At 73.6% G+C, this 54818-nt stretch carries 54 protein-coding genes, 1 tRNA gene and 1 pseudogene (1 of these 56 running past the window's edge); 34 read left to right on the top strand and 22 right to left on the bottom strand.

What is annotated here, in order from left to right; genetic code table 11:
* Positions 1-414 carry the 5' portion of a YbhB/YbcL family Raf kinase inhibitor-like protein gene (locus Q3W71_RS17850; protein ID WP_302920489.1) on the bottom strand. It extends 120 nt beyond the left edge of the window, so only the first 414 of its 534 coding nucleotides appear in the window; the start codon lies at positions 412-414; the stop codon falls past the left edge of the window.
* A gap of 147 nt (positions 415-561) precedes the next feature.
* Between Q3W71_RS17850 and Q3W71_RS17845 the strand changes: the two genes are divergently transcribed.
* Positions 562-744, top strand: a complete 183-nt coding sequence (locus Q3W71_RS17845; protein ID WP_302920488.1) for a hypothetical protein — start codon at positions 562-564, stop codon at positions 742-744.
* A 48-nt stretch (positions 745-792) separates the two neighbouring features.
* Positions 793-1134, top strand: coding sequence for a VOC family protein (locus Q3W71_RS17840; protein WP_302920487.1), 342 nt, complete (start codon positions 793-795; stop codon positions 1132-1134).
* 61 nt (positions 1135-1195) lie between these two features.
* On the opposite strand, the gene Q3W71_RS17835 is transcribed toward Q3W71_RS17840, so the two are convergent.
* A tRNA-Ser gene (locus Q3W71_RS17835) sits at positions 1196-1287 on the bottom strand.
* A gap of 86 nt (positions 1288-1373) precedes the next feature.
* Here Q3W71_RS17835 and Q3W71_RS17830 point away from each other — a divergent pair.
* Both Q3W71_RS17830 and Q3W71_RS17825 read left to right on the top strand, forming a co-directional pair.
* Entirely contained in the window at positions 1374-1925 is a 552-nt protein-coding gene (locus Q3W71_RS17830; protein WP_302920486.1) for an AAA family ATPase, read from the top strand.
* 9 nt (positions 1926-1934) lie between these two features.
* Positions 1935-2912 (top strand): NAD(P)H-quinone oxidoreductase, encoded by a 978-nt coding sequence (locus Q3W71_RS17825; RefSeq protein ID WP_302920485.1) that lies wholly within the window; start codon positions 1935-1937, stop codon positions 2910-2912.
* 87 nt (positions 2913-2999) lie between these two features.
* Here the strand turns inward: Q3W71_RS17825 and soxR are convergent, their stop codons facing one another.
* Complete coding sequence (soxR, locus tag Q3W71_RS17820; protein ID WP_302920484.1) at positions 3000-3461, bottom strand: redox-sensitive transcriptional activator SoxR; 462 nt, start codon at positions 3459-3461, stop codon at positions 3000-3002.
* A gap of 56 nt (positions 3462-3517) precedes the next feature.
* On the opposite strand from soxR, the gene Q3W71_RS17815 reads away from it, so the two are divergent.
* Both Q3W71_RS17815 and Q3W71_RS17810 read left to right on the top strand, forming a co-directional pair.
* Positions 3518-4237: a transketolase gene (locus Q3W71_RS17815; protein ID WP_302920997.1), complete on the top strand. Its 720-nt coding sequence runs from the start codon at positions 3518-3520 to the stop codon at positions 4235-4237.
* Between the two features lie 2 nt (positions 4238-4239).
* On the top strand, positions 4240-5142 hold the full coding sequence (locus Q3W71_RS17810; RefSeq protein WP_302920483.1) for a transketolase family protein: 903 nt from the start codon (positions 4240-4242) through the stop codon (positions 5140-5142).
* 75 nt (positions 5143-5217) lie between these two features.
* Here the strand turns inward: Q3W71_RS17810 and Q3W71_RS17805 are convergent, their stop codons facing one another.
* A complete protein-coding gene (locus Q3W71_RS17805; RefSeq protein ID WP_302920996.1) occupies positions 5218-5925 on the bottom strand; it encodes a glycosyltransferase family 2 protein in 708 nt (235 codons plus the stop codon).
* Positions 5926-6048: 123 nt separating this feature from the next.
* Here Q3W71_RS17805 and Q3W71_RS17800 point away from each other — a divergent pair, with 123 nt between their 5' ends.
* Both Q3W71_RS17800 and Q3W71_RS17795 read left to right on the top strand, forming a co-directional pair.
* Positions 6049-8244, top strand: coding sequence for a hypothetical protein (locus Q3W71_RS17800; RefSeq protein WP_302920482.1), 2196 nt, complete (start codon positions 6049-6051; stop codon positions 8242-8244).
* Positions 8245-8490: 246 nt separating this feature from the next.
* The gene (locus Q3W71_RS17795) at positions 8491-10089 is read left to right on the top strand and encodes a ricin-type beta-trefoil lectin domain protein (protein WP_302920481.1); all 1599 of its coding nucleotides are present in this window, start codon (positions 8491-8493) and stop codon (positions 10087-10089) included.
* Between the two features lie 97 nt (positions 10090-10186).
* Here the strand turns inward: Q3W71_RS17795 and Q3W71_RS17790 are convergent, their stop codons facing one another.
* The 6 genes from Q3W71_RS17790 to Q3W71_RS17765 form a co-directional block, all read right to left on the bottom strand.
* Complete coding sequence (locus tag Q3W71_RS17790; protein WP_302920480.1) at positions 10187-10777, bottom strand: hypothetical protein; 591 nt, start codon at positions 10775-10777, stop codon at positions 10187-10189.
* Positions 10778-10833: 56 nt separating this feature from the next.
* Complete coding sequence (locus Q3W71_RS17785; RefSeq protein WP_302920479.1) at positions 10834-12270, bottom strand: sensor histidine kinase KdpD; 1437 nt, start codon at positions 12268-12270, stop codon at positions 10834-10836.
* Positions 12263-12952: a response regulator transcription factor gene (locus tag Q3W71_RS17780; protein ID WP_302920478.1), complete on the bottom strand. Its 690-nt coding sequence runs from the start codon at positions 12950-12952 to the stop codon at positions 12263-12265. The genes Q3W71_RS17785 and Q3W71_RS17780 overlap by 8 nt, the downstream gene beginning before the upstream one ends.
* A 94-nt stretch (positions 12953-13046) precedes the next feature.
* Entirely contained in the window at positions 13047-13559 is a 513-nt protein-coding gene (locus Q3W71_RS17775; protein ID WP_302920995.1) for a hypothetical protein, read from the bottom strand.
* A 107-nt stretch (positions 13560-13666) separates the two neighbouring features.
* Positions 13667-14587: a DUF1906 domain-containing protein gene (locus tag Q3W71_RS17770; protein ID WP_302920477.1), complete on the bottom strand. Its 921-nt coding sequence runs from the start codon at positions 14585-14587 to the stop codon at positions 13667-13669.
* A 212-nt stretch (positions 14588-14799) separates the two neighbouring features.
* Positions 14800-15972: an acetyl-CoA C-acyltransferase gene (locus tag Q3W71_RS17765; protein WP_088996573.1), complete on the bottom strand. Its 1173-nt coding sequence runs from the start codon at positions 15970-15972 to the stop codon at positions 14800-14802.
* 89 nt (positions 15973-16061) lie between these two features.
* Between Q3W71_RS17765 and Q3W71_RS17760 the strand changes: the two genes are divergently transcribed.
* Positions 16062-16487, top strand: a complete 426-nt coding sequence (locus Q3W71_RS17760; RefSeq protein ID WP_302920476.1) for a PH domain-containing protein — start codon at positions 16062-16064, stop codon at positions 16485-16487.
* A gap of 80 nt (positions 16488-16567) precedes the next feature.
* Here Q3W71_RS17760 and Q3W71_RS17755 read toward each other — a convergent pair whose 3' ends face one another.
* On the bottom strand, positions 16568-17479 hold the full coding sequence (locus tag Q3W71_RS17755) for a rhomboid family intramembrane serine protease (RefSeq protein WP_302920475.1): 912 nt from the start codon (positions 17477-17479) through the stop codon (positions 16568-16570).
* 81 nt (positions 17480-17560) lie between these two features.
* Positions 17561-18091, bottom strand: coding sequence for a peptidylprolyl isomerase (locus Q3W71_RS17750; protein WP_109898719.1), 531 nt, complete (start codon positions 18089-18091; stop codon positions 17561-17563).
* Positions 18092-18175: 84 nt separating this feature from the next.
* On the opposite strand from Q3W71_RS17750, the gene Q3W71_RS17745 reads away from it, so the two are divergent.
* A complete protein-coding gene (locus tag Q3W71_RS17745; RefSeq protein ID WP_302920474.1) occupies positions 18176-18970 on the top strand; it encodes a hypothetical protein in 795 nt (264 codons plus the stop codon).
* Positions 18971-19119: 149 nt separating this feature from the next.
* Here the strand turns inward: Q3W71_RS17745 and corA are convergent, their stop codons facing one another.
* From corA to Q3W71_RS17730, 3 genes are all read right to left on the bottom strand, one after another.
* Entirely contained in the window at positions 19120-20262 is a 1143-nt protein-coding gene (corA, locus tag Q3W71_RS17740) for a magnesium/cobalt transporter CorA (protein WP_302920473.1), read from the bottom strand.
* Positions 20263-20615: 353 nt separating this feature from the next.
* Positions 20616-21710: a PLP-dependent aminotransferase family protein gene (locus tag Q3W71_RS17735; RefSeq protein WP_302920472.1), complete on the bottom strand. Its 1095-nt coding sequence runs from the start codon at positions 21708-21710 to the stop codon at positions 20616-20618.
* A 195-nt stretch (positions 21711-21905) separates the two neighbouring features.
* On the bottom strand, positions 21906-22298 hold the full coding sequence (locus tag Q3W71_RS17730) for a cyclic nucleotide-binding/CBS domain-containing protein (RefSeq protein ID WP_302920471.1): 393 nt from the start codon (positions 22296-22298) through the stop codon (positions 21906-21908).
* Between the two features lie 114 nt (positions 22299-22412).
* Here Q3W71_RS17730 and Q3W71_RS17725 point away from each other — a divergent pair, with 114 nt between their 5' ends.
* The 5 genes from Q3W71_RS17725 (at position 22413) to Q3W71_RS17705 (ending at position 26228) form a co-directional block, all read left to right on the top strand.
* Complete coding sequence (locus Q3W71_RS17725) at positions 22413-22862, top strand: NUDIX domain-containing protein (RefSeq protein ID WP_302920470.1); 450 nt, start codon at positions 22413-22415, stop codon at positions 22860-22862.
* The gene (locus tag Q3W71_RS17720; protein ID WP_302920469.1) at positions 22859-23629 is read left to right on the top strand and encodes a hypothetical protein; all 771 of its coding nucleotides are present in this window, start codon (positions 22859-22861) and stop codon (positions 23627-23629) included. Before Q3W71_RS17725 ends, Q3W71_RS17720 begins: the two co-directional genes overlap by 4 nt.
* Before the next feature lie 115 nt (positions 23630-23744).
* Entirely contained in the window at positions 23745-24476 is a 732-nt protein-coding gene (locus Q3W71_RS17715; RefSeq protein ID WP_302920994.1) for a phosphocholine cytidylyltransferase family protein, read from the top strand.
* Positions 24464-25531: an iron-containing alcohol dehydrogenase family protein gene (locus Q3W71_RS17710; RefSeq protein ID WP_302920468.1), complete on the top strand. Its 1068-nt coding sequence runs from the start codon at positions 24464-24466 to the stop codon at positions 25529-25531. The genes Q3W71_RS17715 and Q3W71_RS17710 overlap by 13 nt, the downstream gene beginning before the upstream one ends.
* Entirely contained in the window at positions 25506-26228 is a 723-nt protein-coding gene (locus Q3W71_RS17705) for a CDP-alcohol phosphatidyltransferase family protein (protein ID WP_302920467.1), read from the top strand. Before Q3W71_RS17710 ends, Q3W71_RS17705 begins: the two co-directional genes overlap by 26 nt.
* 282 nt (positions 26229-26510) lie before the next feature.
* Here the strand turns inward: Q3W71_RS17705 and Q3W71_RS17700 are convergent, their stop codons facing one another.
* Positions 26511-27785 (bottom strand): glycosyltransferase family 4 protein, encoded by a 1275-nt coding sequence (locus Q3W71_RS17700; RefSeq protein WP_302920466.1) that lies wholly within the window; start codon positions 27783-27785, stop codon positions 26511-26513.
* 24 nt (positions 27786-27809) lie between these two features.
* Between Q3W71_RS17700 and Q3W71_RS17695 the strand changes: the two genes are divergently transcribed.
* The 4 genes from Q3W71_RS17695 (at position 27810) to Q3W71_RS17680 (ending at position 32523) form a co-directional block, all read left to right on the top strand.
* Positions 27810-28670 carry an Fpg/Nei family DNA glycosylase gene (locus Q3W71_RS17695; RefSeq protein WP_302920465.1) on the top strand — a complete coding sequence of 287 codons (861 nt, stop codon included), beginning with the start codon at positions 27810-27812 and terminating at the stop codon, positions 28668-28670.
* A 263-nt stretch (positions 28671-28933) separates the two neighbouring features.
* Complete coding sequence (locus Q3W71_RS17690; RefSeq protein WP_302920992.1) at positions 28934-30505, top strand: sugar transferase; 1572 nt, start codon at positions 28934-28936, stop codon at positions 30503-30505.
* A 39-nt stretch (positions 30506-30544) separates the two neighbouring features.
* On the top strand, positions 30545-31765 hold the full coding sequence (locus tag Q3W71_RS17685; RefSeq protein ID WP_302920464.1) for a sensor histidine kinase: 1221 nt from the start codon (positions 30545-30547) through the stop codon (positions 31763-31765).
* Positions 31762-32523, top strand: a complete 762-nt coding sequence (locus tag Q3W71_RS17680) for a LytTR family DNA-binding domain-containing protein (RefSeq protein WP_302920463.1) — start codon at positions 31762-31764, stop codon at positions 32521-32523. The genes Q3W71_RS17685 and Q3W71_RS17680 overlap by 4 nt, the downstream gene beginning before the upstream one ends.
* A gap of 267 nt (positions 32524-32790) precedes the next feature.
* Here Q3W71_RS17680 and Q3W71_RS17675 read toward each other — a convergent pair whose 3' ends face one another.
* Entirely contained in the window at positions 32791-33477 is a 687-nt protein-coding gene (locus Q3W71_RS17675; protein ID WP_302920462.1) for a hypothetical protein, read from the bottom strand.
* A 111-nt stretch (positions 33478-33588) separates the two neighbouring features.
* Between Q3W71_RS17675 and Q3W71_RS17670 the strand changes: the two genes are divergently transcribed.
* Positions 33589-34239 (top strand): DUF5701 family protein, encoded by a 651-nt coding sequence (locus Q3W71_RS17670; protein WP_302920461.1) that lies wholly within the window; start codon positions 33589-33591, stop codon positions 34237-34239.
* 80 nt (positions 34240-34319) lie between these two features.
* On the opposite strand, the gene Q3W71_RS17665 is transcribed toward Q3W71_RS17670, so the two are convergent.
* The 3 genes from Q3W71_RS17665 to Q3W71_RS17655 form a co-directional block, all read right to left on the bottom strand.
* Positions 34320-35609: a hypothetical protein gene (locus tag Q3W71_RS17665; protein ID WP_302920460.1), complete on the bottom strand. Its 1290-nt coding sequence runs from the start codon at positions 35607-35609 to the stop codon at positions 34320-34322.
* Positions 35610-35738: 129 nt separating this feature from the next.
* Positions 35739-37085 (bottom strand): hypothetical protein, encoded by a 1347-nt coding sequence (locus Q3W71_RS17660; protein ID WP_302920458.1) that lies wholly within the window; start codon positions 37083-37085, stop codon positions 35739-35741.
* 210 nt (positions 37086-37295) lie between these two features.
* Positions 37296-38633, bottom strand: a complete 1338-nt coding sequence (locus Q3W71_RS17655) for a hypothetical protein (RefSeq protein WP_302920457.1) — start codon at positions 38631-38633, stop codon at positions 37296-37298.
* A gap of 303 nt (positions 38634-38936) precedes the next feature.
* Between Q3W71_RS17655 and Q3W71_RS17650 the strand changes: the two genes are divergently transcribed.
* Positions 38937-39350, top strand: a complete 414-nt coding sequence (locus Q3W71_RS17650; protein WP_302920456.1) for a hypothetical protein — start codon at positions 38937-38939, stop codon at positions 39348-39350.
* A gap of 1 nt (position 39351) precedes the next feature.
* Positions 39352-41010 carry a cation acetate symporter gene (locus tag Q3W71_RS17645; protein WP_302920455.1) on the top strand — a complete coding sequence of 553 codons (1659 nt, stop codon included), beginning with the start codon at positions 39352-39354 and terminating at the stop codon, positions 41008-41010.
* On the opposite strand, the gene Q3W71_RS17640 is transcribed toward Q3W71_RS17645, so the two are convergent.
* Positions 41001-41798 carry a hypothetical protein gene (locus tag Q3W71_RS17640; RefSeq protein WP_302920454.1) on the bottom strand — a complete coding sequence of 266 codons (798 nt, stop codon included), beginning with the start codon at positions 41796-41798 and terminating at the stop codon, positions 41001-41003. The genes Q3W71_RS17645 and Q3W71_RS17640 overlap by 10 nt on opposite strands.
* Positions 41791-42291 carry a SigE family RNA polymerase sigma factor gene (locus tag Q3W71_RS17635; RefSeq protein WP_302920453.1) on the bottom strand — a complete coding sequence of 167 codons (501 nt, stop codon included), beginning with the start codon at positions 42289-42291 and terminating at the stop codon, positions 41791-41793. The genes Q3W71_RS17640 and Q3W71_RS17635 overlap by 8 nt, the downstream gene beginning before the upstream one ends.
* Before the next feature lie 141 nt (positions 42292-42432).
* Here Q3W71_RS17635 and Q3W71_RS17630 point away from each other — a divergent pair, with 141 nt between their 5' ends.
* The 12 genes and pseudogenes from Q3W71_RS17630 to Q3W71_RS17575 all read left to right on the top strand — a co-directional run bounded on the left by Q3W71_RS17630 (position 42433) and on the right by Q3W71_RS17575 (position 54635).
* Positions 42433-43197, top strand: a complete 765-nt coding sequence (locus Q3W71_RS17630; RefSeq protein WP_302920452.1) for an ABC transporter ATP-binding protein — start codon at positions 42433-42435, stop codon at positions 43195-43197.
* Complete coding sequence (locus tag Q3W71_RS17625; RefSeq protein ID WP_302920991.1) at positions 43194-44891, top strand: ABC transporter permease; 1698 nt, start codon at positions 43194-43196, stop codon at positions 44889-44891. Before Q3W71_RS17630 ends, Q3W71_RS17625 begins: the two co-directional genes overlap by 4 nt.
* A 35-nt stretch (positions 44892-44926) precedes the next feature.
* Entirely contained in the window at positions 44927-45418 is a 492-nt protein-coding gene (locus Q3W71_RS17620; RefSeq protein ID WP_302920451.1) for an SRPBCC family protein, read from the top strand.
* A 186-nt stretch (positions 45419-45604) separates the two neighbouring features.
* Positions 45605-46141, top strand: a pseudogene (locus Q3W71_RS17615) (flavin reductase family protein); the annotation flags it as partial.
* A 222-nt stretch (positions 46142-46363) separates the two neighbouring features.
* Entirely contained in the window at positions 46364-46729 is a 366-nt protein-coding gene (locus Q3W71_RS17610) for a DUF485 domain-containing protein (protein ID WP_088996602.1), read from the top strand.
* Positions 46707-48380, top strand: coding sequence for a cation acetate symporter (locus Q3W71_RS17605; protein ID WP_302920450.1), 1674 nt, complete (start codon positions 46707-46709; stop codon positions 48378-48380). Before Q3W71_RS17610 ends, Q3W71_RS17605 begins: the two co-directional genes overlap by 23 nt.
* A 102-nt stretch (positions 48381-48482) precedes the next feature.
* Complete coding sequence (locus Q3W71_RS17600; RefSeq protein WP_302920449.1) at positions 48483-49460, top strand: NAD-dependent epimerase/dehydratase family protein; 978 nt, start codon at positions 48483-48485, stop codon at positions 49458-49460.
* Positions 49461-49527: 67 nt separating this feature from the next.
* Positions 49528-50772 carry an LCP family protein gene (locus Q3W71_RS17595; protein ID WP_302920448.1) on the top strand — a complete coding sequence of 415 codons (1245 nt, stop codon included), beginning with the start codon at positions 49528-49530 and terminating at the stop codon, positions 50770-50772.
* A gap of 248 nt (positions 50773-51020) precedes the next feature.
* Entirely contained in the window at positions 51021-52229 is a 1209-nt protein-coding gene (locus Q3W71_RS17590; protein WP_302920447.1) for an LCP family protein, read from the top strand.
* A 236-nt stretch (positions 52230-52465) separates the two neighbouring features.
* A complete protein-coding gene (locus Q3W71_RS17585) occupies positions 52466-53407 on the top strand; it encodes an LCP family protein (protein WP_302920446.1) in 942 nt (313 codons plus the stop codon).
* A 58-nt stretch (positions 53408-53465) separates the two neighbouring features.
* Complete coding sequence (locus tag Q3W71_RS17580; protein WP_302920445.1) at positions 53466-53801, top strand: rhodanese-like domain-containing protein; 336 nt, start codon at positions 53466-53468, stop codon at positions 53799-53801.
* A 9-nt stretch (positions 53802-53810) separates the two neighbouring features.
* The gene (locus tag Q3W71_RS17575; RefSeq protein WP_302920444.1) at positions 53811-54635 is read left to right on the top strand and encodes a glycerophosphodiester phosphodiesterase family protein; all 825 of its coding nucleotides are present in this window, start codon (positions 53811-53813) and stop codon (positions 54633-54635) included.
* Positions 54636-54818: the final 183 nt, after the last annotated feature.

Here is a 54818-nt window from a genome sequence, read left to right as displayed (position 1 = left end):
CGCGTGCACCGCGAAGACGTAGCGGTGCGGCCGGTCGCCGGCCGGCGGCGCGGCCCCGCCGTAGCCCCGCTCGCCGTAGTCGTTGCGCACGGTGAACGCGCCGCCGAGGTCCGCCTCGGCCACCCCGCGCGGCAGCGACGTCACGTCGGCCGGCAGGTTGACCAGCACCCAGTGCCAGAATCCGCTGCCGGTCGGCGCGTCCGGGTCGAAGCAGGTCACCACGAAGCCCCGGGTCTCCGCCGGGAAGCCGGACCAGGCGAGCTGCGGCGAGAGGTTGTCGCCCCCGACGCTGCCGTGCGCGAAGGTGGCGTCCATCGGCTCGCCGTTCTGCACGTCGTCACTGGTGAGGTTGAACGACGAGACGGTCGGTAGCAGCTCGTACGGGTCCGGGGCGATCGGTCGTTCCAGGGTCATCGAACGGGTCCTTCCGGTGAACGGTTTCCTGCCCCTTCTTACCTCGCCGTCGCCCGACTATCGACCGGAAGCTCCCGTTGTCCGGCCGATCCGCCGGTCCGGGCCGGACCGTTGCCACGGAACAATCCTCCTCGGGAGGACCACCCCTTGACTTCCATCTGGCGTGACTTCTGCAAGGCCCTCGTCGCCGCGGTCCGCCGCCCCGACGAGGCGGCGCTGCGCGCCGAGCGCGGGCGGGCGGTGCGGCGGCTCGCCGAGGAGAAGATCCGCGAGCAGGAACGGCGATCCGCCGGACCGGACCGCCGGGCGGAACCGGCGGACGAGGGCTGACGGCCCGCCAGGCATCTGCCGTGGTCCATGAGCCGTTACCCTCGGGCTATGGCCCTCGACCTGTTCGCCGGGATTCCGGTCAGCGACTACGCCGCCGCGTTGGCCTGGTACGAGCGGCTGTTCGGTTCCCCGCCCGCCTTCGTCCCGAACGACCACGAGGCGGTGTGGGGGCTCGCCGAACACCGGTGGGTGTACATCGAGCGGCATCCCGACCGGGCCGGCCACGCCATGCACACCGTCTTCGTCGACGACCTCGACGCCCTGCTGGCCGAGACGGCCGGGCGGGGACTCGAACCGGCGAGGCGGGAGACGTACGAGAACGGGGTCCGGAAGGCCATCTACGTCGATCCCGACGGGAACGAGATCGGCTTCGGCGGCCCGCCGCTCTGACCCCGTGGGGTGCCGTCGTGCGACCGATGATCGTCGCCGCGCTCGGTACGGCCCTGTTCGGTGGCGGAGGGTGTGGGATTCGAACCCACGAAGGACATCGCTGCCCTTACCGGTTTTCAAGACCAGCGCCATCGGCCACTAGGCGAACCCTCCCGGGCCACGGACCCGACGGGGTACGCGTCCGTGCCTAGTCTGCCACGGCTGGCGTCCGGGCGAGCGGGCACGCCACCCCGGCTGGGATGATCGACGCCATGTGGGAGACCCCGGCCATCGTGCTGATCACCGGGATCATGGCCGCCGGCAAGTCCACAGTGGCCGAGGCGCTGGCCCGCCGGTTGCCCCGCGCGGTGCACCTGCGCGGCGACGTGTTCCGGAAGATGGTGGTCAGCGGCCGGGCCGAGATGACCGCCGAGCCGTCCGAGGAGGCGTACCAACAGTTGCGGCTGCGCTACGACCTGGCGGCCGCGGCGGCGGACCGCTACGCCGCCGCCGGCTTCACGGTGGTGCTCCAGGACATCGTCATCGGCGCCGACCTGCCGGCCATGGTCGGCCGGATCCGGCACCGGCCGCTCGCCGTCGTGGTGCTCGCGCCCCGGCCGGAGGTGGTCGCCGCCCGCGAGCGGGACCGCCCCAAGAAGGGGTACGGGGACTGGCCGGTAGCCGACCTCGACGCCGACCTGCGCTCGGGGACGCCCCGGATCGGGCTCTGGCTGGACACCTCGGCGCAGACCCCGGAGCGGACGGTGGACGAGATCCTGGCCCGGGCGTGGACCGACGGCCAGGTGGGGTAGACACGACACATGCGTGCGATCACGATCTCCGAACCCGGCGGGCCCGAGGCACTGGTCTGGAGCGAGGTCCCCGACCCCGAACCCGGGCCGGGCGAGGTGGTGGTGGACGTCCGCGCCAGCGCTGTCAACCGGGCGGACCTGCTGCAACGGCAGGGGCACTACCCGCCGCCGCCGGGCGCGTCGGCGTATCCCGGGCTGGAGTGCGCCGGGGTGATCGGCGCGCTCGGTCCGGACGTGACCGGGTGGCGGGTTGGCCAGGAGGTCTGCGCGCTGCTGGCCGGCGGCGGCTACGCGGAGCGGGTCGCCGTGCCGGCCGGCCAGCTGCTGCCGGTGCCGGCCGGGGTCGACCCGGTCGACGCCGCCGCGCTGCCCGAGGTGGCCTGCACCGTCTGGTCGAACGTGGTGCGGCTGGCCGGGCTCGGCGCGGGCGAGACGCTGCTGGTGCACGGCGGCGGCAGCGGGATCGGCACCTTCGCCATCCAGCTCGGGGCGGCGCTGGGCGCGACCGTGGTGGTGACCGCCCGGTCGGCCAAGCACCCGGTGCTGCGCGAGCTGGGCGCCGCGCACACCGTCGACTACCGGGAGCAGGACTTCGTCGAGGAGGTCCGGCGGGTCACCGGCGGCCGGGGCGCGGACGTGATCCTCGACATCATGGGCGCCTCCTACCTGGGCCGGAACGTGGCGGCGCTGGCCACCGGCGGCCGGCTGGTGGTGATCGGCATGCAGGGCGGGCGCAAGGGCGAGCTGGACCTCGGCGCGCTGCTGGCCAAGCGGGGCACGATCGCCGCGACGGCGCTGCGGTCCCGGCCGGTCGCGGAGAAGGCGGAGATCGTCCGGGGCGTACGCGAGCAGGTCTGGCCGCTGATCGAGGCGGGCCGGATCCGCCCGATCGTGGACCGCCGGCTGCCGATGAGCCGGGCCGCCGAGGCGCACCAACTGTGCGAGACGAACGAGCACGTGGGCAAGGTCCTGCTCACCACGGGGTGACCGGGCACGGCCTGTCCGGCGCGGGCCGGACCGGCGGCCGGGCGGGGCAGCATCAGGCGCGGGCCGGACCAGCCGGGCGGGGCAGGATCAGGCGCGGGCCGCGTCGGCGGCCGGGCGGCGCAGCATCAGGCGCGGGCCGGGGCCCTCACCGGCCAGCGCGTCGCTGGGGTTGCTGAGCGTGCAGCGCTGCAACGACAGGCAGCCGCAGCCGATGCAGCTGTCGAGGTCGTCGCGGAGCTTGGTCAGCAGCCGGATCTGCTCGTCCAGCCGCTCCCGCCAGATGGTGGAGAGCCGCGACCAGTCCTCAGCGGTGGGCGTACGCGAGGCGGGCAGCGACTCCAGCGCCGCCCGGATCTCGTCCAGCGAGATGCCGACCTGCTGGGAGATCCGGATGAACGCCACCCGACGCAGCTCGCTGCGGGCGTAGCGGCGCTGGTTGCCGCCGGTGCGCTCGGCCCGGATCAGCCCGAGCCGCTCGTAGTAGCGCAGCGCCGACGGCGCCACCCCGCTGCGCTCGGAGAGCTGGCCGATGGTCAGAGACTCGTGCATCACGTTCGCCTTGAGTTGAAGTGCGCTTCAACTTGCAGGCTATCCGCATGACCACGATGACCGCCAGTACGGGCCGGGCCGGCGCCGCCCCGCCCGGGCCACGGCTCCCCGCGCCCGTGGCGCCGCTGCTCGACCGGATCCGGGCCGGCCGGGAGTTCGGCGCCAACGTCTACTCCACCGTCGACGTGCTCTGGGTGCTCTACGACCGGATCCTCCGGATCACCCCGGAGACCGTCGAGGCCCCGGAACGGGACCGCTTCCTGCTCTCCAAGGGCCACGCCGTGGCCGGCTACTACGCGGTGCTCGCCGCGAAGGGCTTCGTCCCGCTCGACTGGCTCGACGACCAGGGCGGCCCGACGAGCCGGCTCGGCGACCACCCGGACCGGCTGCTGGTGCCCGGCGTCGAGATCGGCTCCGGTTCGCTCGGCCACGGCCTGGGGCTCGGCGTGGGCACCGCGCTCGGGCTGCGCGCCCAGGGCCTGCTCACCCCCCGGGTGTACGTGCTGCTCGGCGACGCCGAACTGGACGAGGGCTCCAACCACGAGGCGATCGCGTACGCCGGGGCGACCGGGCTGGCCAACCTGACCGCCGTGGTGGTGGACAACTCCTCGGCCACGCACGGCTGGCCGGGTGGCGCGGCGGCCCGGTTCACCGTGAACGGCTGGACCGCCGCCACCGTCGACGGGCGCGACCACGACGCCCTGCACACCGCCCTGACCGGGCAGGACAACCACCGGCCGCACGTCGTCGTCGCGGTCGTCGACTCCGGGGAGTGACCATGCGGGAGACCTTCGTCGACACCACCACCGCGTTGCTGGCCGAGGATCCGCGTACCGCGCTGGTGCTCGCCGACATCTCCGCCGCCGCGTTCGCCGCGGCCGCCCGTCGGCACCCGGACCGGGTGCTCAACGTCGGGATCCGGGAACAACTGATGGTCGGCGTGGCGGGCGGGCTCGCGCTGACCGGGCTGCGGCCGATCGTGCACAGCTACGCCCCGTTCCTGGTCGAGCGGGCGTACGAGCAGCTCAAGCTGGACCTGGACCACCAGGGGGCGAGCGCGGTGCTGGTCAGCGTCGGCGCGTCGTACGACCGGGCGGCCGCCGGGCGCACCCACCTCGCCCCGGCCGACGTGTCGCTGATCGACACGCTGCACGACTGGACAGTGCACGTTCCCGGGCACCCGGGCGAGGTGCCGGCGCTGCTGCGGGGCGCGGTGGCCGCCGAGGGCTCGGCGTACCTGCGCCTGTCCACGCTGCACAACGACCGGCCGCGCGCCGGCGACGGTTCGCTGGACCTGGTCCGGGACGCCGGGCCGGGCGCGCCGCTGCTGGTCGCGGTCGGGCCGGTGCTGGACGCCGCGGTCGCCGCGGTGGCGGATCTGGGGGTCTCGGTGGCGTACACCCACCGGCCCCGGCCGTTCGACGTCGCGGGCCTGCGGGCGCTGGCCGGCACCGAGGTGATCCTGGTCGAGCCCTACCTGGCCGGTACGTCCGCGCGGGTGGTGTCGGCGGCGTTGGCCGACCGGCCGCACCGGCTGCTGGCGCTCGGCGTGGGTCGGCAGGAGCTGCGCCGCTACGGCTCGCCGGACGACCACACCCGCTGGCACGGGCTGGACGCGGCCGGGCTGCGCCGCTCGGTGAGCGGATTCCTGGCACCGGCGCTGACGCCGGCCGGCCGCTGAGCGGCCACGCGGAGCGGGCCGTCGAGGGGCGGCTACTGGTCAGCGGGCCGGGGTGCCGGCGGGGCGGGCCGAGGGTCAGCGGGCCGGGGTGCCGGCGGGGCGGCGGCGGGTGCGTTCGCGGCCGAGGATCCAGAGCGCCTCGACCCCGTCCTTCCAGGTGATCTTCTTGCCCTCCTCGCGACCGCGGGCGCGGTAGCTGATCGGCACCTCGTACGGCCGGATCCGGCGGCGCAGCAGCTTGCCGGTCACCTCGGCCTCCATGCCGAAGCCGCGGGAGCGGATGTCGAGCGAGCGGTAGAGGGCCACCGGCATCAGCTTGAAGCAGGTCTCCAGGTCACCGATGTAGGAGTTGAACAGCACGTTCGCCGCCATCGTGACGCCCTTGTTGCCCATCACGTACCAGAAGCTGTACGCGCTGTGACTGCCGAAGGTGCGATTGCCGTAGACCACCGTGGCCCGGCCGTCCAGCACCGGGTCGAGCAGCTTGGGGATGTCCTGCGGGTCGTACTCCAGGTCGGCGTCGAGGATGACCATGTAGTCGCCCTCGGCGTTGTCGACGGCGGTCTTGATGGCCGCGCCCTTGCCCGCGTTGCGCGGGTGGGTGACCACCCGCAGCCGCGCGTCGTCGGCGCGGCCGAGGATCTCCCCCGTGCCGTCCCGGCTGCCGTCGTCGACCACGACCAGCTCGATCTCGCACGGGTAATCGACCGCCAATGCCTGCTTCAGGGCATCCGCGATGCGTTCTTCCTCGTTGTAGACCGGCATGAGGATCGAGAGCTTCACGGGAATCTCCACGGTGGCGACAATACGTCGGGCCTAGCGTAGCCTGGCAGGTCAGCGGCGCGGTGGCCGCCACCGCGGGCGTCGGCCGTGGCAGCCGGCCGCGGATGGTGTTTACTTCCGGCCATGTCGGCAGCCGGCTACCCGCTCGCCCTGGCGCCCGTCGCCGCGCTTCTCCTGCTGACCGTCGCGCTGCGACCGGCCGCGCCGGGCGCCGTGGCGCCGCTGCGCCTGGCCGTGGTCCGGGCCGCGCTGGTCACCGGTGCGTTCGCGGTGCTCGCCGTGGAACTGCTCGGCGCGCTGCGGCTGCTCACCCGGCCCGCGTTCGCGGTCGCCTGGCTGCTCTTCCTGGCCGCCGCCGGCGCGGCCGCCGGCTGGCGCCGCCGCCGGGACGCGGCGCGACCGGCCGGGCCGGTCGTCGCCGCCCGATCCGACGCGCTGGTCGGGGCGGTCGCCGAGCCGGCCCGCGCGAGCGGCGCCGGCCTGCCGGCCACCGCCGGGCCCGGATCCGCCGCCCACCCACCCGCCGAGCCCGGCCCCGACGGCACGGACCGCGCCCGCTGGTCGACCCGGCTGGCCGAGTGGTGGCGTACGGCGGGCCGCGGCGAGCGGCTGCTCGCCGGCACCGTGGGCGGGCTGGTCCTGGTCGAGCTGCTGGTCGCGCTGCTGGCCGAGCCGAACAACTTCGACTCGCAGACCTACCACCTGCCCAAGGTGGAGCACTGGGTGGCGCAGGGCGACCTGGACTTCTGGCCCACCGCCATCCACCGGCAGGTGACCATCCCGCCGGGTGCCGAGTACCTGCTGCTGCACCTGCGCCTGTTCACCGGCGGGGACGCGCTGCACAACCTGGTGCAGTGGGCCGCCATGGTGGGCTGCCTGCTGGTCGGCGCCCGGATCACCGCCCAGCTCGGCGGCGGCCGGCGGGCCCAGCTGCTCACCGCTTTCGTGCTGGCCACCACGCCGATGGTGGCGCTCCAGGCGACCAGCACCCAGACCGACCTGGTCTGCGCGGCGTGGGTGGCCTGCGCGGCCACCCTCGCGCTGGACGGGCTGCACCGGCGCACCGGGCCGGGCACCCTGCTCGGGCTGGGCGCGGCCACCGGGCTGACCGCGGTGACCAAGACCAGCGGGCTGATCGCTGTCGGTCCGCTGCTGGTGCTCTGGGGGCTCGCCCAGCTGCGGCTGGCGTACCGCGACCGGGGCGCGGCCCGGATGGGTGGCACGGCCCGTACGGTCGCCGGGTCGCTACTCATCCTGACCGTCGCCGCGGCGGTGGTCGGGCCGTTCCTGGCCCGGGTGACCGTCGAGTTCGGCCACCCGCTCGGCCCGCCCCGACTGCGCGAGTCCATCCCGATGGAGCGGCACGATCCGGGGTCCATCGTGGTCAACGCGCTGCGCATCGGGCACACCGCGTTCGACACCCCGCTGGCGCCGCTGCGCCGGGCCGGCGCGGAGGCGATCGTCGGCGTGGCCGGGCTGATCGGGGTGGACCCGCAGGACCGGGCCACCACCTTCGGGCGGGAGACCTTCCCGGTGCCGTCCTGGTATCCGGACGAGGACCGGGTGGCCTTCCCGCTGGCCGGCGCGCTGGCCCTGCTCGGGGCGGGGTTCGCGCTGGCCCGGCCCGGCCGGCTCAGCCCGGAGCGGGCGGGGACGCTGCGCGCGTACGCGGTGGTGGTGGTGGGCGCGGTGCTGCTGCACACCGCCATGATCAAGTGGCAGCCGTGGGGCAACCGGCTGCTGCTCTACGCGCTGGTGCTGGCCGTGCCGCTGGCCGGGGTCTGGCTGGACGCCCTGATCCACCGCCGGTCCGCCGCCACCGCCACCACCGCCGCCGCCACCGGCCCGGGTGGGCGGCGCTCGATGGCGGTGGGGCTCGCGGTCACCGTGCTGGCGACCAGCGCGCTGGCCGGGGTGCTCGCGGTGTCGTACGGCTTCCCGCGTCGGCTGGTCGGCACCGGCTCGGTCTTCACCACCGGCGACTGGGAGACCCGGTTCCTGCGGCGTCCGCAGTGGACGGCGGAGTTCCGCTGGGCGGCGGAGGCGGTCCGGGCGGCCGACGCCCGCCGGATCGGCCTGGTGCAGCAGAACGACAACTGGGAGTACCCCTGGTGGCTGCTGCTGCGCGAACCGGACGGCCGGCCGCCGGAACTGGTCGCGCTCCAGTCGGTGCTGCCCGAGCGCCCGCCGGCCGACCCGGCCTCGGTGGACGCGATCGTCTGCACCGGCAGCCGGCCGACCTGCACCCGGCTGGTGCCGCCCGGCTGGCGGCTGGAGTTCCGCGGCTACGTCGGTTACGCGCTGCCGCCCGCCGGCTGAGCACGAAGCCCCACTGCCGCTCGCCGGCCGAACGGGACGGCGCCCACCGCCGCCGGCCGAGCGGGACGGCCCGCCTGCCGGGCGAGATGGTCCCAGCCGGGCCGTCGGCGGGGCGGATTGCCGGGATCGCCCGGTTCGGCAGACCGCGCGCAAGGATTCCGAACCGTATTCACATACCTGCGTCACGCGCGTTACCTTCCGGTAACTCGATCGACACCCAACGATCGAGGCGAAAGGAGTGCGTCGATGCTTGGTTCCCCTGCCAGGCGCGAACGTGCGACCCGACGACGGAGCCTCACCGCCGTCTTCGCCGCCGCTCTCGTCCTGCCGATGCTCGCCGGTCCGGCCACCCCCGCCTCCGCGGCGGACCGCCCGGCCATCCAGCCGCTCCCCGCCAACCTGGAGGCGATCCGTGCCGCCGAGGCCACCGCGCTCTACGGCACGCCCGCCATCCGCCCGATCGAACAGCGCCGCACCGCGCTGATCACCATGGGCGACAGCGAGATCTCGGGTGAGGGGGTGGGCAACTACGTCCCCGGCACCCACGAACCCGGCAACTGGTGCGACCGCTCGTACGACCAGGCGGTGTTCCGCACCGGCATCGCCGCCGACGAGAAGTACAACATCGCCTGCTCCGGGGCGACCCCGTGGAACCTGATCCGGGGCGGGCCGACCCAGCACAACGAGCTGAACCAGGGCGACCACCTGGCGATCAAGGCGCGGAACACGCACCTCAAGCTGATCTGGGTGGTGGTCGGCGCGAACGGCGACGGCACTATCCAGTTCGGCCCGGTCGCCACCGACTGCACCATCCGCCGGGTCTTCTTCCAGGGCCCGTGCTACCCCACCTACACCGACCAGTGGACGGTCCGCACCGACGGCAGCCGGCGAGCGGTGGAGGACGCGCTCACCGACATCCGGCGGACCATGACCGACGCCGGTTACCTGCGCTCGGACTACGAGCTGGTGCTCATGTCGTACCCGAGCCCGGGCAGCCCGGACGTGGAGGACAACCCGAACTTCCCCGGCTGGTACGGCGGCGGCTGCCTGCTCTACCTGGCCGACGCGGCGTTCGCCCGGAACAAGGCGGTGCCGCTGTTCGAGGCGGCCATCCGGGCGGCGGCCACCAACACCGGCACCCGCTACCTGGACGCCAGCCGGCTCTTCCACGGCCACGAGGTGTGCACCGACAACACAGCGGTCCGGGGCCTCTACATCGAGGTCGGCATCTGGGACGAGAACGCGGCGCGGCAGTCGTTCCACCCGAACTACCGGGGGCACGGCATGTTCGCCCAGTGCATCACCCAGTTCTGGAACTCCGGTCAACAGCGGGCCACCTGCGTCGACCCGGCCAGCACCGGCAGCGGCGCGCTCTACCCGGGGCTGTTCGAGTTCAAGCAGCTGCGCAACGTGGCCACCGGCACCTGCGTGGACGGCAAGGGGTACGACTCGCGCAACAGCACCCCGCAGCAGTCGTACGGCTGCCACGGCGGGCGTAACCAGGGCTTCTGGTACGACCCGACCCGGCAGTCGCTGCACTCCGAGCTCTCCCACGACCGCTGCCTGGACGTGGCCGGCGGCACGCTGAGCGCCGGCACGGCCGTCAACATCTACGACTGCCACGGCGGCGCGAACCAGAAGTTCGTGCTCGCCGGCAACCAGATCAAGACGGCCGGCAACACCAACCTCTGCCTGGCGTTCGACAGCCCCTTGCTGGGCAGCCCACGGCTGCGGCTGGCCACCTGCTCGTCGAGCACCCGCCAGCAGTGGTCGTTCGAGTCCCGCACCTTCGCCAACCCGGTCGGCTACGGGCACGACGACTTCATCGGCTCCCGGGTGTACTGACCCCACGCACGCGCGTACAGCGAAAGAGTGGCCATTTCCCGCGGAATGGCCACTCTTTCGCTGAACGTGCGCCGACGCTGGCCGGGCTGCGGGGGGCCTACTTCTGGCGGGCCGGCACGACGATCAGACGGGCCAGGCCGCCGTCGCCCTCCTTGGCGCCGGCCACGCCGACCGTGGTGCCGACCGTGACGTCGGTCGACTGGATAGTGGTGCGGCGCTCCACGACGCGCAGCTTGTCGCCGAAGGTCCAGGTCATGGTGAAGCCGTCGGTGGACTTCACGGTCATCGAGTCGGCGTCGATGGCGGTCACCTCGCCGCGCTGCACGGCGACCGTCTTCGTACCGTCCTTGGTCCGCACCACGGCCTCGCCGTGCAGCATGTTGCGGCGCAGCAGCACCCGGGCCTTGCGGCGCTCGCGCCCCTCCTCGCCGCGCTCGCGCCGCGGCTTCGCCCCGGTCGCGGACGGCGAGGCCGCCGGCGAGGCGGGCGCGGCCAGGGCGTCGACGTCCAGGTCGCCCGCGTCGAAGCCGAGCGCGGCGAGCGCCTGGCCCTCCGCGCCCATCGCCGCGGCCACCTCGACGGAGGTCTCCCGGACCGGCTGGCCGCCCACCTGGTCGGCGCCGCACCCGCCGACGCCCAGCGCGACGGCCGCGAGCAGGGTGGTGGTGGCGATTCCCCAACGTGCCATGAGTCTTCCTCTCGTCCGTGGTGCTGCCAGCCTGCCCCGCGTCGGCGAGCGGAGCGTCAGGCCGATGTTCGAGCCGGGTAAGGATCCGGCGGCAGCCGGACCGTGAAGGCGGCGCCGCCCTCCGGGGCGTGCCCCGCCACGATCTCCCCGCCGAGCCGGCGGACCAGGCCGGCGGCGAGCGCCAGCCCCAGCCCGCTGCCCACCTTGCGCGCCCCGCGGTAGCGCTGGTGCAGCGCGCCGCGCTCGAAGGCCACCGCCAGGTCGTCGTCGGTGAAGCCGGGCCCGCCGTCGCGGACCTCGACCACCCCGCCGGCGGCCGCGTCCGCGCCCGCCAGCCGGACCGCGAGCACCACCGGCGCCCCCGGCGGTACGACCCGCAGCGCGTTCTCCAGCAGCCCGTCGACCACCTGCCGGATCCGGCCCGGGTCGGTGTACGCGGGCACCGGCCGGTCCGGCACCTCGACCCGGAAGGACACCCCGATCGCCGCGCAGCGCCCGGCCCAGGTCCGCTCCGCGTCGGCGGCCAGCCGGGTCAGGTCGACCGGCGCCGGTTCCAGCGGGAAGTCGGCCGCCTCCAGCCGGGCCAACGCCAGCAGGTCGCTGACCAGGCGGTCCAGGTGTTCCGCCTCGGCGAGCAGGGTGCGCCCGGTGCCGGCCGCCTCGTCCGGCGGGATCACGCCGTCGGCCAGCGCCTCGGCGTACCCGCGGATCGCAGTCAGCGGGGTGCGCAGCTCGTGCGAGACGGAGAGCAGGAACTCCCGCTGCCGGCCCTCGCTGGTGGCCAGCGCGGCGGCCAGCCCGTTCAGCGCGTACGCTAGGTCGGCCGTCTCCTCCGGCGGTTCCACCGGCACCCGTACCGTCCGGTCCCCGGCGCGCAGCCGCGCGGCGGCCTCGGCGGCCCGCCGGACGGGCCGGGCCAGCCGGCGGGCGAGCAGCAGCCCGGCGACCACCCCGGCGCCGAGCCCGGCGAGCAGCGGGAGCCAGAGGCCGGGCAGCACCTGCCGCCACGGTGCGTTGACCCGGCGGGTCAGCACCACCCCGTTGCCGCCCGGCAACGCGCGCCCCTCGACCAGGGTGCGCCGCCCGTCGACCGGCCGGCGGGTCGAGACGTTGCGCCCCTCGGCGACCCGCTGCACCACCCGGGGCGGCAGCCCGGCCCGGTCCGGCACACCCCGCCGGATCAGGTACGCGTCGATGCCCTGCGCCCGCAGCTGGCGGAGCAGCCGCTCCTCGTCGGCGGTGCGGCCGGTGGCCAGCCGGGGACGCAGCACCTCGGCGGCCAGCCGGGCCTGGGCGGCCAGCGCCTCCTGGTCCCGCCGTTCCACGCCCCGCACCGCCAGCGGTACCGCGACGATCGCGGTGACCAGCACCGAGACCAGGGCGACCGCGCAGGTGACCAGCACCGCGCGGGCGGTCAGCGTACGGCCGAACCGGCGGCGCGGCGGGGCCGGCGGCGGGCCGACCACCGGCAGCGCGAGGGTCGGCTCAGCCATCGGCGGCGTACCCCACGCCCCGGTGGGTCCGGATCACGCTGGCCGCGCCGAGCTTGGCCCGGACCTGCGCCACGTGCACGTCGACGGTCCGGGTGCCGGCGTGCGCGGCGTAGCCCCAGACCGCGGCCAGCAGCTCCTCCCGGGTGAACACCCGGCCCGGGCGGGCCATCAGGTGCGCGAGCAGGTCGAACTCGGTGCTGGTCAGCTGGACCGGGGCGCCCGCGACGGCGACCGTCCGGCGGACCGGGTCGAGGGTCACCCGGCCGACCACCCGCGGCCGGTCCACCTCGGGCGGCCCGGCCGTGCGGCGCAGCACCGCCCGCACCCGGGCGACCAGTTCGCGCGGGCTGAACGGCTTGGTGACGTAGTCGTCCGCGCCCAGTTCCAGGCCGACGACCCGGTCGACCTCGTCGTCGCGGGCGGTGAGGAAGATGACCGGGGTCCAGTCGCCCGCCTCGCGCAGCCGCCGGCAGATCTCGGTGCCGGTCAGGCCGGGCAGCGCGATGTCGAGCACACAGGCCACCGGGCGCAGCCGGCGGGCGGCGGCCAGCCCCGCCATCCCGTCCCGCTCCAGGTGTACGCCGAAGCCGTCCCGGCTGAGGTAGCGCCGGACCAGGTCGGCGATGGCCGGCTCGTCCTCGACCACGAGGACGAGCCCGCGCGGTTGGGCGTCGGCGGTCACCGGCCCATGATTGCCGACACCGGCGGCGGTACGGACGCCGGCGGATGTTCGGATTCGGTAAGGAGACGCCGGGGCGGGCCGCCCCGGCCGGTGCTCAGCGGACCGTGGCGGGGCGGAGGGTGGCCGGTCGCGCGGTGGCCGGTGCCTCGCCGATGGTCGCCACGATCCGCTCCCGGGCACTGCGCAGCCGGGTCCGGAAGGCGTGGTTGAGCAGGGCGTCGAGCTGCCACACCTGCTTCGGGTGCTGGGTACGGATGACGAACCGCTCGCGGACCCCGTCGATAGCGGTGGCGGCCAGTTCGACCGAGTGCAGCCGGGGGTCCGGGCTCCAGGTGACGTTGCTCAGCTCGCGCAGTTCGGTGTTGAGGTGCAGGCGCAGCCGGTGCAGCACCCGGGTCTGCTGGGTGACGACCAGCCGGCGGTGGGTCAGCAGCAGCAGGTACTCGCCGGCCATCGGGCGGTCGGGACGGTTGCACCGGCCGACCAGGATGGTCGCGTCGCCGGATCCGACGCAGCCACGGAAGACCGGCATGTGCCGGGCGACGGTCTGCGCCGCCAGTCCGGCCTCGGCGGCGGCCGGGAGGAACGTACGGGAGAACACGTCCATGCCCTGCCCAACGACGGCCATCCCGCAGTGACGCGGCTCACAGGGGGATTTTGGAAGTTCCACGACGCCGCGTCGCACCGCCTGTGCGACGGCGGCGGCCGCGGCGGTCACCGCACCGGCGTCAACCGGCGGAGCGTCCCGGACAGGGTGCCGTACCTGCGCAGCTGCGGCTGCGCCGTACGGACCGCGTACGCCGGCTGCTCGAGTTCCAGATAGTTGCTGTCGATGTTGATCCGGACCCCGCCCCAGGTCTCGTGATGGTCGCCGCGGTACTGCTTCATCCGGCGCTTCGGCCAGTAGGACGCGGGAATGGCCTCGTCCGACACCGTCCGGATGCCGTCCCAGCGGGCGAAGTCGATCAGATCCGGGCGGGCGTAGCCGGGCCGCGCGTAGGCGGCCACCTGGTCACGGAGGCCGGCGGACTCGACCGAGGTGTACACGCCGGCCAGGAACCCGTGCTCGTGCAGCCGGCCGGTCCAGGCGCTCACGAAGGTGTCGACCGCGCCGGTGCACGTGGCGTCGCCGGCCGGGTAGCGCTCCAGGTCCAGGATGATCGTGCTCCGCGCCGCGAGTCCGAGGTTCCGCGCGCTGGTCGCCGCGTCGTCGGCCGCCTCGCGGCCCTGGGTCGCGGCCCGGGCGGGGTCGATCCGGCGCTGGTAGCTGGAGCAGGGCGCCTGGAGTCCGACGTAGAGCGGGAAGAACCGCCAGCCGGCGGCCTGCTGGGTGCTGACCCACTCCTTGGTCAGGTTGGCCTGGGCGCAGCCCCGGTTGACCCCGCCGATGTAGATGCCCACCGCCCGGTACGGCGACTGGAGCCAGGCCTTCATCGCCGCGTTCGACGGTGCCGCGCAGGTGTCGAAGCCCAGGCCGGTGAAGGTGCCCGGGTGCGGGCCGGTGTAGCCGGCGGCGGTGGCCGGGGCGGGCCGGTCGACCACGGCGGCGCCGGCGAGCAGCGTGGCCACCGCGGCCACGGCGAGGACCCGTCGGGCGGCACGGCGCAGGGCGAGCCGGCTGGCGAGGAGCGTCAAGGGTCTCCCGATCTGACGACGGGGCGGGAAGGCGGCGGAACCGGCGGGTCGGCACCCGCTCCCGCACGCCGCGTTCGGATCATCCCCGCCCGACCGGCCACTGTCCAGTTCGTACCCGTGGTCGCCGTCCGGTCAGGCCGCGTCCCGCTGTCGCCCGACCGGGAGTGCGCCGGGCCGGCCGCCGGATCGGGCGGCCGGCCGGGACGGTGGGGTCAGAGCAGCTCGACGATGGTGGCGTTGGCCATGCCGCCGCCCTCGCACATCGTCTGCAGGCCGTAGCGGATGCCGTTGTCGCGCATGTGGGCGAGCATCGTGGTCATGATCCGGGCGCCGGACGCGCCCAGCGGGTGGCCCAGCGCGATCGCGCCGCCGCGCGGGTTCAGCCGCTCCGGGTCGGCCTCGGTCTCCGCCAGCCAGGCCAGCGGCACCGGGGCGAACGCCTCGTTCACCTCGTACACCCCGATCTCCTCGATGCCCAGCCCGGCGCGGCGCAGCGCCTTCGCGGTGGCCGGGATCGGCGCGGTGAGCATGGTGACCGGGTCGTCGGCGGCGACCACGGCGGTGTGGATCCGGGCCAGCGGGCGCAGGCCGTGCCGGCTGGCCCACTCGGAGGTGGTGACCGCCAGCGCCGCCGCGCCGTCGGAGATCTGCGAGGCGGAGCCGGCGGTGACCACGCCGTCGGGCCGGAACGGGGTGGCCAGCTCGCCGAGCTTGGCCAGCGAGGTGTCCCGCCGGATGCCCTCGTCGGCGGCGAACTTGCCACCGTCGGCCAGGGCCACCGGGGCGAGTTCGGCGTCGAACGCGCCGGCGTCCTGCGCGGCGGCCGCCTTCTCGTGGCTGGCCAGCGCGTACTCGTCGAGCTGGGTGCGGGAGAAGCGCCAGCGCTGGGCGATCAGCTCGGCCCCGACGCCCTGGTTGAACGGCAGCGGGGACTCGTCGGCGAAGCCCTCCACGCCCCGGTAGCGGTCGCGCACCTGGTCGCTGAAGGGCATCCCGCCGGCCACGCTGGAGCCCATCGGCACCCGGGTCATCGACTCGACGCCACCGGCGACCACCAGGTCGGCCTGACCGGAGAGCACGGTGGCCGCGGCGAAGTGCAGCGCCTGCTGGCTGGAGCCGCACTGCCGGTCGAGCGTGGTGCCGGGCACCGACTCCGGCCAGCCGGCGGCCAGCACGCCGTTGCGGGCGATGTTCCAGGACTGCTCGCCGACCTGCGACACGCAGCCCCAGACCACGTCGTCGACCTGCCCCGGGTCGATGCCGGTGCGCTCGGCCAGGGCGCGCAGCACGTGCGCCGACAGGTCCACCGGGTGCACCGTGGCCAGGCTGCCCTTGCGTCGCCCCACCGGGGTGCGTACGGCGCCGACGATAACCGCGTCACTCATGTCTACTCCCCGGTAACTTGGCTCGGTCCCGAGTCTACGTCCTCGGTGCGGTGGTCGTCCGCCCCCGGGTGCGCTGGCATGCTGGGCGCATGCCAGCAGAGTCCTCCGGGCAGTGGCGGGTGCCCGCCGCGCTACCGGCGCTGAAGGCCGTCGGCGCGCTCGCGCTGGTGGCGCTCGGGCTGCTCCTCGCCGGGGGTGACCCGGTCCAACTGGTGCTCGCCGGGCTGGCCGCGGCCGGGCTGCTCGGCTGGGCGCTGCGCGACGTGGTCGCCCCGGTCCGGCTCGCCGTCGACCCGGAGGGCGTCACGGTGATCCAGGGTTATGCCGGGCACCGCCGGCTGCCCTGGGCCGCGGTGGAGGCGATCACCGTAGCTCGCCGGGGCCGGCTGGGCCTGGCCAACGAGGTGCTGGAGATCGACGCCGGCGAGTCGCTGCACCTGTTCGGCCGCTCCGACCTGGGCGCCGAGCCGGCCGAGGTGGCCGAGGCGCTGCGCGCCGCCCGCCCCGCCGGCTGAGCGGTCCGCGATCCACCCGCCGGCCGAGCGGCCCGCGTCCGCCCGCCGGGCCGAGGTGGCGTGGCGGGCCGAGCCGCCGGTCAGCCGACCAGGGCGGCGGTGCGGACCAGCGCCAGGCCGAGCAGCGCCAGCACCAGGATCGCGCCGCCGGCGAGTTGCACCAGCGAGCGCCGCGACCGCGGGGCGTACGCCAGCACCAGCGCCATCGCCGCGCCGACCACCAGGCCGCCCAGGTGCCCCGGGATGGAGATGCCCGGCACCGTCAGCGTGAAGACCAGGTTGATCACCAGGATCGGGATGACCTGGGAGATGTCCCGGCCCATCTTGCGTTCGATCACGATGAGCGCGGCGAAGAGCCCGAAGATGGCCGTGGAGGCGCCGGCGGTGGTCACGTTCGGCTCGCTGAACAGGTAGGCGGCGACGTTCCCGCCGAACCCGGCGACCAGGTAGAGCGACAGGAAGCGCAGCGGCCCGAGGTTGGCCTCCAGCGACCGGCCGAGCACCCAGAGCGCCCACATGTTCAGCAGCAGGTGGACCACGCCGAAGTGCAGAAACATCGCGGTGAGCAGGCGGTACCACTGGCCCTCGGCGATGCCGCCGACCGTGCCGTCCGGGAAGATCGCCCCGCCCAGCACCGAACCCCAGTCGGTGAGCGGGGTGCTGCCGCCCAGCAGGCCACCGAAGCCGGAACCGCCGAGGGCGGCGTCCCCGCCCCGGTCGGAGGCGATGGAGAGCAGCATCAGCAGCACGTTCAGCGCGATCAGCGCCTTGGTCACGTAGCCGTGCCGGCCGGCGGCACCGCCACCGAAGGCGGTACGCGCCGGCCGCACGCTACGGCGTCCCTCGTTGACGCACTCCGGGCACTGGTGCCCGACCGACGCCTCCCGCATGCAGTCCGGGCAGATCGGCCGGTCGCAGCGGGTGCACCGGACGTAGGTCTGCCGGCCCGGGTGCCGGTAGCAGACCGGGGTGGTCGGTGGCGACTCGCTCACCGCGCCGACCTTCCGTCCGGGCCCGTCCGGCCCCGCCCTCCGGAGCGCTCAGTCATGCGAGCAAAGGTACCTCGCCGGGGCTCAGCCCTCGCCGCCCTCGATCTCGACCCGCTCGATGACCACGTCCTGCAGCGGCCGGTCGCTCGGACCGGTCGGGGTGTTGGCGATGGTGTCCACGACCTTCGCCGACGCCTCGTCGGCGACCTGGCCGAAGATGGTGTGCCGGTTGTTCAGGTGCGGCGTCGGCGAGACGGTGATGAAGAACTGCGAGCCGTTGGTGCCCGGCCCGGCGTTCGCCATCGCCAGCAGGTACGGCCGGTCGAAGCGCAGCTCCGGGTGGAACTCGTCGGCGAACTTGTAGCCCGGCCCGCCGCGACCGGTGCCGGTCGGGTCGCCCATCTGGATCATGAAACCGGCGATCACCCGGTGCGAGATGGTGCCGTCGTAGTACGGACCGCTGCCCGGCTGGCCGGTACGCGGGTCGATGTATTCGCGCTTGCCCTGGGCCAGCTCGACGAAGTTGCGGACGGTCTTCGGCGCGTGGTTGGGGAAGAGCTCCAGCCGGATCGGGCCGGCGTTGGTGTGCAGGGTGGCGTAGACAGCCTCGGCCACGGGTACTCCTCACTTGTCGGTCAGTTCCATGCGGATCCTCCCATGTGCCCGATCTGGCCATGCGGAGGCATCCGAAGGTGGAGGATGACGGAGGAACAACTCCCAGGAGGTGGGACCGTGTTTGGAATCGGGCGGCGTAAGTCCCAGGGGCAGCTCGCCAGGGCCGAGCTGAACCAGAGCATCAGCCACCTGATGCAGGCGGCCAACCATGCCGCGAAGGGCGCCGGCGCGAGCGTCGGCCCGCGGGTCCAGGCGGCCCGGGGCTTCGTCGCGCCGACGGCGGCGAAGGTGCGTGACCGGGCCGCGACCGGCTGGGGGACCACGCTCACCACGCTCGCGCCGCTGGCGGCGGTCGCTCGTGACGGTGCCGGCCAGGCGGGCTCGATGACCAGGAAGGCCAAGGCGAAGAACATGCGGATCACTGGAAAGAAGAAGCAGCCCCGCCGTCGCGGGTCCATGATGACCGGTCTGCTCGCCGCGGGCGCGGTGGCGGGCCTGGCCGGCGCGATGGCCATGCGTCGGCGCCGGGAACAGCAGGAGTGGGCCGAGTACGACCCGACCCGCACGCTGGAGCCGATGCGCGACGAGGTCGACACCATCGAGGTGAAGACCCGCTCCGGCGGCGGCAGCGGGGTGACCGACGCGTCCACCATGTCCAGCGGCTCGGGCGTGGCCGGCGGCCCGACCGGGGCCGGCAGCTCGGCGGTGGCCGGCGGCGACAGCGCCTCCACCACCTCGCCCGGGGTGCAGCCGACCATCCAGGCGACCGAGAAGGTCCCCTCGGTGGCCGAGGGTGCCCGGGACGTCTCCGGCCGGCCGGCGGACGACCTGAGCAAGGCGCTGGGCAAGAACACCGCCCGGACCAACGGGCGCCGCTGACCCGCGGGTCAGGGCGCTGCGGACCGGAGGGCCGCGGGAGGCGCCGGCGAGGCGGGGGTCACCCCGTGACGCCGGCGCTTCCGCGTCCGGGCCCCGGGCCCGGCTTACGGCGGGCGCGCGTCGGGCAGGCGAGGCCCGACGGCGGGCGGTCAGAGCCAGCCGTTGCGGCGGAACCAGCGGTAGAGCGCGAGCGAGATGGCGAGCATCAGCGCGAGCACGACCGGATAGCCGTACGTCATCCGCAGCTCGGGCATGACGTCGAAGTTCATGCCGTAGATGCCGGCGATGGCGGTCCAGACCGCGGCGATGGCCGCCCATGCGGCGATCTTGCGCATGTCGTTGTTCTGGTCGACCGTCACCTGGGCCAGCCGCGCCTGAAGGATCGAGTTGAGCAGGTCGTCGTAGGAGTTGACCTGCTCGACGGTGCGGCTGAGGTGGTCCTGCACGTCCCGGAAGTAGCGGCGCACCTCCTTGGGCACGTCCCGGTTCATCTGCGAGGTGAGCGTCGTCAGCGGCCGTTGCAGCGGGGTCACCGCCCGCTTGAACTCCACCAGCTCCCGCTTCATCTGGTAGATCCGCTGGATCCGGCCGCTGGCCTGGCGGTCGAACACCTCGGCCTCCAGCGTGTCGAGGTCGTCCTCCAGCCGGTCGGCCACCTCCAGGTAGAGGTCCACCACCCGGTCGGTGATCGCGTACGCGACCGCCCACGGGCCCTGGAGCAGCAGTTCCTGCTTGGTCTCCAGGTCGGCCCGGACGGGCGAGAGCCGGCAGGCGTCCCCGTGCCGGACGCTGACCAGGAAGTTCGGCCCGATGAAGAGCATCACCTGGCCGGTCTCGACCACCTCGGAGGTCTCGGTCAGCTCGGCGTGCTCGCAGTACCGGGCGGTGCGCAGCACCAGGAAGCTGACCTCGTTGAAGAGCTCCAGCTTGGGACGCTGCTGGGCCTTGACCGCGTCCTCGACCGCCAGCTCGTGCAGCCCGTAGGTGGCGGCGATGGCGGTCATCTCGTCCAGCGACGGTTCGTGCAGGCCGAGCCAGACGAAGCCGTGCTCCGCCTCGCGGGCGGCGTGGAGCGCCTCGGCGTAGTCCCAGTCGCCGGGCTGCCGCCGGCCGTCGACGTAGAGCGCGCAGTCGACCACGGCGCTGCGGCCGGGGCCGCTGGGCGGGGCGGTGTCCCGGGAGTCGTCGGCGCTGCGGCGGCGGGCCATCGCCCGTACCGGCGCCACCCAGGCCCGGGGCTTGAGCACCCGGCCGGCGCTCGGCGGTGCCACCCGCTCGACACGGTCCGTCATCGTGCCCCCCTTCCCACGCTCCGCTGCGGCTTGCAGGTTACGCCGCCGCGCCCGTCACCGCCCGTGATGATCAGGTGCGGGGGTGGCGCCGGGCGGGCCGGGTCGCATCGGGGGGTGAGGGACGACACGGCCCACCCGGCACCCTTTGGGGGCGGGGGTTGTGCTGGTCACGCCACTCACCGTGACGGCGGCTCGGGTGGCCCGCGTACGCGCCGGTGGGCGCGGGGGCGCTGCGCGAGACCGGACTCCGCTACAGGTGGTGAGTGACGCTCGCAGCATTGTGGGCCGCCGGCCGCCCCGGCGGGAGTCCCGGGACGGCCGGTATCGCTTTATTGTCGGAAACCCGACAGAATTCAGCCCCGGACGGCCGCGACTGCCTCGGCCAGCCGCCGGACACCCTCGTCGATCCGGTCGGCGGTGACCGCCGAGAACGCCAGGCGGAGGGCGTGCTGCCCGCCCTCGACGACGAAGTCGCTGCCCTTGACCACGGCCACCCCGCGCTCGGCGGCGGCCGGGGCGAGCCGGTCGACCAGCACGTCCTCGGGCAGCTCGATCCAGAGGAAGTAGCCGCCGTCCGGCTCCACGAACCGGGCCTCCGGGATGTGCCGGCGCAGCGACTCGGCGAGCACCCGGGCCCGCTCGCCCAGCGCGGCGCGGACGGTCTCGATCGAGCGGTCGATGTCACCGGAGACGCAGAACTGGTGGACGATCGCCTCGGAGACCATGCCGGGCGAGATGTAGAGGCTGGTCGCGTTCTTGGCGATGTCGGCGATCAGGTCAGCCGGCCCGACCAGGTAGCCGACCCGCACGCCGGGGCAGACGGTCTTGGTGAAGCTGGACGCGTGCACCACGACCCCGCGGGTGTCCAGCGACAGCATCGACGGCAGCGGCTCGCCCCGGAACCGGATGTCGGCGTACGGGTCGTCCTCGAAGATGGTGAACCCGTACTCGGCGGCGAGGTCGAGCAGCTCGCGGCGCTTCTCCAGGGAGAGCGTCACGCCGGCCGGGTTCTGGTAGTTCGGGATGACGTGGGCCAGCCGGGGGCGCACCCCGGACTCCAGCAGCTTGCGCAGCTCGGCGGTGTCCAGCCCGTCCGGCTGGATGGTGATCCCGTGCAGCTCGCTGCCCATCCGCTTGAGGTTGAGCAGGGTCCGGTCGTAGGTCGGCCGCTCGACCACCACCGCGTCGCCGGGCCGGACCAGGTGGTCGAAGAGGAACGCGTCGGCCTGCAACGAGCCGTTGGTGACCAGCACCTGCTCGGGCCGCACCCCGTGCTTCGCGGCGATCCACTCGCGCAGCGGGAGGTAGCCGACGGAGGTGCCGTACGCCGTCACCCCGGCGGGGTCGGCGTCGAAGGCGCGGACGGCGGCGGCCTTGAGCCCCTCGACATCGACGATGTCCAGCGAGGGAGCGCCACGGGCGAAGGAGATCAGCTGCTCGGCGGTCATGGCTGTTCAGCGTACGGGCGGCGGCGGGGTGCGCGCCGACGGCACGGCGATGTCCGCATCCTGAGCCACCGGGTCGGGTGACCTGCGTCAACCGGTGGTCGGCAAGTCGGACCGGAAGGCCGAGCGGGTCGTGCTGCGCGGACCGGGAACGGCCCCGCGCCGCCCGGCGGGGCGCCCGCCGGGCGGAGCCCCGGCTCAGCCGGTGCCGACCATCCGGCTGCCGGCCCAGACCCGCATGATGTCCCGGACCGAGATGACCCCGGCCACCTCGCGACCGTCGAGCACCACCAGGTGCCGGAAGCCGCCCCGGGCCATCGCGGCGGCCGCCTCCTCCACCGTCCAGTCCGGTCCGGCGTAGACGACGTCCCAGGTCAGGTGCTCACCGGTGCGCTCGACGTCGCAGTCCAGCCCGGCCCCGATGGCCTTCAACACGTCACGTTCCGTCATGATCCCGACCCCTTCGGAGTCCGGGTCGATCACGACCGCCGACCCGACGCCGCGGGCCGTCATCATCCGGGCCGCCTGACGGAGCGTGTGCTCCGGGCCGACCACGAGAACCTCGCTGGACATCGCTTCCCGAACCTGCATCACGCATCACCCCTGTGGGACGGTGGCACCCGGTACGGACATCGTGGACCCCGGATGTTTCCGGGACAAGACCGGGCATCGCCGCCAGGCCCGACCGCTCGCTACTGTCGTGGCGTGTCCACCGAGCCCCTGCGCTGCGCCGGCGCCCTGATCGTCGACGACGACGGCCGCCTCTTCTTCCAGCGGCGGTCCGCCGACCGGCGTCTCTTTCCCAACTGCTGGGACATCGTCGGGGGTCACCTGGAGCCCGGCGAGGACGTCGACGACGCGCTGCGCCGCGAGGTGACCGAGGAGACCGGCTGGACCGTCTCGCACGTGCTCGGCCCGGTCGGCGAGTACCGCTACGTCGGCGACGACGGCCTGCCCCGGGTGGAGAGCGACTGGCTGGTCCGGGTCGACGGCGACCTGTCCCGGCCCCGGCTGGAGGCGGGCAAGCACACCGAGTTCCGCTGGCTGCGCGCCGACGAGCTGGCCGTGCTCGATGAGCACCGCGACGTCAACGACGGCCTGATCCGGCGGATCGCCGAGGAGGCCTTCGCCGCCCTGCGCTCGATCGGTCTGTGAGCGACGCCGTCGAGCTGCCGCCGCACCGGTTCGCCGGGCTGGTGGCCCCGGCGGTCGACCGGGTCTTCGTCGCCGCCATGCTGGCCGGCCGCGACGGCGGCGGCGCCGAGCTCAGCCAGCGCTACGGCGGGCCGGCCGCGACCGGGTTCCTGGTGGAGTTCCGCACCCGGCTGGCCGTGCCCGGCGGCAGCGTGGACGGGGCGGGGTTCGCCGCGGTCACCCGCTACCGCGACCCGGCCGCCTGCCAGCGGGCGCTGGACAAACAGGTCGCGTACGGGATGATCCACCGCCGGCCGGACGGCGGGCTCTCCGCCACCGACCGGGGCGCGGCCTTCCTCGCCGAGCTGTGGCAGGTGCACGCGCAGGTCACCGGGGAACTCTGGGCCGGGCACGAGGAGCGGGTGGCCCGGTTGGTGGAGGCGCTCGGCCGGCTGCTGACGTACGCGCTGGTCCACGCCGAGGAGGAGGGGGACGGCACGGGCGCGGCGTTCGGCGCGATGGCGCCGCCGTACGAGCCGGACGGCACCCCGCCCGGCGTGCTGCTGCTCAACCGGCTCGGCACGCTGCGCTACCACCGGGCCGACGCGCACGCCGCCGCGTGGACCGCAGCGGGGCACACCGCGTCGAGCGTGGCCGCCCTGCCGGCCGGACCTGAGCGGCTCGCCATCGAGCTGGAGACCGACCGCCGGGCCGCCCCGCCGTACCTGGTGCTCACCGCCGAGGAGCGGCTGACCATGCTCGCCGACCTCGCGGCACTGCCCGGCTGACCGGGCGTCCGGACGCCCCCGGGCCGGCCGCCGCTGCCCGGTTGGCCACGGTCGGCCTGTCACGCAGCGCTATCCTCCACCGGTGACCGGGAGTCGTACGAGGGAGGACGCCTCAATGATCGGGATGGTGCTCGCGGCCGGGGCGGGGCGCCGGCTGCGCCCGTACACCGACACCCTGCCCAAGGCGCTGGTGCCGGTGGACGGTGAGACCACCATCCTGGACATCGCGCTGCGCAACCTCGCCGAGGTGGGGCTCACCGAGATCGTGATCGTGGTCGGCTACGCGGCGGACGCGGTCCGCGAGCGGCAGGCCGACCTGGAGAAGCGGTACGGCGTCACGCTCACCCTGGTGCACAACGACAAGGCCGAGGAGTGGAACAACGCCTACTCGCTCTGGCTGGCCCGGGAGCACTTCTCCCGGGGCGTGCTGCTGGTCAACGGCGACACCGTGCACCCGGTGAGCGTGGAGAAGACGCTGCTGGCCGAGCGCGGGCCGGGCATCCTGCTCGCCGTCGACACGATCAAGGCGCTGGCCGAGGAGGAGATGAAGACCACCTTCGACGCGGCCGGCCAGCTCACCCGGATCACCAAGATCATGGACCCGGGCGAGGCGTACGGCGAGTACATCGGCGCGACGCTGATCGAGCCGCAGGTGGCCGACGCCCTGGCCGACGCGCTGGAGGCCACCTGGCGGCGGGACCCGAACCTCTACTACGAGGACGGCTACCAGGAGTTCGCCGACCGGGGCGGCGAGGTGCGGGCCGCGCCGATCGGGGACGTCTCCTGGGTCGAGGTGGACAACCACGCCGACCTGGCCCGGGCGCGGGAGATCGCGTGCCGCTACTAGCCCGTACGGTCAACACCCCGCTGGCCATCGAGGTCCGGCGGGGGGCGGTGGCCGACCTGGGCCCGCTCCTGGCCGACCGGCGGATCTCCGCCGGTGGCGACGTCGCCGTGGTGGTCGGTCCCGGCCAGGGCGAGAAGATCGTCGAGCTGTGCCGGCCGTCGCTCGGCGCGGCCGACGTGTTCACGGTCGCGGGCGGCACCATCGACGCCGCCAACGAACTCGGCGACCGGCTGCGCCGCCGCCAGTACGACGCGGTGGTCGGCATCGGCGGCGGCAAGACCATCGACACCGCCAAGTACGCGGCCACCCGGTACGGCATCCCGATGGTGACCGTGGCGACCAGCCTGGCCAACGACGGCATCGCCTCACCCACCGCCTCGCTCGACCACGAGGGCGGCAAGGGCTCCTACGGGGTGCACATCCCGATCGCGGTCATGGTCGACCTCGACTTCGTGGAGACCGGCCCGGACCGGCAGACCCAGGCCGGCATCGGCGACGCGGTGAGCAACCTGAACGCCTGCGCCGACTGGGAACTCGCCCACGAGGTACGCGGCGAGCCGATCGACGGGCTCGCCGTCACCCTGGCCCGCACCGGCGCCGAGGCCCTGCTCAACCACCCCGGCAAGATCACCGACGACGGCTTCCTCACCACGTTGGCCGAGGCGCTGATCCTGGGCGGGATCGCCAGCTCGGTGTGCGGGTCGACCCGCCCGGCCAGCGGTGGCGACCACGAGATCTCCCACGCGATCGACCGGCTCTATCCCGGCACCGGCTCGCACGGCGAGCAGGTCGGGCTCGGTGCCCTGTTCTGCACCTTCCTGCGCGGAGATCTGGACCGGTTCGGTCGGCTCGCCCGCTGCCTGCACCGGCACGGTCTGGCCACCACGCCGGCCGAGCTGGGGCTGACCGACGAGCAGTTCACCGAGGCGGTGCAGTTCGCGCCGGCCACCCGGCCGGACCGCTACACCATCCTCGAACACCTCGCGATGACGCCTACCGAGACGCGGGAACGGCTGGCAGACTACGCCGGTGCAATCCGCGACCAGCTTGGCTGAGCCCCGCCCCACCGTCGCCGACTTCCACCGGGTCAACCGCGGTGGCGGCCTGTTCAGCGAATCGATCAGCCAGTGGCTGGGCGCGGTCTTCGCGCTCGTCGCCCAGCGGCTCGGGCTGCCGCCCACCGCGCTGACCATGACCAACCTGGTGCTCGGCCTGGCCACCTCGGTGACCGTGGTGGCGCTCGCCGGGCCGGTCGCCGACGGGGACACACCGGCCTGGGTGGTCGGGCTGCTCGCGCTGGTCGGCTGGCAGGTGGCGTACGCCCTGGACTGCGCGGACGGTCAGCTGGCCCGGGTGACCGGGCAGGGCAGCGCGGCCGGCGCCCGGGTCGACGTGCTCTGCGACGTGGCCGCCCAGATCGCCCTGGTCGCCGCGTTGGCGGCCACGGCCGTGGCGCAGGAGCCGTCGACGCCCACCTGGCTGGTCGCGGCCTTCGCCGGCACCTGGATGGTCAACCTGGTCACCTCGGTCATGCAGGCCGGTCCGAACGCGGCCAGCATGGTCACCTCGACCTCGCTGCCGGTACGCCTGGTGAAGCTGGTCCGCGACTACGGCGCGGTGATCTTCGTGGCCGCGCTGGTGCTGCTGCTCGCCCCCGCCCTGGCGTTCTGGGTGGTGGTCGCCTTCACCGTGGTCAACGGGGGCTTCCTGCTGGCCAGCATCGCCTTCTCGGCCCGCGCCTCCCTCCGCTGACCCCGCGCCCCGCGCCCCGCGCCCCGCGCCCCGCGCCCCGCGCCCCGCGCCCCGCGCCGAGAGATCTTGGTAGCAAGTGGCCCCTATAGGGGCCGTTTCCTACCAAGATCTTCCGCCATCCCAGTGAGTGGAACGTCGGTTTCGATTGACGGGCGGGTGGCAGCCGGCGGGCTGGGGGCAGCGAGGGCTGAGCCCAGCCGGGCTGGCCGAGGAGGCGGGACGGCGGCGCAGACGGGCCGGGGGGGACGGCGGGGCAGGCGGGACGGGAGGGGAGGGTGGGGGTCAGCGGTCGACGGGCGTTCCGGTGCGCATCACGCCGGCGTAGATGTCGATGAGCTGCTTGGTGACCACGTCGGGGTGGAAGGTCCGCTCGTAGCGGGCGCGGGCGGCGGCCGACAGCGTCCCGGCGCCCGCCCGGGCCAGCGGCAGCGCGGCGGCCAGGGCGGCCGGCTCCGGCGGCACCACCCAGCCCGCCTCGCCCGCGACCACGCCCGACGGCAGGGTGGCCATCCCGTCGCCCGCGACGGCGGAGGCCACCGCCGCCGGCCCGGTGCCGGCCGGCTCCCGGGGGGTGTCCGCGCCGACCAGGTAGGGGATGCCGCCGAGGGCGGTGCCGAGCACCGGCCGGCCGGCGGCCAGCGCCTCGATGATCACCGTGGGCAGCACGTCGTGCCAGGTCGAGGTGGCCAGCACCACGGCGCTGGACTCCAGCGCGGCGCGCACCCCGGCACGGTCCAGCGGGCCCAGGAAGGTGACGTCGGCCCGCTCGGCGGCCGCCGCCTCGACCAGCGGGCGCAGCTCGCCGTCACCGGCCACCCGCAGTGGGCCGAGGGCGCCGTCCGGGTGCCGCCGCCACGCGTCCAGCAGCAGGTCCAGCCCCTTCTCGGGGGAGAGCCGGCCGAGGAAGAGGAAGCCCTCGCCGAGCGGCGCGGGCCGGCCCGGGTCGGGGATGCCGTTCGGCTTGACCACGATCCGCTCCGCCGGGATGCCGTAGTCACGCAGGTGGTCGGCGACCGCCGAGGTGAGCGCGACGAACCGGTCCACCGAGCGCCAGGTGCCCCGGTGCACGGCCAGCGTGGTGGCCATCAGGGCGCTCTGCGCCCGGGAGCCCCGGTAGCAGCGATGCACGATCGCCGGCACCCCCAGGGCCCGGCCCCGGCAGTCCTGGCAGATCATCCCGTCCCGGAAGTAGAGCCCGGAGGAGCAGACCTGGCGGTAGTTGTGCACCGTCTGCACCACCGGCACGCCGTGCCGGTGCGCGGTCCGCACGATCCACGGCGAGAGCAGCGGGTACGGGTTGTGCAGGTGCAGCACGTCCGGCCGGTGCTCGGTGATCAACCGGCTCAGCTCCTGCTGGGCCCGGGGCGCGTAGATCGGGGAGATCGGCAGCAGCGCCTTGGCCGTCTTCGGCATCGTCGGGATCTCGTCCGAGCTGCGCAGGAACGGCAGCACCTCGACGCCCGCCGCGGTGAGCTGGGCGATCTCCGCGTCGACGATGGTGTTCTCCCCGGACGGCTGGGCTTCCCGGTACCGGTTGTGCGCCACCACGATTCTCACGGGAAAGAAGGCTACCGTTGGCTGATGCCCGAACTCCCGGAGGTTGAGGCGCTCGCGGGCTACCTGCGCGAGCGCGCGGTGGGGCGGCGTGTCGACCGGCTGGAGGTCGCCGCGATCAGCGCCCTGAAGACGTACGACCCGGCGCCGACCGCGGCGGCCGGGCGCGCGGTGCTGGACGCCGGCCGGCACGGCAAGTTCCTCGACGTGGTGCTCGACGGCGACCTGCACCTGGTGGTCCACCTGGCCCGGGCGGGCTGGCTGCACTACCGGGAGAGCTTCCCCTCCGCGGCGCCGCTGCGCCCCGGCAAGGGCCCGATCGCGCTGCGGGTACGCCTCGACGACGGCTCCGGCTTCGACCTCACCGAGGCGGGCACCCAGAAGAAACTCGCCGTCTACCTGGTCACCGACCCGGCGACGGTACCCGGGGTGGCCAAGCTCGGCCCGGACGCGCTCGCCGCCGACCTGGCCACCTTCAGCGCCCGGATGCGCAGCCGCCGGGGCCAGGTCAAGGGGGTGCTGACCGACCAGGCGGTGCTCGCCGGGGTCGGCAACGCGTACTCCGACGAGATCCTGCACGCGGCGAAGCTGTCCCCGTTCGCGATCACCGACCGGCTGACCGACGAGCAACTGGCCGCGCTGCACGAGGCCACCCGGCAGGTGCTCGGCGACGCCGTACGCCGGTCGCTGGGGCAGAAGGCGGCGGAACTGAAGGGCGAGAAGCGCTCCGGGCTGAAGGTCCACGCCCGTACCGGGCAGCCCTGCCCGGTCTGCGGGGACACCGTCCGGGAGGTCTCCTTCGCCGACTCCAGCCTCCAGTACTGCCCGACCTGCCAGACCGGCGGCAAGCCGCTCGCGGACCGACGGTTGTCCCGGCTTGTACGGTGAGTAACACCACGCCGTGGTTACGGAGAGGAATCGGACTCCGATCGCCGAACCTCCGGTCCGGCTCTCTTCCAGGGCGGCCATCCATCGGTATAGTGGCTCGGTCCCCGGCTTCCAAAGGGCACGGAGCCGGCCAGATCCCAGCCGCACCAGCCAGGCGCAATGTCCTCCGGGTCGGCGTCCGGGTCGGTGCCGCGTGGGAGACTGGGACGGTGGGCGACCCGGGCCCTCACGGCGAGTGAGCGGCACGTGTCATGCGGGAGGACATGGGTGAGGTGACGACAAGCCTCCAGCGCCCGGTAACCAACGAAGGCCGGAGCAAACTCGTGCGGCACGTCGACAGCTTCGAGATCCAGCCGCCGGCGCCGCCGTCCCACAACGGCGTACCGCGTTCGGCGTGGGCCCGGGCCCGCCGCCGGGTGTCGCGCTGGCACCGCCCCTACATCGCCCTGCTCCTGCTGCTCGACTTCGCGGCGGCGGCGGTGGCCAGCCTGATCGCCATCCAGGCGTTCGACCAGTCCCGGGCCGGCTTCTACAACGCCGAGCAGGACCCGACCTGGTTCCACACGGTGGCCTTCCTGCTGCTGCCGCTCGGCTGGGTGGTGATCCTCTGGGGCAACCGCGCCTACGACCGGCGCTACCTGGGCCTCGGGCCGGACGAGTTCAAGCGGGTGATCCGGGCCGGGGTGGCGGTGGCCGCCACGGTCTCCTTCCTGGCCTTCGCCACCAAGACCGACCTGTCCCGGTACACCGTCGGCACCGCCCTGCTCGCGGCGTTGATGCTGATCCTGCTGAACCGGATCCTCTGCCGCTTCGTGCTGCACGTGGTCCGGCGCAACATCGGCCAGGCGGGGCACCGGATGGTGCTGGTCGGCACCCTGCCGGAGTGCCTCGAGGTCTACACAGCGGTCACCCGCAACCCGGCGGCCGGGCTGATGCCGGTCGCCATCCACGTCACCGACGGCTACGCGGCCGCCCGGGGCATGCAGACCCCGGTCCCGGTGTACGCCGGCCGCGACGTGCTCGCCCTGGTCCGCGAGGTCGGCGGCGACACCATCGCGGTCTGCGGCTCGGCCAGCGCCGAGCCGGGCGAGCTGCGCCGGCTGGCCTGGCAGCTGGAGGGCTCCGGCGTCGACCTGGTCGTGGCGCCGCAGCTGACCGACATCGCCGGCCCCCGGGTGCACATCCGCCCGATCGAGGGCCTGCCGCTGCTGCACGTCGAGGAGCCGACCCTGTCCGGGCCGGCGCTGCTGGCCAAGAACCTGATGGACCGGGTGGCCGCCGGGCTCGGGCTGCTGCTGCTGATCCCGGTCTTCGTGGCCATCGCCATCGCGATCCGGATCTCCGACCCGGGGCCGGTCTTCTTCCGCCAGCCGCGGGTGGGCCACGAGGGCCGCACCTTCCGGGTGTGGAAGTTCCGGACCATGTACGTCGACGCCGAGGAGCGGCTGGCCAGCCTGGTCGACCAGAACGAGACCGACGGCATGCTGTTCAAGATGAAGCAGGACCCCCGGGTCTTCCCGGTGGGCCGCTTCCTGCGGGCCACCTCGCTCGACGAGCTGCCGCAGCTGATCAACGTGCTCTGGGGCGAGATGTCGCTGGTCGGGCCGCGTCCGCTGCCCGCCGACGACGGCGACTTCCTCGGCGACGTGCGCCGCCGGCTGCTGGTGCGTCCCGGCATGACGGGGCTCTGGCAGGTCTCCGGCCGCTCCGACCTGTCCTGGGACGAGGCGGTCCGGCTCGACCTCTACTACGTCGACAACTGGTCGCTGGCCTACGACCTGAGCATCCTGTGGCGCACGGTCGGCGTGGTGCTCGCCCGCAAGGGCGCCTACTGACCTCTTGGCGTCCGGGCCCGGAGCCGACAGGATCTGGGCGTGGGTGGCAACCTCTCCGCCGTCTTCGGCGTCGTCTCGCTGGTCACCGCGCTGGCCGCGGCCCTGTTCGCGGTGGTCCGGCTGCGCGGCCGGCGGGGCATCGCCACCGCCACCCAGCGGGCCACCTACGAGGTGCTGCACACCGCCGGGCTGGCCGCCGAGCCGCTGCGGGCCGGGCTCGGCGCGGCGAACGCGGCGAAGGCCGTACGCCATCTGCGCGCCCTGGTGGGCGCGGTCGGGCTGGCGCTGACCGACCGGGCGGAGCTGCTCGCCCTGGACGGGCGGGGCGGGCACCACGGCGAGCAACTGCTCGCGGCGGCCCGGCGGGCGGTGGCGGCCGGACGCTCGACCGTGCTCGGCGACTCCGAGCTGCACTGCGACCGGGTCGACTGCCCGGTCCGCGGCGCGGTGGTGGCGCCGCTGGCCGGACCGGACGGGCGGGTGGTCGGCGCGCTGCTCGCGATCGCCGACGGCGCGCCCGCGCCCGGGCTGGTGCAGGCCACCCTGGAGACCGCGCACTGGGCCGGCAACCAGCTCGCGCTCGCCGAGCTGGACTCGTCCCGGGAGCGGCTGGCCCGGGCCGAGATCCGGGCGCTGCGGGCCCAGATCAGCCCGCACTTCATCTACAACGCGCTGACCGCGATCGGCTCGTTCGTCCGCACCGACCCGGAGCGGGCGCGCGAGCTGATCCTGGAGTTCGCCGAGTTCACCCGCTACTCGTTCCGGGCGCACGGCGAGTTCACCACGCTGGCCGAGGAGCTGCGCTCGATCGACCGCTACCTGACCATCGAACGGGCCCGGTTCGGCGACCGGCTCCAGGTGCGGCTCCAGATCGCCCCGGAGGTGCTGCCGGTGACGCTGCCGTTCCTCTGCCTGCAACCGCTGGTGGAGAATGCCGTCCGGCACGGGTTGTCCCGCAAGCCCGGCACGGGCATGGTGAGCATCGAGGCCCGGGACGCGGGCGCCGAGTGCCACATCACGGTGGAGGACGACGGGGTGGGGATGGATCCGGCCACGCTGACCGCCGGCATCGCCGAGTTGGCGGCCGGTGACCCGGGCGACGACCCGGGCCAGCACGTCGGCCTCTCCAACGTCGACGAGCGGCTCCGGTCGGTCTTCGGGGACGGCTTCGGCCTGGTCGTCGAGACCGGGCTCGGCTCGGGTACGAAGGTGAGCATGCGGGTGCCGAAGTTCCACCCGGGCGTCCGGGCGGGCTCGTGAACGCGACCGGGTTCCTCCGGGTGCTGGCCGTCGACGACGAGCCGCCGGCGCTCGACGAGCTGGCGTACCACCTGCGGTCGGACCCCCGGGTGGCCCGGCTGCACACCGCCGGCGACGCCACCGAGGCGCTGCGGGTGCTCCGCGACGGCGACGTGGACGTGGTCTTCCTGGACATCCGGATGCCCGGGCTGGACGGCATGGAGCTGGCCCGGGTGCTGCGCCGGTTCGCCCGGCCGCCGGCGATCGTCTTCGTCACCGCGTACGACGACGGCGCGGTGGACGCGTTCGACCTGGGCGCCACCGACTACGTCCGCAAGCCGGTGCGGGCCGAGCGGCTGGCCGAGTCGCTGCGCCGGGTGATCGGCTCCCGGGTGGTGCCCTCGCACCCGGCCGCGCTGGCCCGGGCCGAGGAGGACCCGACCATCCCGATCGAGCTGGCCGGCACCACCCGGATGCTGCCCCGCTCGGCGGTGCGCTGGGTGGAGGCGCAGGGCGACTACGCCCGGCTGCACACCGCCGACGGCTCCCACCTGGTCCGGGTGTCGCTGGCCACCCTGGCCGAGCGCTGGGCGGATGCCGGTTTCGTCCGGATCCACCGGTCGTACCTGGTGCAGCTCAAGCTGATCGCCGAGCTGCGGCTGGTCAACTCCGGGTACGTCGTGGTGATCGACTCGACCGAGCTACCGGTGAGCCGCCGGCACACCCGGGAGCTGAAGGACAAGCTGGTACGGGCGGCGAAGCAGGACTGGAACCGGTGACCCCGGCCCCAGTCCCGCCCGCCGGCGGGCCCGCTGTCAGGCCCTGATCTGCTCGGCGATCCGCACCGCCAGCGCCATCAACTGTCCGGCGGAGAGCCGCGTCTCCGGCTGGGCCGCGACGGCCTGCTCGTCGACCCCCACCATGTTGCTGACGCTCGCACTGAGGGGCCCGCTTCACCGCGCTGTTCCCCTTCGCTGACCATCACGGCGGTACGACGCAGCGATCGCGCGGCGAGGTTGGACCGGACCGGCCTGGATCGCGGCGGGTCACGGTCCGATCCGGGCGGCGACGTCGAGGGCCACCGCCTGGGCCTCCTCCATCAGCAGCGGGGCGTCCGCGGCGGGTGGCACCGCCCCGGAGCCGTTGTGCACGTCCAACCGGAGCCGGCCGTGCTCGGGCAACTCGACGTCGACCCGGTGCCGGACCGAGCCGTCCCGTCCGACGCTCGTCTGGACCTTCGTCCGGGTGCCGTCGGGAGCCGGAGACTCGTCGCAGAGCGCGCCCGTGCGCCGGTCGGCGGACCGGCAGGACCAGTCGAAGCTCGGTGGCCCGAAGCTGACCCGCACCCGGAGTTCGCCCCGGCGGCCCTGGTGCACCAGCGGCGCGCCGACCTGTACCGATGTCGTGCGGCCGTCCCGCCCTGTGCGCACCGAGTGCGCCGGGCTCGCGCCCCACACCGCGTCCGGGAACTCCGCACGCAGCGCCTGGCGCACCAGCACGACCAGCCGCCGCCCCGTCACCGCCACCCGTCGCGCCCGTGCGGAGCCCGGCAGTGCGGTGGGGACGGGCGTCGGGGCGTCCGCCGGCCGAGGGCTGACGACCGGCGTGGTGACGGGCAGCGGCCCACCGCCGACGACGGTCGGGCGCGCACCGATCACGGCGACCTCGCCGGTCAGGGCCAGGCCGAGGAGAACCGCGAGGGGCACACCGATCCGCTTCCGGATGACCTTCATGACCTGAGGACGGACGAGTCCCGGCAGAGGGTTGCAGCAACCGCTGGCGGGCGGGAATAGAAGCAGGATGTCGTACGCTGTACGGTACTCCGTACGAGAAAGGAGGCCGCCTTGTTCGACGCCGCGACCGAATTCGACCGCCAACTCGACCGCCTGGTGGACCTGGGCTACCCGGCACTCGCCAACCTGACCGAGGACGCCTTCCGGGCACTGGTCGCCCCGCTGCGGGCGGCGGCCGTCACCGGCGCGGCGGGCCTGCCCGAGCCCACCGAGGCACGGGTGCCGTTCCTGCTGGTGGTCACCCGCGACCTGGTGCCGGTCGAGGAGCGGCTGGCGCTCACCACGCTGGCCGGCAAGCGCAAGCCCGGCGTCCTCGACCGGCACTACACCGAGGACGACCTGCCGAAGTTCGACCCGATCAAGGAACTGGAGGTGCCCGAGGGCCCGACGTACCTGCTCTTCGACGTCGACCGGGGCGAGGAGACGCTGAACCTGGCCCCGGCGGACGCGATGGAGGTGATCACTGCCCAGGACCGGCTGCCGCTCACCATCGACGAGGGGCTGGCCTTCGTCACGCTGTACCCGGCGGTACTGGCGAAGAACAAGTGCTTCTCGCTGGTCGGCTCGCGCTGCGGCGACAAGCGGGTGCCGGCGATCTGGATCAGCCAGGGCGCGCCGAAGCTGGGCTGGTGCTGGTACGGCAACCCGCACACCTGGCTCGGCTCCGCCTCTGCCCGCCCGGAACGGATCGGCCTGGCCTGAGGTCGGCGGCGGGCGCCCCGGTGCTGCCGGGGCGCCCGCCACGTCGACCCTGCCCTATCAGGTACGGATGCCGGAGTACCTCACGACCGGTAGAAGCGGCCCGCCACGTCGACGACGACGTTCACGCTGCCCGCGTGGTTGCGTACGTTGAACTTCCCGTACGGACCGAGCTCGCCGAACACCGCGCCGGACACGGTCTGCCCGGGTGCCGGGTTGAGGTTGCTCGCCTCCGGGATGCCGTAGTCGGGCCAGTCGGCCGGCCACACGGTGAGCACTGTGTGCCCCGTCGGCGCCACGGCCGTCACGTTCATCGCCAGCGCCACGTCCTCCGTGGTCCCCATCGCCGCCGGCGGGGTCACCTTGCGGATGTCGCCGGCGCCGAACGCGCCCGCCGTGCCCAGGCCGGTGCGGCTGTCGACGATCCGGGTCGGGTGCAACGGCTGGAACCGGTAGCCGTAGAGCTTCGTCCCGTCGTCCATCATCCCGAAGCCGTCCACCACGATGTGTGCGGTGGCCGAGGTGTAGATGGAGAAGGTCGGGGCGCCCTCCGGTGAGCAGAGGTCACCGTCGCAGGCCCGGGTCTGCACGATCGCGAGATTCGGCGTGACGGTGTCGGCGCGGAAGTTCACCGTGGAGACGGCGGGTCGCTCGCCCGCACCCGACCAGGCCGTGACGAAGCCGTCCTGCTCGGGGTCGACCACGGTGATGTTCAGGACCAGCGCCCGGGTGTGCGGGTTGTCCCCGCCGAGCAGCCGGGTCAGGTGCAGGTAGCTGCCGGCCCCGCGCTTCCGGCCGCCCAGATCCGGGTCGGTCCGGCTGTCGTAGATCCGGCTCGGCCGGTGCGGGTGGTAGAAGCTGCCCATGCCGCGGCTGGCCAGAGTGTTGTCCGCCGCGTAGAAGCCGATCACGTCAACCACGACGTGCGTGTCGCCGTTCCGGTTGAACACCGACACGCGCCCGCCGGAGCCGAGCTTGACGGTGACGTTGTTGGAGCCCAACCAGCCCTTGGCGAAGTTGACCGAGGATGCGTTCGGGCGGGGCTGATCCGCTGGATAGACGGTGACGAAGCCGTCCGCGGTCGGGCCGGTGATCGTCACGTTGAGGACGACCGCACCGACCCCGCTGGCCGGTACGCCGCCCCGCCCGGCGACCTGGAGGTCGACCTGGCCGGACGGACCGATCGTGGCCTGTGGCGCACCCAGACCCGCTCGGGTGTCCATCAGCCGGGCCGGAGCGACCGGGTAGTAGGTGCCGGTCACGTCCACGGCGGCGCTCGCCGCCTGCGGCTGGGCGGTGGCCGGGGCGGCCGTGAGCGCGCAGGCCGTGGTCAGGGCGACACCGGTGCCGAGCAGTGCGCGGAGTGTTCGCATTCGGTCCCCGTAAGAACGATGGGCGAAGATGGGTCGGCCCAGCTTAGGAGCGACGACCACGGGCTACAAGGCCACGTCCCGCTACGGTCCGAAACGTTCGGCTTGATCAACCGCTGTGGACCGAGGCCGTCAGTAGCCGCCGGTGGCGAGGACCCGCAGCGGGTCGGCCGGCGCGGCCCCCGACGGCAGGTGGAAGGTGCCCACCACGTCGGTCACCAGGTGCGTGCTGCCGGCGAGGTTGTGCGCCGCGAACGCGTCCGTCGGGCCGATCCCGGCCAGCACCGCGTTGGAGACGGTCTGCCCGGCGGCCGGGTTCAGGTTGCTGGCCGTCGGCCGGGCCACGCCGGCGTCGGCCGGCCAGACCGTGACGACGGTGTCGGCCGTCGGCGCGACCGCTGTCACGTTCGTCGCCAGCACGTGGGTGGCGCCGGTGGCCACCGTGGCGGGCGCCGTGATCCGGCGGGTCGCGTTCGCGCCGAGCGCCCCCGAGGTGCCGACGTCGATGCGGCTGTCCACGATGCGGGTCGGGGCGAGCGGGGTGAACCGCAGGCCGCCCGGCAGGGACCCGTCGTCGATCACCCCGACCAGGTCGACGACGATGTCGGTGGTGCGCAGGCTGTGCACCGCGAAGATCGGTACCCCGTACCAGGGCCCGCAGTCGTGGCAGATGGCGGTCCGCACGTAGGCCAGGTTGGGCACCACCGTGCCGGCGCCGTAGTTGACAGTGGAGGAGGTGGGCACCGGGCCGTCGCCGGCCCAGGCGCTGAGGAACCCGGAGCGTTGCGGCCGGACGGCGGTGATGTTCAGGACCAGCGCCGTGACGTGCGGGCTGACCGGGCCGAAGTCGACCCAGCGGTTGATCCGGGTGTTGCCCTCGATCGGGCCGCGCTCCCGCCGGGTGTCGACCAACCGGGTCGGTGTGACCCGCTGGTACTGCCCACCCCGGCCGTGGCTGCCACGCACCGTGTCGCTGCTGGCGTAGAAGCCGACCACGTCGACCACCACGTGTGCGCTGCCGGCATGCTGGTAGATCGCCACCCGGCCGTTCGGCGCGAGCTTCACCGTGACGTTGTTCGAGCCCAGCCAGCCCGCGCCGAAGTTGACCGAGGACGCGGTCGGCCGGGTCTGCCCGGCCGGGTAGAGGGTCAGGTAGCTGCTCGCGGTCGGGCCGGTGACTGTCACGTTGAGCACGACCGAGCCGGCTCCGCTCGCCGGAACCCCGCCGCTTCCCGCCACCGCCAGCTCGACAGTGGTACGGGCACCGAGCGGGCCGGTCCGCCCGCCGAGCCCGCTGCGGGTGTCCATCAGCCGCTCCGGCGCCAACGGATAGTACGTCCCGACCACTGTGTCGGCCGCGACGGCGGAGCGCGCCGGCGCCGCGGCCGGCTTCGTGACGGGCGCGGCGGACGCTGGCAGCCCGGCCAACGCGCACGCCCCGACGGCGGTCACGGCGAGCAGGACACGGACTGTGCGCATAAGGGACCCCGGGGGAGGAGAGAGACAGGGCTTCGCCCGCCAGACTAGGGTCGGTCATCTATGCCGGCAAGACCGTGACCTGCACACAAGTCCCTTTCGGATCCCGTCCGAGCACCCATGGTGGTTGGTCGACGCCGCACACCGCCGGGGCGACACAAAGCGGGGGCGCCCCGGCCGTCCGGCCGGGGCGCCCCTTGACGCGGGTGGTGCTCAGCTGGCGGTCGACGCCCGGAACGCCTTACCGGCCACCGGAGCGGCCTTGCCGGCCTTGAGCGCCGCGGCGGCGGTCGCCGACACGGGCTCCGGGTAGTAGAACGTGCCGACCACGTCAGCGATCATGTGCACGTTCCCCGAGAGGTTGTGCGTGTTGAACGCGCGGGCCGGCGTCGCCGTGGCCGGCCCGATCGGGGTCAGCACCGCACCGGACACGGTCTGGCCGGCGGCGGGGTTGAGGTTGCTGGTGCCCGGCTTCGGGAAGTTCTGGTAGCCGAACGGCCAGACGGTGATGACGGTGTTGTTGGTCGGCGCGACGGCGGTCATGTTCATCGCCAGCACGTCGGTCGTCTCGGTGAGCAGCTCGGACGGGGTGGCGACGGTGCGCACCGCACCCGGGCCGAGGATGGCCGGGTAACCCTGACCGATCCGGCTGTCGGCGATCCGGGTCGGGCTGATCGGCTTGAACCGCAGGCCGTACTCCAGGCTGCCGTCGTCCATCATGCCGACCAGGTCGGTCACGAAGTGCGCGGACTGCGAGGTGTAGACCCGGAACATCGGGGCGCCCCAGATCTCCGAGCACCAGTCCTCGTAGCACGGACGGGTCTGCACGAAGGCCAGGTTCGGCACCACCTTGCCGGCGCCGTAGTTGACCGTCGACGCGGTCGGCATGCTGCCCGCACCGGACCAGGCGGTCAGGAAGCCCGCCTTCGCCGGCGAGACCGCCGTGAGGTTGATGACCAGGCTCCGGACGTTCGGGTTCTCCGGCCCGAAGTCGATCGCGTAGTCGATGTAGGAGCCGGCCGGCATCTTGCCGGTGCCGTCGTAGCGGGTGTCGAACATCCGCTCCGGGATGTACGCCTGGTACTCACCGCCGTTGCGGTTGGCCATGCTGTTGTCGGCGGCGTAGAAGCCGACGACGTCCACCACCACGTGGGTCGAACCGGAGTGGTTGTAGACCGACACCTTGCCGCCCGCGCCGAGCTTGACCGTGACGTTGTTCGAGCCCAGCCAACCCTTGGGGAAGTTGATCGAGGAGGCGTTCGGCCGCGCCTCGCCCGCCGGGTAGGCGGTGACGAAGCTGCTCGACGTCGGACCGGTGATGGTCACGTTGAGCACGACCGCGCCGACGCCGACGGCCGGAACGCCGCCCCGCCCGGCGACCAGGAGGTCGACCTTCTTGGTCGCGCCGATCGCGCCGGCCGGCGCGCCCACGCCGCTGCGGGTGTCGAGCAGGCGGGCCGGGGCGAGCGAGTAGAAGGCACCGGTGGTGTCGTCGATCGCCGCCGCCGCCTGCTGCGGTGCGGCCGGTGCCGCGGAGGCCGTACCCGGCACCACGGCGAGTGCACATGCGCCGGCGAGGGTAGCGCCGAGCAGAGTGCGGAATTTGCGCATAGAAACCCCGTGGAAGAAGAGGAATAGGGAATTGCCGCCCCAGCGTAGGTGTCGGGGTCAATGCCGGCAAGGCCGATCCGGCCCGAACGACCGGGTAAAACAGCTGACGGACGAATCCGGACTTAATGGTCCCTTAAAGCTTCGTGCCCGGCGTTGTCCACAGGGGTGAAGCGTTTTCCACAAGTTGTCCACAGCGGTCGTGACGCCCCTTGACATTCGGGCTGAGCAGGCGAGACTTCCCGGGTGGCCGCTGCCGACGATCCCGTACCGGCGCCCCGGGCGCCGGAGCCGCCCCGGCGTGCCCGGATCGTGCTGGCCGAGGTGTCCCGGCGGGACGACCGGGCCGACCGCACCCGCACCGAGCTGGCCCAGCAGACCCGGGTCGGCGAGGCGCTGGTCCGCGGCCTGGTGCGTGCCCAGTTGGCGCTGGCCCTGCGGCTCTCGCTGGTGGTGGCGATCGGGCTGGGCGGGCTCCCCTGGCTGTTCGCCATCGCGCCGGCGGTCGGCCGGGTCACCGTGCTCGGCGTCAAGTTGCCCTGGCTGCTGCTCGGGGTGGTGTCGTTCCCGTTCCTGATCGGGGTCGGCTGGGCGTACGTGCGGCTGGCCGAGCGCAACGAGCAGGACTTCACCGACCTGGTCCAGCGGCCGGAGCGCTGAGGTGGGCAACTCGTTCGTCGTACCGGCGATCGTCGCGGTCACCCTGGTGACCGTCGGCATCGGTTTCTACGGGCTGCGGCTGGCCCGCACCACCTCCGACTTCCTGGTCGCCTCCCGGGTGATCAGTCCGACCTGGAACGCGGCGGCGATCGGCGGGGAGTACCTCTCCGCGGCGAGCTTCCTCGGCGTCGCCGGGCTGATCCTCAAGTACGGCGTGGACGTGCTCTGGTACCCGGTCGGTTTCGCCGCCGGCTACCTGGCCCTGCTGCTCTTCGTGGCCGCGCCGCTGCGCCGCTCCGGCGCGTTCACCCTGCCCGACTTCTGCGAGCTGCGGCTCGGCTCGCGTCGGCTGCGCACCCTGGCCACCATCTTCGTCATCTTCATCGGCTGGCTCTACCTGGTGCCGCAGTTGCAGGGGGCCGGACTGACGCTGAGCACCGTCACCGGTTCGGCGTACCCGGTCGGCGCGCTGGTGGTGGCCGTGGTGGTGACCGCCAACGTGGCGCTCGGCGGCATGCGGGCGATCACCTTCGTCCAGGCCTTCCAGTACTGGCTGAAGCTCACCGCGCTCGCCGTACCCGCGATCTTCCTGGCGTTGCAGTGGCAGGCCGACGCCCGGCCCGCGGTGACCCCGCCCGACGGGCCGGCGTTCCGCGCCGCGACCACCGTCGTGGTCGAGCATCACGCGACCCTCACCCTGCCCGACGGCCAGATCCGGGAGGTACGCCCCGGCGACGAGCTGAGCTTCGCCGCCGGCGACCCGGTGCCGGAGGTCTCCGGGGTGGCCACCGACGCCGCCGAGTGGCTGCTGCCCAGCACGGCCGGCGACGACGACCAGGGACTCTTCGCCACCTACTCGCTGATCCTGGCGACCTTCCTCGGCACCATGGGGCTGCCGCACGTGCTGGTGCGCTTCTACACCAACCCGGACGGCGCGGCTGCCCGGCGCACCACCCTGGTGGTGCTCGCCCTGGTCGGCGTCTTCTACCTGCTCCCCACGATCTACGGGGTGCTCGGCCGGATCTACACCCCGCAACTGCTGGTCACCGGGCAGACCGACGCGGTGGTGGTGCTGCTCCCCGAGGCCGTGCTCGGCCACGGCACCACCGGGCGGCTGCTCGCCGCGTTGGTCGCCGCGGGCGCGTTCGCGGCCTTCCTCTCCACCTCGTCCGGGCTGCTCACCAGCGTCGCCGGAGTGATCTCGACGGACGTGCTCGGCCGCGGCTCGGTACGCGGCTTCCGGCTGGCCACCGTGATCGCCGGCGCGGTGCCGGCGGTGCTCGCGCTCAACCTCGCCGGGCTCGACGTCTCGCAGGTGGTCGGGCTGGCGTTCGCGGTCGCCGCGTCCAGCTTCTGCCCGCTGCTGGTGCTCGGCATCTGGTGGCGCGGGCTGACCGACCTCGGCGCGGCCGCCGGGATCCTGGTCGGCGGCGGCGCCGCGATCGTCGCGGTGCTGGTCACCGTGGTCGGGCCGCCGCTGTCCGGCTGGCCGGCCACGCTCACCGCGCAGCCGGCCGCCTGGACGGTGCCGCTCGCCTTCACCGTGATGGTGGCGGTGTCGCTGGCCACCCGCCGCCGGGCGCCGGCCGACGTCGGGGCCACCATGCTCCGCCTGCACACCCCGGAGTCGCTGCGCCTGCAGCCCGGCCGTCAGCAGTAGAGCTGCACGTCGCAGAGCCGCTCGGTGGCCCGCTGGGCGAGGCGTCCGGCCTCCGCCGGATCGATCAGCCCGGGTCCCCACACCTCGGCGAGCATCTCCCCCGCCGCGACGAAGACGTGCAGCGAACTGCCACCGCCGGCGTGATCGACCCGGACCACCAGCAACTCCTTCAACTGGTCCGGGGACCGCAAGGGGACGTCCTCGAGGACGGTCAGCGCCACCCCCTCGTCGCGGCAGACCTCGACCGTGGCCCGCACCACGAGCAGGACCCGGTTGGTGTTGAGGTGCCGCTGCACCCGCTCGAAGATCAGTTCGTCCGCACCCCGCTGGAAGGTCTGTTCCCGTTCCGCCCGCGGCGGAACGTGCCGGCGCAACGGGTGGGTCGGGTCGAGGCAGTGGACCGTCCGGGATCCGAAGCTCCCGTCCTCGTCCGCCTCGGCGCCGGTCGGGCGGTAACCGGCCGTCACGTCGCCCGGTTGGAGCATGGCCGCCTCCTCGACGGGCGGCTCGTCCGGGTCGGGAGCCGGCCAGGGCGCGGGTGGCAGGGTGGGCGCCACCGACGGGGTGGGCGAGCCGGTGGCGGGCGGTACCGGCCGGGGGGCCGCGTCCGGGCGACCGGCCAGGGCCACCGTGCCGGCGGCGACCACCGCCACGGCGGCGACGCCGGCCAGCACCGCGGCGGCCCGCCGGCGGCTCAACTGCCGGGCGCGGCCCCGCAGCTGCTCCGCCGATGCCCAGGTCAGCTGCTCGGTGTCCCGGTACAGGCCGGCGAAGAGCGGATCAGGCATTGCTGACCTCCTCGGGAAGGGTGGTGCCGAGCAGGTCGGCCAGGGCCTTCCGGCCGCGGGCCAGGCGCGCCTTGACGGTGCCGGTCGGCACCCCGGTCTGCGCGGCGATCTCGGCGACTGACAGGTCGGCCAGGTGGTGCAGGACGACCGCCTCCCGCTGCTCGGCCGGCAACTGGCGCAGCGCCGCCACCAGCGCGACGGTGTCCTCGGACGGCGGCCCGACCGCGGGGGCGGCGCCGTGCCGGCGGTACGCGAGCCGCCCGTTCCGGATCTTGCGCCAACGGTTGGCCAGCAGCCGATGCCCGACCGTGCGTACCCACGCCTCCGGGTCGCCGTACTCCCCGATCCGTCGCCAGCGTTGCCAGGCCCGCACGTACGCCTCCTGGGCGGCGTCCTGCGCCTCGGTCAGGTCGCCGCAGAGCGCGTAGAGCACGGTGACCACCCGGTGTCTCGTGGCCCGGTAGAACTCCTCGAACCCGACATCGGTGTTCATCGCACCTCCGACCGCCGATCCTGCACCTGTCACCCGCCAGCCGGGTGTCCGGTTGCATGCCGGCGCGTACGACTGCGGGATGACGGCGGATCATCCCTCGGCCGGACCAGGTATTCGGCACCGACGGTTACCGTCGTACGCATGACTGGTGAGCAGCCGGCCCTGTCGTTGCGTGGCCTGGCGAAGGCGTTCGACGGCAAGATCGCCGTGGCCGGAGTCGACCTCGACGTGCCGGCCGGTTCGTTCTACGGCCTGCTCGGCCCGAACGGCGCCGGCAAGACCACCACCCTGTCGATGGCCGTCGGGCTGCTCCGGCCGGACGCCGGCGGGGCGTGGGTGCTCGGGCACGACGTCTGGGCCGACCCGGTCGCCGCCAAGCGGCTGCTCGGCGTCATGCCGGACGGCGTACGCCTCTTCGACCGGCTCAGCGGCGCGGAGCTGCTCGCGTACCACGGCCTGCTGCGCGGCATGGACCCGGCGGTGGTCGACCAGCGGGCGGCGGAGCTGCTCGACGTGCTCGCGCTCGGCGACGCCGGCCGGACCCTGGTGGTCGACTACTCGGCCGGCATGAAGAAGAAGATCGGCCTGGCCTGCGCGCTGCTGCACGGGCCGCGGCTGCTCGTGCTCGACGAGCCGTTCGAGGCGGTCGACCCGGTCTCCGCCGCGCTCATCCGCGACATCCTCCAGCGGTACGTGGCCGGCGGCGGGACGGTGGTCTTCTCCAGCCACGTGATGGAGGTCGTCGAGCGGCTCTGCTCGCACGTCGCGATCCTGGCCGCCGGCACCATCAAGCGGGTCGGCACGCTGCCCGAGGTACGCGGCGACCGCTCGCTGGAGGAGGTCTTCGTCGAGGTGGTCGGCGGGCGGACGGCGACCGGCGAGGAGCTGGCGTGGCTGTCCCGGTGACCGCCCCGGCCGCCCCGACCGCCACGGCCGCGGCGACCCACCGGGTGTCCCCGCGCCACTTCGTCCGGCTCAAGCTCCGGGTGATGGTCAACAACTTCCGCGGCCAGGCCTGGCGGATCGCGCTCTACGTGGTCGGCGCGGTGTTCGGGCTCTGGTTCGCCGGCACGGGCTTCTTCCTCTTCGCCGCGCCCGGGCTGGCCGGCAACGACCGGTACGCGCTGATGATCGCCGCGTTCGGTGGCGGCCTGACGGTGCTCGGCTGGTTGCTGCTGCCCCTGGTCTTCTTCGGGGTGGACGAGACCCTCGACCCGGCCCGGTTCGCGTTGCTGCCACTGCCGCGCCGCACCCTGGTCACCGGGCTGCTCGCCGCCGCCCTGGTGAGCGTGCCAGCGGTCGCGGTACTGCTGGCCCTCTCCGGGCTGGTGGTCACCGCCGGCGCGCTGGGTGGCTGGTCGGCGGCCGTGGTGCAGGTGGTCGGGGTGCTCGCCGGGGTGCTGCTCTGCGTCGCCGCCGCCCGGGCGGTCACCAGCGCGTTCGCCGCCATGCTCCGCTCGCGGCGGGTCCGTGACCTGGCCGCCGTGCTGCTCGCGGTGGCCGCGGCGCTGCTCGGCCCGCTGCAGATCTTCGGCCTGGCGGCGTTGCGGGACGCGGACTGGGACCGGCTCGATCCGATGGCGGAGGTGGTCGGCTGGACCCCGTTCGGCGCACCCTGGACGGCCGGCATCGACCTGGCCGAGGGGCGGGTCTGGGCCGCCCCGGTCAAGCTGCTGATCACCGCACTGGCCCTGGTGGCGCTGCTGGCCTGGTGGTCCCGCTCGCTGGAGTCGGCGATGGTCGGTGCGGCCAGCGCCGGCCCGGCTCCGGCCCGGCGCGGCCCGGCCGGCGGCGCGGTGGCGCAGCTCTTCCCGCGCTGGGTGGGCTGGGCCCGGCGGGACCGGTTCGGCGCGCTGGTGGCCCGGGAGGCCCGGTACTGGTGGCGGGACGCCCGGCGGCGGGCGAACCTGGTCACCGTGGCGGTGGTCGGGCTCTTCGTGCCCGTCATGGTCAACCTGGGTGGCGCCAACCTCACCGCCGGCGACACCCAGGGGTTCGCCGTGCCGGACACCTCGTCACCGCTGCTGGTCAGCCTCTCCATGGTCTTCGTGGGCGTGCTCGCCTCGGTCACCCTGGCCAACCAGTTCGGTTTCGACGGCAGCGCGTACGCCGCGCACCTGGTCGCCGGCGTACCGGGCCAGCAGGAGTTGCGGGCCCGGATGGCGGCGTTCTCGCTCTACGTGCTGCCGATGCTGGCGGTCGTCTCGGTCGCGCTGGCGGTGATCCTCGGCCGGCCCGGCTGGGTCGGGGTGACCTCCGGCAGCCTGCTCGCCACCTACGGCGTCGGGCTGGCGGTGAACAGCCTCGTCTCGGTGCTCGGTGCGTACGCGCTGCCGGAGACGAGCAACCCGTTCGCGCTGAACAGCGGCGCCGGCGTGGCGAAGAGTTTCCTCACCCTGCTGGCCATGGTCGGCACGATGGTCGCGGCGGTGCCGATGGTGGTGGCCGCGGCGCTGCTCGGCGACGTCTGGCACTGGCTGGCCCTGCCGGTCGGCGCCGCCTACGGCCTGGGCGCCGCGCTGCTCGGCGCGTACCTGGTCGGGGACGTGCTCGACCGCCGCCAGCCCGAACTGCTCGCCACCGTGACCCCCCGCCGCTGACCGGTCGGTTTGCCGGGGGCGGCCAGAATGGGCGGATGCCTGTCGTCGAGGCGGTGACGACCGTGCCGGTGCCACCCGCGCTGGCCTTCGCGGTCTCCCAGACCACCGCGCCGGTCCGCTACCGGTGGGACCCGTTCGTCCGGGAGCAGCACTTCACCGACGGGGCGATCCGGCCCGGCAAGGGGGTGCGCACCTTCACCCGCTCCCGGCACGGGCTGGTCATGGTGAGCGAGTACGTCTCCTGGGCTCCGCCGAGCCACGTCGGCATGAAGATGGTGCGCGGGCCGTGGTTCTTCGAGATCTTCGCCGGCGGTTGGCGGTTCGCGCCGGCCCCGGAACCGGGCCACACGATCGCCACCTGGCGCTACAGCTTCCGCTGCCGTCCCGCGTTCCTGCGCCCGGTCGCCGAGCGGATCGGGGTGTGGCTGCTCGGCCGCGACATCCGTCGCCGGATCGCCGGCTACGCCACCGGCTGCACCGACCCCGAGGTCCTGGCCGCCGCCCGCCGTTCACTCGCCCCCGACTGAGCAGGATCTGCCGGCCAGGGTCGCGCTCGATCAGTGAAGTAGTGGCCTCCCACCGGCCTGGAGGCCACTACTTCGTGGATCGAGCACGATCTTGCGGAGTGCTCAGCGGGGTGGGAGGCGCTGGGTTCCGCCGGGCGCCCTCGCCGTCGTCAGCGTGCGGAGCCGGCACGGGCGACGGCGGCGAGCGGCAGAATGTTCCACGTGAATCATGAGCCGGGTGCCGAGATCCACCACACCGATCCGTTCGCCGTACCGGCGGGGCAGCGCTCGCCCGTACGCCGGCTGCGGGGTCGGCTGGCCGCGCCGGTGACGCTCTGGACGGCGCCGGGCCCGGCGGGCCTGACGGTGTCGTCCACCCTGGTGGCCGAGGGTGAGCCGGACCGGCTGCTCGGCCTCGTCGACCCGGAGTCCGACCTGTGGGCGGCGGCCGAGGCCGCCGGCCGGTTCGCGGTGGCCCCGCTGGGCCCGCCGCACCGGCAGCTCGCCGACCGGTTCGCCGGCCTCTTCCCGTCCCCCGGCGGCCTCTTCGCCACCGGCGAGTGGACCGACACGCCCTACGGGCCGGTGCCGGCCGACGCCGGCGGGTGGGCCGGCTGCCGGCTGGACACCGCCCGGGAGTTCGGCTGGGGCCTGCTGGTGGAGGCCACCATCGAGGCCGTCGAGCTGGCCGAGGAGACGGACCCGCTGCTGCACTACCGGGGCCGCTACCGCGAGCTGGTCTGACCAGCGCCGGACCGAGCCGACCGAGCCGGCCCGAACGACCCGGTCGACGGCCCGGGCTGCCGTCCGGCGACCGCTCGTCGGAGTGAGCTGGGTCACTCGGCGCAGCCACCGTGCCGTTCGGCGCACCCGGCGACCGGCGTCGATCTCGGCCTTCCCCGGCGGGGAGCGCGCTTCCTACCGTGCGCGGAAATCCCCGATGCCTGTGAAGGTGGTGATCCACAGATGTCCACGGACACACCCGCGCCGGCCGACGCGTCCACGCCGGACCGGTATCTCGCCGTACAGCGGTCGGACGAGTTCGCCGGGTTGCGCCGCGCGCTGCGCGGCTTCGTCTTCCCGATGACCGTCGCGTTCTTCCTGTGGTACGCGCTCTACGTGATCCTGTCCGCGTACGCGCGGGGGTTCATGGGCACGAAGCTCTTCGGCAACATCAACGTCGCCCTCGTCTTCGGCCTGCTCCAGTTCGTCTCCACCTTCCTCATCGCCTGGCTCTACTCCCGGCACGCCGACCGGAAGATCGACCCGGTCGCCGACCGGATCCGCGCCGAGATCGGGGAGGTGACCCATGAACACGGTCCTCGCGGCTGAGGCGGGCGACACCACCGCCCGCAACCTGACCATCACCCTCTTCCTGGTCTTCGTGGCGGTGACGCTGGCCATCACCATCTGGGCCAGCCGGCAGACCAAGACCGCCACCGACTTCTACGCCGGCGGCCGGTCCTTCTCCGGCTTCCAGAACGGCATGGCGATCGGCGGCGACTACATGTCGGCGGCCTCGTTCCTCGGTATCGCCGGCCTGATCGCCCTCTACGGCTACGACGGCTTCCTCTACTCGATCGGCTTCCTGGTCGCCTGGCTGGTGGCGCTGCTGCTGGTCGCCGAGCTGCTGCGCAACTCGGGCCGGTACACGATGGCCGACGTGCTGGCCTTCCGGATGCGCCAGCGCCCGGTGCGGACCGCCGCGGCGGTCTCCACCATCACCGTGTCGATCTTCTACCTGCTGGCCCAGATGGTGGGCGCCGGCGCGCTGGTGGCGCTGCTGCTCGGCATCAAGCCCGGGACGACCTTCCTCGGCATGGACGCGGACGCCGCCAAGATCGCCACGATCATCCTGGTCGGCGCCCTGATGATCATCTACGTCACGGTGGGTGGCATGAAGGGCACCACCTACGTGCAGATCGTCAAGGCGTTCCTGCTGATGGGCGGCGCGATCATCATGACGCTGCTGGTGCTGGCCAAGTACAAGTTCAACCTCTCCTCGCTGCTCGGCGACGCCGCGTCGTCGTCGGGCAAGGGCAGCGCGTTCCTGGAGCCGGGGCTGCGCTACGGGGTCGAGGTGGCCGGCAACGCCACGCAGACCTTCTACAACAAGATGGACCTGCTCTCGCTCGGCATCGCCCTGGTGCTCGGCACCGCCGGCCTGCCGCACATCCTGATCCGCTTCTACACGGTGCCGACCGCGAAGGCGGCCCGCAAGAGCGTGCTCTGGGCGATCGGCATCATCGGCACCTTCTACCTGCTCACCCTGGCCCTCGGCTTCGGCGCGGCGGCCCTGGTGGGCGGCGAGGCGATCACCGCCCAGGACCGGGCCGGCAACACCGCGGCGCCCCAGCTGGCCGAGGCGCTCGGCGTGGACTTCCTCGGCGGCGACCTGGGCGGGGCGACGCTGCTGGCGGTGATCGCGGCGGTCGCCTTCGCCACCATCCTGGCCGTGGTCGCCGGACTGACGCTGGCCTCGTCGTCGAGCCTCGCGCACGACTTCTACGCCAACGTCATGAAGAACGGCCAGGCCTCGGAGCGGCAGGAGGTCGCGGTGGCCCGGATCTCCGCGCTGGTGATCGGCGCGATCTCGATCGTGCTGTCCATCTTCGCGCAGAACCTGAACGTGGCGTTCCTGGTGGCGCTGGCGTTCGCGGTGGCCGCCTCCGGCAACCTGCCGGCCATCCTCTACAGCCTGTTCTGGAAGCGGTTCAACACCTCGGGCGCGGTCTGGGCGATCTACGGCGGCCTGCTCTCGGCCGTGCTGCTGGTGTTCTTCTCGCCGGTGGTCTCCGGGGCCGCGACGTCGATGTTCCCGGACCACGACTGGCAGTGGTTCCCGCTGTCCAACCCGGGCATCCTGTCCATCCCGTTCGGCTTCCTGTGCGGGTGGATCGGCACCGTCATCTCCAAGGAACGCGACGACGCGAAGTACGCCGAACTGGAGGTCCGCTCCCTCACCGGAGCCGGCGCGCACTGAGCCGGCCCGCGCCAGGGGCCCCCGGTCGACCGACCGGGGGCCCCTTCGCGCGGCGGCGCGGGCCCCGGGTGCCGGACCGGCCCGGTGAGTAGGCTGACCACCATGAAGGTTGCAGCGCGCTTCGGACCGGGTCACCGCATCCTCGTCACCGGCGGCGCCGGTTTCGTCCCGTCACACCTGGTGGACGTGCTGATCTCCCGGGGCTGCACGGTGGTCGCGCTGGACAACTTCGTCACCGGGTCGAAGGAGAACGTCGCCCACCTGCTGGACGAACCGACCTTCACCCTGGTCGAGGCGGACATCTCCGACGGCCTGCCGAACCACCACCCGGCGGTGGCCGAGCGGTTCGACGCGATCCTGCACATGGCCTCGCCGGCCAGCCCGACGGACTTCGAGAAGCTGCCGGTGGAGATCCTGCGGGTCGGCTCGGTGGCCACCCTGCACCTGCTGGACCGCGCGGTCGCCGACGGCGCCCGGTTCCTGATGGCCTCCACCTCCGAGGCGTACGGCGACCCGAAGGAGCACCCGCAGCGGGAGACGTACTGGGGCAACGTCAACCCGATCGGCATCCGCAGCGTCTACGACGAGGCGAAGCGCTTCTCCGAGGCGGCCACCATGGCCTACCACCGCAGTCGGGGACTGGACGCCGCGATCGTCCGGATCTTCAACACGTACGGCCCGCGGATGCGGCCGGACGACGGGCGGGCCATCCCCACCTTCATCTCCCAGGCGCTGCGCGGCGAGCCGATCACCGTGCACGGCACCGGCAACCAGACCCGCTCGATCTGCTACGTCGAGGATCTCGTCCGGGGCATCCTGCTGCTGCTCGACTCGACCGAGACCGGGCCGATCAACTGCGGCACCGAGCACGAGATGAGCATGCGGCAACTGGCCGAGACGATCGTGTCACTCTCCGGCAGCAGCTCCGAGGTGACGTACGTCACCCGGGCGGCCGACGACCCGGAGATGCGCCGGCCCGACCTGACGCTGGCCCGCGAACTGCTGGGATACGAGCCGACCGTGGCGCCCGAAGAGGGCCTGCGACGCACGATCGAGTACTTCCGCGAGCGGCTAGGGTAACCGCGCCGACGCCACACCGGCCCGCGGATCAGGGCGGTACTCGCTCGGGCTACGTACCCTGAGTTACATGTCAGCGACCACGCCAGCCGGCCTTCCGCTCCCGTACCTGCACCGCAGCGCCGGGCGCGCGTCGGTGCCCGGCTCCGGCCGGAGCGCCACCGGACGCGCCCGCCCGGGTGAGGCGCGCTGGTACCCGGCGCCGGACGAGCAGCCGCAGGCCGGCGGGCCCGGCGGCCCGGGTGGCCCGATCGGCCCGGACGGCCCCGGTGGCCCGGGCCGCCCCGGCCGGCCGGAGCGGCGGGGTCCGCGCCCGCGCTGGGGACGGATCGCCATGGTGGCCGGCGTGGCCGTGCTGGTGCTCGCGCTGCTCGGCGGCGTGGGTGCCTGGTTCTACGCCCGCAACCTGAACAACGACCTGGCCCGCACCGACCCGTTCTCGGAGATCACCGGTGGTCGGCCGGCCAAGCCGGTCGAGGGGGCGCTGAACATCCTGCTGGTCGGCAGCGACTCCCGGGACCCGGACGCCCCGGTCGACCAGAGCAGCAAGTGGCGGGCGGACACGATCATCGTGATGCACATCCCCTCCGACCACAAGCAGGCCTACCTGGTCTCCATCCCGCGCGACCTGTACGTGCCGATCCCGGAGAGCGCCAACGCCGAGTGCGGCTCCGGCCAGCGCGGAAAGATCAACGCGGCGTTCGCGTTCGGCGGCCTGCCGCTCGCGGTACGGACCGTGGAGTGCTTCACCGACGTCCGGCTGGACCACGTGATGGCGATCGACTTCGCCGGCTTCAAGCAGGTCACCGACGCGCTCGGCGGGGTCGACCTGAAGGTGGAGCGGACCATCACCTCGATCCACAAGCCGTACCGGACGTTCACCAAGGGCGTCAACCACATGGACGGCGCCGAGGCGCTGGACTGGATCCGGCAGCGCAAGCAGTTCCCGGACGGCGACTTCGCCCGGATGCGGCACCAGCAGGAGTTCCTCCGCGCGCTGATGGACAAGGCGGCGAGCACGGGCACGCTGACCAATCCCAAGAAGCTGCACGACTTCCTCCAGTCGGTGACCGACGCGGTCACCGTCGACCAGGGCTTCTCGTTGATGGACATGGCGGTGCAGTTCCGTAACCTGCGCGGCGAGAACCTCACCTTCGTCACCAGCCCGCACGTGGGCAGCCAGACGATCAACGGGGAGTCGGTGGTGGTCTCCGACCGGGAGAAGGCCCTCGCCATGTACCGGGCGATGGCCGGCGACACGATGGGCGACTGGGTGAAGGCCAACCAGAAGCCGGCCGCGGGCGACGGCGGCTGACCCGCCACGGATCGACCGGCCCGGCGCCACCGCGTCGGGTCGGACGTCGACGGTCGTCGACGTCGGTCGGCGGCCGGATTCCGGCCGCCGGGAGGCCAACCGCCGACCGGTCGCATTGATCTGTCCGTTCGGTCAGATCGCCTGGATGGCCTACAGGGCAACGGAAATTTGCCGTGGGACGAACTCGCCAGGACGGGAAAGCGTACGTACAGTGGTCCCGCCCCCTGATCACGCGAGCTGGAGCACGCATGCCGGTTCAGACCAGCCGACGCCCCTCGTCGCTGGAGCCACCCCGCGCCGCCGTGCGGGTGTCCTCCGCCGTCGCGGCACCACCCGGCAAGGGCGGCGGCGGCCCGGCGAAGAAGCGGAAGCGCCGCAAGGACCCGCTCTGGGCCCGGCTCACCGTCGTCTTCGGCGCGGTGCTGATGATGACCAGCGGTGTCGCCATCGTCGGCAGCAAGGCCCTGATCAGCCAGGCGACCGGCAACATCGCCCAGCGCAACCTGCTCGGTGACGCCGGCAAGACCGACGCGGAGGGCGGCGCGAACCTGGACGGCCCGATCGACATGCTGCTGCTGGGCGTGGACGCCCGGGAGCGCTGGGCCGCCGACGACGTCCGCGCGGACAGCATCATCGTGCTGCACATCCCGGCGACCCACGACCAGGCGTACCTGATCTCGATTCCCCGGGACACCGAGGCGCACATCCCGGCCTTCAAGAAGAGTGGCTACGCCGGCGGGGTCGACAAGATCAACGCGGCGTTCCAGGCCGGCGCCCGCAACGGCGGCGGCTGGGAGGGCGGCGCCCAGCTGATGGCGCAGACCATCAAGAAGATGACCGGGATCAGCTTCGACGGCGCCGCGATCATCAACTTCGGCGGCTTCAAGAACGTGATCGAGGCCCTCGGGTCGGTGCGGATCTGCGTCAAGCAGGAGGTCGCCTCGATCCACATGTCGTACGTCGACGGCAAGCCGATGTGGAACGCGGACGCCAAGAAGACCGGCAAGCCGATGACCCCGGTGGTGCACAAGAAGGGCTGCCGGGAGATGGAGGGCTGGGCGGCGCTGGACTACTCCCGGCAGCGCAAGAGCCTCAAGAACGGCGACTACGACCGGCAGGCGAACCAGCAGCAGCTGATCAAGGCGATGGCCCGCAAGGCCAGCGACAACGGCACGCTGACCAACCCGGTCAAGCTGAACCAGCTGATCAAGGCGGCGGGCAAGGCCTTCATCCTGGACACCGGCGGGGTGCCGGTCGCCGACTTCGTCTTCACCATGCGCGGGGTCACCGCCAACGAGTTGACCATGTTGAAGACCAACGGCGGCACCTTCCACGGCGACGGCGCGGGCAAGGAGACCCTCAGCGAGGAGACCCTTGCCATGTTCCGGGCGGTCAAGGAGGACAAGCTGGCCGAATTCGTCTTCGCCAACCCCGGAGTGATCTCCAACCGCAAGTAGCGGCGGTGGGTCCGACGGCGACCGGCGAGGGCCGGGCGACCGGGCGGATCTCGGCGAACCGGGCCTGGCCGGGCCATCCCGACCGTAGCCTGACGTGAGCAGGTTTCACGTACGGGCGGCGGGGAGGGGGCGCCACGTCCAGGTCGGGGCGGGACGGTCGGAAGCGGATCCGGGCGGGCAGCCGGTCCGCGCCGCCGCGCTGGTCCCGCGTCCTGCTCGGCGTCGGCCTGGCGCTGGTGGTGCTGGCCGGGGTCGCCGTGTTCGGCGTCCGCGCCCTGACCGACCGGTACGACCGCACGGTGCTCCGCGAGCAACTGCTCGACCCGAGCGCCCGGCGGGACCGGACCGACCTCGACGGGCCGCTGAACTACCTGCTCATCGGCTCCGACGCGCGCCCCGGCGCCACCGGCCCGGACCAGCGCACCGACACCATCCTCATCGTGCACGTGCCGGCCGGGCTGCGCGAGGCGTACCTGGTCTCGGTCCCGCGCGACCTGCTGGTGGCCATCCCGGCCGGCGCGAACGGCTTCGGCGGCGGGCCGGACAAGATCAATGCCGCGTACGAGCACGGCGGGGGCGGCGAGGGGGGCGCCCGACTGCTCTCCGCCACGCTGGCCCGGCTGACCGGCATCCGGTTCGACGGCGCGGCGCTGATCGACTTCTCCGGCCTCCGCAAGGTGATCGACCTGCTGGGCGGTGTCCGGATGTGCGTGCAGACCGAGGTCCGCTCGATCCACACCGACCGGGTCTACCACCCCGGCTGCCAGCAGATGGACGGGGCGCAGGCGCTGGACTACGTGCGCCAGCGCTACGACCTGCCCGGCGGCGACTACGACCGGCAGACCCACCAGCAGCAACTGCTCCGGGCGATGCTGGAACGCGCCTCCGAGAACCGGCTGCGCACCAACCCGGTCAAGCTCGACCAGGTGATCCGCGCGGTCGGCGGTTCGCTGACCGTGGACACCAACGGCGTGCCGCTGGAGGATCTGCTGCTCGCGCTGCGCGACCTGCCCAGCGACGCGCTGCGCGGGGTACAGGTCCCGTCCTACCCGCAGACCATCGACCAGGTCTCGTACGTGCTGCTGGACAACGGGGGCAACGGTCTCTTCGAGGCGGTCCGGGGGGCCGGGGTGGCCGACTGGGCCCGGGCCAATCCCCGCTGGGTGACCCGGTTGTGACCGGACCGGCGACCGTGGCTGCGGCGGTCGGCCCGGCCAGGATCTAGGCTTGGTACCCGTGTTCGGACCCCAGGTTCCCACCGTGACCGTGCCCGAGATCGCCGACGACACCTACCTGCTCGACGTCCGCGAGGACGACGAGTGGGCCGCCGGCCACGCCCCCGGCGCCCACCACCTGCCGATGATGGAGCTGCCCGCCCGGCTGGCCGAGGTGCCCACCGACCGCGACGTGGCGGTCATCTGCCGCTCCGGCGGGCGCTCCGCCCAGGTCGTCGCGTACCTGACGCGCAACGGCTGGGACCAGGTGCGCAACGTCGCGGGCGGGATGGGCGAGTGGGCCGCCGCCGGCCGCCCGGTGGTCGACGGCAACGGGCAGCCGGGGCGGGTCCTCTAGGCGGACGGCATGGCCGAACCCCTGGTCTTCGCGCACCGCGGCGCCTCGTACGACCTGCCGGAGCACACCCTCGCCGCCTACCTGCGCGCCCTCGACGAGGGCGCGGACGGGCTGGAGTGCGACGTCCGGCTGACCCGGGACGGGCACCTGGTCTGCGTACACGACCGCCGGCTGGACCGGACCAGCAACGGCCGCGGTCTGGTCAGCGCGCGTACCCTCGCCGAACTCGAGGCGCTGGACTTCGGCTCGTGGCACCCCGGCTGCGTACCGGCCGACGGGGACGAGGTGCTCGACGAGTCGCACACCCGGCTGCTCACCCTGGAGCGGCTGCTCGACGCCGTACTGGCCGCCGGCCGGCCGGTGCGGCTGCTGGTGGAGACCAAACACCCGTCCCGGTACGGCGGGGACGTCGAGCGCCGGCTGGTCGCCGTGCTGCGCCGGTACGGGCTCGCCGAGCCGAAACCGGACGATCCGGTGCGGGTGACCGTGATGTCCTTCTCCCCGCTGGCCGTACGCCGGATGCGGGAGCTCGCCCCGGCGCTGCCCACCGTGCTGCTGCTGGAGGTGCTGCCGCGCTGGCTGCGGCTGGGTCGGCTGCCGTTCGGCAGCCGGATCGCCGGCCCGGGGATCGGCCTGGTGCGGGCCCGCCCGCAGCTGGTCCCCGCGCTGCGCGCGGCCGGCAACCAGGTCTACGTCTGGACCGTCAACGAACCGGCGGACCTGGACCTGGTGCTCTCCGCCGGGGTGGACGGGATCATCACCGACCGGCCGGCGCACACCCTCGCCCGGCTCGGCCGCCGACCACCACCGACCGCCGCCGACCTCGGCCGGTGACCGCCACTCCGGCCCGGGCGGCCGCCGACGCCGACCTCGGCCGGTGACCGCCACTCCGGCCCGGGCGGCCGCCGACGCCGACCTCGGCCGGTGACCGCCACTCCGGCCCGGGCGGCCGCCGACGCCGACCTCGGCCGTCCCCCCCGCAGCCGACCGGGCGGACCGGCGGCGGCCGGGAGCGGT

This window comes from Micromonospora sp. C28SCA-DRY-2 (assembly GCF_030519475.1).
Classification (GTDB): domain Bacteria; phylum Actinomycetota; class Actinomycetes; order Mycobacteriales; family Micromonosporaceae; genus Micromonospora.
The sequence above is the reverse complement of the archived record's forward strand: the minus strand, read 5'-3'. Positions and strand labels throughout refer to the sequence as shown.

What these genes read in the sequence shown, in the direction of transcription:
- Q3W71_RS17840 (WP_302920487.1), top strand. Translation starts at nt 793, where the DNA reads ATGGCCCTCGACCTGTTCGCCGGGATTCCGGTCAGCGACTACGCCGCC.
- Q3W71_RS17830 (WP_302920486.1), top strand. Translation starts at nt 1,374, where the DNA reads ATGATCGACGCCATGTGGGAGACCCCGGCCATCGTGCTGATCACCGGG.
- Q3W71_RS17825 (WP_302920485.1), top strand. Translation starts at nt 1,935, where the DNA reads ATGCGTGCGATCACGATCTCCGAACCCGGCGGGCCCGAGGCACTGGTC.
- soxR (WP_302920484.1), bottom strand. Translation starts at nt 3,461, where the DNA reads ATGCACGAGTCTCTGACCATCGGCCAGCTCTCCGAGCGCAGCGGGGTG.
- Q3W71_RS17815 (WP_302920997.1), top strand. Translation starts at nt 3,518, where the DNA reads ATGACCGCCAGTACGGGCCGGGCCGGCGCCGCCCCGCCCGGGCCACGG.
- Q3W71_RS17810 (WP_302920483.1), top strand. Translation starts at nt 4,240, where the DNA reads ATGCGGGAGACCTTCGTCGACACCACCACCGCGTTGCTGGCCGAGGAT.
- Q3W71_RS17800 (WP_302920482.1), top strand. Translation starts at nt 6,049, where the DNA reads ATGTCGGCAGCCGGCTACCCGCTCGCCCTGGCGCCCGTCGCCGCGCTT.
- Q3W71_RS17795 (WP_302920481.1), top strand. Translation starts at nt 8,491, where the DNA reads ATGCTTGGTTCCCCTGCCAGGCGCGAACGTGCGACCCGACGACGGAGC.
- Q3W71_RS17790 (WP_302920480.1), bottom strand. Translation starts at nt 10,777, where the DNA reads ATGGCACGTTGGGGAATCGCCACCACCACCCTGCTCGCGGCCGTCGCG.
- Q3W71_RS17785 (WP_302920479.1), bottom strand. Translation starts at nt 12,270, where the DNA reads ATGGCTGAGCCGACCCTCGCGCTGCCGGTGGTCGGCCCGCCGCCGGCC.
- Q3W71_RS17775 (WP_302920995.1), bottom strand. Translation starts at nt 13,559, where the DNA reads ATGGACGTGTTCTCCCGTACGTTCCTCCCGGCCGCCGCCGAGGCCGGA.
- Q3W71_RS17765 (WP_088996573.1), bottom strand. Translation starts at nt 15,972, where the DNA reads ATGAGTGACGCGGTTATCGTCGGCGCCGTACGCACCCCGGTGGGGCGA.
- Q3W71_RS17760 (WP_302920476.1), top strand. Translation starts at nt 16,062, where the DNA reads ATGCCAGCAGAGTCCTCCGGGCAGTGGCGGGTGCCCGCCGCGCTACCG.
- Q3W71_RS17745 (WP_302920474.1), top strand. Translation starts at nt 18,176, where the DNA reads ATGACGGAGGAACAACTCCCAGGAGGTGGGACCGTGTTTGGAATCGGG.
- corA (WP_302920473.1), bottom strand. Translation starts at nt 20,262, where the DNA reads ATGACGGACCGTGTCGAGCGGGTGGCACCGCCGAGCGCCGGCCGGGTG.
- Q3W71_RS17735 (WP_302920472.1), bottom strand. Translation starts at nt 21,710, where the DNA reads ATGACCGCCGAGCAGCTGATCTCCTTCGCCCGTGGCGCTCCCTCGCTG.
- Q3W71_RS17730 (WP_302920471.1), bottom strand. Translation starts at nt 22,298, where the DNA reads ATGCAGGTTCGGGAAGCGATGTCCAGCGAGGTTCTCGTGGTCGGCCCG.
- Q3W71_RS17715 (WP_302920994.1), top strand. Translation starts at nt 23,745, where the DNA reads ATGATCGGGATGGTGCTCGCGGCCGGGGCGGGGCGCCGGCTGCGCCCG.
- Q3W71_RS17695 (WP_302920465.1), top strand. Translation starts at nt 27,810, where the DNA reads ATGCCCGAACTCCCGGAGGTTGAGGCGCTCGCGGGCTACCTGCGCGAG.
- Q3W71_RS17690 (WP_302920992.1), top strand. Translation starts at nt 28,934, where the DNA reads ATGGGTGAGGTGACGACAAGCCTCCAGCGCCCGGTAACCAACGAAGGC.
- Q3W71_RS17675 (WP_302920462.1), bottom strand. Translation starts at nt 33,477, where the DNA reads ATGAAGGTCATCCGGAAGCGGATCGGTGTGCCCCTCGCGGTTCTCCTC.
- Q3W71_RS17665 (WP_302920460.1), bottom strand. Translation starts at nt 35,609, where the DNA reads ATGCGAACACTCCGCGCACTGCTCGGCACCGGTGTCGCCCTGACCACG.
- Q3W71_RS17660 (WP_302920458.1), bottom strand. Translation starts at nt 37,085, where the DNA reads ATGCGCACAGTCCGTGTCCTGCTCGCCGTGACCGCCGTCGGGGCGTGC.
- Q3W71_RS17640 (WP_302920454.1), bottom strand. Translation starts at nt 41,798, where the DNA reads ATGCCTGATCCGCTCTTCGCCGGCCTGTACCGGGACACCGAGCAGCTG.
- Q3W71_RS17635 (WP_302920453.1), bottom strand. Translation starts at nt 42,291, where the DNA reads ATGAACACCGATGTCGGGTTCGAGGAGTTCTACCGGGCCACGAGACAC.
- Q3W71_RS17630 (WP_302920452.1), top strand. Translation starts at nt 42,433, where the DNA reads ATGACTGGTGAGCAGCCGGCCCTGTCGTTGCGTGGCCTGGCGAAGGCG.
- Q3W71_RS17620 (WP_302920451.1), top strand. Translation starts at nt 44,927, where the DNA reads ATGCCTGTCGTCGAGGCGGTGACGACCGTGCCGGTGCCACCCGCGCTG.
- Q3W71_RS17610 (WP_088996602.1), top strand. Translation starts at nt 46,364, where the DNA reads ATGTCCACGGACACACCCGCGCCGGCCGACGCGTCCACGCCGGACCGG.
- Q3W71_RS17605 (WP_302920450.1), top strand. Translation starts at nt 46,707, where the DNA reads ATGAACACGGTCCTCGCGGCTGAGGCGGGCGACACCACCGCCCGCAAC.
- Q3W71_RS17600 (WP_302920449.1), top strand. Translation starts at nt 48,483, where the DNA reads ATGAAGGTTGCAGCGCGCTTCGGACCGGGTCACCGCATCCTCGTCACC.
- Q3W71_RS17595 (WP_302920448.1), top strand. Translation starts at nt 49,528, where the DNA reads ATGTCAGCGACCACGCCAGCCGGCCTTCCGCTCCCGTACCTGCACCGC.
- Q3W71_RS17590 (WP_302920447.1), top strand. Translation starts at nt 51,021, where the DNA reads ATGCCGGTTCAGACCAGCCGACGCCCCTCGTCGCTGGAGCCACCCCGC.
- Q3W71_RS17575 (WP_302920444.1), top strand. Translation starts at nt 53,811, where the DNA reads ATGGCCGAACCCCTGGTCTTCGCGCACCGCGGCGCCTCGTACGACCTG.